Origin of the sequence: Kitasatospora sp. NPDC096140, from assembly GCF_040303045.1 — a bacterium.
In the GTDB taxonomy this organism is placed as follows: domain Bacteria; phylum Actinomycetota; class Actinomycetes; order Streptomycetales; family Streptomycetaceae; genus Kitasatospora.
Window position 1 is genome coordinate 9833 of record NZ_JBEOUW010000048.1, and the last position, 57671, is coordinate 67503.

43 protein-coding genes, 1 pseudogene and 1 CRISPR repeat array (1 of these 45 cut by a window edge) are annotated in these 57671 nt (G+C 73.2%); of the genes and pseudogenes, 36 read left to right on the top strand and 8 right to left on the bottom strand.

The features are described 5' to 3' along the window. Positions 1–131: 131 nt before the first annotated feature. The 20 genes from ABT048_RS34590 (at position 132) to ABT048_RS34685 (ending at position 26725) form a co-directional block, all read left to right on the top strand. Positions 132–1448: a nucleotide sugar dehydrogenase gene (locus ABT048_RS34590; protein ID WP_350525560.1), complete on the top strand. Its 1317-nt coding sequence runs from the start codon at positions 132–134 to the stop codon at positions 1446–1448. Then, entirely contained in the window at positions 1438–2715 is a 1278-nt protein-coding gene (locus ABT048_RS34595; RefSeq protein ID WP_350525561.1) for a glycosyltransferase family 4 protein, read from the top strand. Before ABT048_RS34590 ends, ABT048_RS34595 begins: the two co-directional genes overlap by 11 nt. Next, the gene (locus ABT048_RS34600) at positions 2712–4127 is read left to right on the top strand and encodes a Wzz/FepE/Etk N-terminal domain-containing protein (protein ID WP_350525562.1); all 1416 of its coding nucleotides are present in this window, start codon (positions 2712–2714) and stop codon (positions 4125–4127) included. Before ABT048_RS34595 ends, ABT048_RS34600 begins: the two co-directional genes overlap by 4 nt. Next, the gene (locus ABT048_RS34605) at positions 4124–5653 is read left to right on the top strand and encodes a Wzz/FepE/Etk N-terminal domain-containing protein (RefSeq protein ID WP_350525563.1); all 1530 of its coding nucleotides are present in this window, start codon (positions 4124–4126) and stop codon (positions 5651–5653) included. Before ABT048_RS34600 ends, ABT048_RS34605 begins: the two co-directional genes overlap by 4 nt. A gap of 3 nt (positions 5654–5656) precedes the next feature. After that, complete coding sequence (gene asnB, locus ABT048_RS34610; protein ID WP_350525564.1) at positions 5657–7588, top strand: asparagine synthase (glutamine-hydrolyzing); 1932 nt, start codon at positions 5657–5659, stop codon at positions 7586–7588. A gap of 37 nt (positions 7589–7625) precedes the next feature. Continuing rightward, entirely contained in the window at positions 7626–9818 is a 2193-nt protein-coding gene (locus tag ABT048_RS34615; RefSeq protein WP_350525565.1) for a bi-domain-containing oxidoreductase, read from the top strand. Next, on the top strand, positions 9815–11779 hold the full coding sequence (locus tag ABT048_RS34620) for a heparinase II/III family protein (RefSeq protein ID WP_350525566.1): 1965 nt from the start codon (positions 9815–9817) through the stop codon (positions 11777–11779). Before ABT048_RS34615 ends, ABT048_RS34620 begins: the two co-directional genes overlap by 4 nt. A 14-nt stretch (positions 11780–11793) precedes the next feature. Continuing rightward, a complete protein-coding gene (locus tag ABT048_RS34625) occupies positions 11794–13347 on the top strand; it encodes a right-handed parallel beta-helix repeat-containing protein (RefSeq protein ID WP_350525604.1) in 1554 nt (517 codons plus the stop codon). A gap of 1 nt (position 13348) precedes the next feature. Beyond that, positions 13349–14728 (top strand): O-antigen ligase domain-containing protein, encoded by a 1380-nt coding sequence (locus ABT048_RS34630; protein WP_350525567.1) that lies wholly within the window; start codon positions 13349–13351, stop codon positions 14726–14728. A gap of 2 nt (positions 14729–14730) precedes the next feature. Next, the gene (locus tag ABT048_RS34635) at positions 14731–16005 is read left to right on the top strand and encodes a glycosyltransferase (RefSeq protein ID WP_350525568.1); all 1275 of its coding nucleotides are present in this window, start codon (positions 14731–14733) and stop codon (positions 16003–16005) included. Beyond that, positions 16002–17237 (top strand): class I SAM-dependent methyltransferase, encoded by a 1236-nt coding sequence (locus ABT048_RS34640; RefSeq protein WP_350525569.1) that lies wholly within the window; start codon positions 16002–16004, stop codon positions 17235–17237. The genes ABT048_RS34635 and ABT048_RS34640 overlap by 4 nt, the downstream gene beginning before the upstream one ends. Beyond that, on the top strand, positions 17234–18052 hold the full coding sequence (locus ABT048_RS34645) for a sugar phosphate nucleotidyltransferase (protein ID WP_350525570.1): 819 nt from the start codon (positions 17234–17236) through the stop codon (positions 18050–18052). Before ABT048_RS34640 ends, ABT048_RS34645 begins: the two co-directional genes overlap by 4 nt. Continuing rightward, entirely contained in the window at positions 18049–18696 is a 648-nt protein-coding gene (locus ABT048_RS34650; protein WP_350525571.1) for a PIG-L deacetylase family protein, read from the top strand. Before ABT048_RS34645 ends, ABT048_RS34650 begins: the two co-directional genes overlap by 4 nt. A gap of 4 nt (positions 18697–18700) precedes the next feature. Next, positions 18701–19726: an NAD-dependent epimerase/dehydratase family protein gene (locus ABT048_RS34655; RefSeq protein WP_350525572.1), complete on the top strand. Its 1026-nt coding sequence runs from the start codon at positions 18701–18703 to the stop codon at positions 19724–19726. Beyond that, complete coding sequence (locus tag ABT048_RS34660) at positions 19723–20997, top strand: DUF4910 domain-containing protein (RefSeq protein WP_502894106.1); 1275 nt, start codon at positions 19723–19725, stop codon at positions 20995–20997. Before ABT048_RS34655 ends, ABT048_RS34660 begins: the two co-directional genes overlap by 4 nt. Before the next feature lie 44 nt (positions 20998–21041). Then, positions 21042–22343, top strand: a complete 1302-nt coding sequence (locus tag ABT048_RS34665; protein ID WP_350525574.1) for an MATE family efflux transporter — start codon at positions 21042–21044, stop codon at positions 22341–22343. After that, complete coding sequence (locus ABT048_RS34670) at positions 22340–23287, top strand: glycosyltransferase family 2 protein (protein ID WP_350525575.1); 948 nt, start codon at positions 22340–22342, stop codon at positions 23285–23287. The genes ABT048_RS34665 and ABT048_RS34670 overlap by 4 nt, the downstream gene beginning before the upstream one ends. Then, positions 23284–24717, top strand: a complete 1434-nt coding sequence (locus ABT048_RS34675; RefSeq protein ID WP_350525576.1) for a polysaccharide pyruvyl transferase family protein — start codon at positions 23284–23286, stop codon at positions 24715–24717. The genes ABT048_RS34670 and ABT048_RS34675 overlap by 4 nt, the downstream gene beginning before the upstream one ends. Beyond that, on the top strand, positions 24714–25277 hold the full coding sequence (locus ABT048_RS34680) for a dTDP-4-dehydrorhamnose 3,5-epimerase family protein (protein WP_350525577.1): 564 nt from the start codon (positions 24714–24716) through the stop codon (positions 25275–25277). The genes ABT048_RS34675 and ABT048_RS34680 overlap by 4 nt, the downstream gene beginning before the upstream one ends. Before the next feature lie 143 nt (positions 25278–25420). After that, positions 25421–26725, top strand: a complete 1305-nt coding sequence (locus ABT048_RS34685; RefSeq protein WP_350525605.1) for a glutamate-1-semialdehyde 2,1-aminomutase — start codon at positions 25421–25423, stop codon at positions 26723–26725. Between the two features lie 2 nt (positions 26726–26727). On the opposite strand, the gene ABT048_RS34690 is transcribed toward ABT048_RS34685, so the two are convergent. Continuing rightward, the gene (locus ABT048_RS34690) at positions 26728–27357 is read right to left on the bottom strand and encodes a phosphatase PAP2 family protein (RefSeq protein WP_502894107.1); all 630 of its coding nucleotides are present in this window, start codon (positions 27355–27357) and stop codon (positions 26728–26730) included. 394 nt (positions 27358–27751) lie between these two features. After that, positions 27752–28445: a CRISPR direct-repeat array (repeat unit 23 nt; unit sequence ATCCCCGCGAGCGCGGGGCCGAC). A 258-nt stretch (positions 28446–28703) separates the two neighbouring features. Between ABT048_RS34690 and ABT048_RS34695 the strand changes: the two genes are divergently transcribed. Beyond that, positions 28704–28967 carry a hypothetical protein gene (locus ABT048_RS34695; RefSeq protein WP_350525579.1) on the top strand — a complete coding sequence of 88 codons (264 nt, stop codon included), beginning with the start codon at positions 28704–28706 and terminating at the stop codon, positions 28965–28967. Between the two features lie 65 nt (positions 28968–29032). Here ABT048_RS34695 and ABT048_RS34700 read toward each other — a convergent pair. Both ABT048_RS34700 and ABT048_RS34705 read right to left on the bottom strand, forming a co-directional pair. After that, positions 29033–29119 (bottom strand): annotated as a pseudogene (locus ABT048_RS34700) (IS5/IS1182 family transposase); the annotation flags it as partial. A 434-nt stretch (positions 29120–29553) separates the two neighbouring features. Continuing rightward, positions 29554–30099, bottom strand: a complete 546-nt coding sequence (locus ABT048_RS34705; protein WP_350525580.1) for an NUDIX hydrolase — start codon at positions 30097–30099, stop codon at positions 29554–29556. 630 nt (positions 30100–30729) lie between these two features. Here ABT048_RS34705 and ABT048_RS34710 point away from each other — a divergent pair. From ABT048_RS34710 to ABT048_RS34730, 5 genes are all read left to right on the top strand, one after another. Continuing rightward, the gene (locus tag ABT048_RS34710; protein WP_350525581.1) at positions 30730–30993 is read left to right on the top strand and encodes a hypothetical protein; all 264 of its coding nucleotides are present in this window, start codon (positions 30730–30732) and stop codon (positions 30991–30993) included. A 209-nt stretch (positions 30994–31202) separates the two neighbouring features. Continuing rightward, complete coding sequence (locus ABT048_RS34715; protein WP_350525582.1) at positions 31203–31682, top strand: NUDIX hydrolase; 480 nt, start codon at positions 31203–31205, stop codon at positions 31680–31682. Between the two features lie 331 nt (positions 31683–32013). Continuing rightward, a complete protein-coding gene (locus tag ABT048_RS34720; protein ID WP_350525583.1) occupies positions 32014–32643 on the top strand; it encodes an HAD family hydrolase in 630 nt (209 codons plus the stop codon). Positions 32644–32736: 93 nt separating this feature from the next. Next, the gene (locus ABT048_RS34725) at positions 32737–33921 is read left to right on the top strand and encodes a helix-turn-helix domain-containing protein (RefSeq protein ID WP_350525584.1); all 1185 of its coding nucleotides are present in this window, start codon (positions 32737–32739) and stop codon (positions 33919–33921) included. 269 nt (positions 33922–34190) lie between these two features. Further along, the gene (locus ABT048_RS34730; RefSeq protein WP_350525585.1) at positions 34191–34694 is read left to right on the top strand and encodes a hypothetical protein; all 504 of its coding nucleotides are present in this window, start codon (positions 34191–34193) and stop codon (positions 34692–34694) included. A 178-nt stretch (positions 34695–34872) separates the two neighbouring features. Here ABT048_RS34730 and ABT048_RS34735 read toward each other — a convergent pair whose 3' ends face one another. Further along, positions 34873–35259, bottom strand: coding sequence for a hypothetical protein (locus tag ABT048_RS34735; RefSeq protein ID WP_350525586.1), 387 nt, complete (start codon positions 35257–35259; stop codon positions 34873–34875). Between ABT048_RS34735 and ABT048_RS34740 the strand changes: the two genes are divergently transcribed. From ABT048_RS34740 to ABT048_RS34780, 9 genes are all read left to right on the top strand, one after another. Next, positions 35258–35428, top strand: coding sequence for a hypothetical protein (locus tag ABT048_RS34740; protein WP_350525587.1), 171 nt, complete (start codon positions 35258–35260; stop codon positions 35426–35428). The genes ABT048_RS34735 and ABT048_RS34740 overlap by 2 nt on opposite strands. Beyond that, complete coding sequence (locus ABT048_RS34745; protein WP_350525588.1) at positions 35425–36612, top strand: methyltransferase domain-containing protein; 1188 nt, start codon at positions 35425–35427, stop codon at positions 36610–36612. Before ABT048_RS34740 ends, ABT048_RS34745 begins: the two co-directional genes overlap by 4 nt. A 208-nt stretch (positions 36613–36820) precedes the next feature. Next, on the top strand, positions 36821–37804 hold the full coding sequence (locus ABT048_RS34750; protein WP_350525589.1) for a GNAT family N-acetyltransferase: 984 nt from the start codon (positions 36821–36823) through the stop codon (positions 37802–37804). 144 nt (positions 37805–37948) lie between these two features. Next, positions 37949–38647 (top strand): SDR family oxidoreductase, encoded by a 699-nt coding sequence (locus ABT048_RS34755; protein WP_350525590.1) that lies wholly within the window; start codon positions 37949–37951, stop codon positions 38645–38647. A 115-nt stretch (positions 38648–38762) separates the two neighbouring features. Beyond that, positions 38763–39332 (top strand): DUF4240 domain-containing protein, encoded by a 570-nt coding sequence (locus tag ABT048_RS34760; RefSeq protein ID WP_350525606.1) that lies wholly within the window; start codon positions 38763–38765, stop codon positions 39330–39332. A gap of 133 nt (positions 39333–39465) precedes the next feature. Then, a complete protein-coding gene (locus ABT048_RS34765; protein ID WP_350525591.1) occupies positions 39466–40017 on the top strand; it encodes a YciI family protein in 552 nt (183 codons plus the stop codon). Between the two features lie 1255 nt (positions 40018–41272). Beyond that, complete coding sequence (locus tag ABT048_RS34770) at positions 41273–44179, top strand: type 2 lanthipeptide synthetase LanM family protein (protein WP_350525592.1); 2907 nt, start codon at positions 41273–41275, stop codon at positions 44177–44179. A gap of 262 nt (positions 44180–44441) precedes the next feature. After that, positions 44442–44648, top strand: a complete 207-nt coding sequence (locus ABT048_RS34775) for a hypothetical protein (protein ID WP_350525593.1) — start codon at positions 44442–44444, stop codon at positions 44646–44648. Between the two features lie 205 nt (positions 44649–44853). Further along, positions 44854–47760, top strand: a complete 2907-nt coding sequence (locus tag ABT048_RS34780) for a helix-turn-helix transcriptional regulator (RefSeq protein WP_350525594.1) — start codon at positions 44854–44856, stop codon at positions 47758–47760. Positions 47761–47858: 98 nt separating this feature from the next. Here ABT048_RS34780 and sbnB read toward each other — a convergent pair whose 3' ends face one another. The 4 genes from sbnB to ABT048_RS34800 form a co-directional block, all read right to left on the bottom strand. Continuing rightward, the gene (gene sbnB / locus ABT048_RS34785) at positions 47859–48872 is read right to left on the bottom strand and encodes a 2,3-diaminopropionate biosynthesis protein SbnB (protein WP_350525595.1); all 1014 of its coding nucleotides are present in this window, start codon (positions 48870–48872) and stop codon (positions 47859–47861) included. Then, positions 48866–49879, bottom strand: coding sequence for a 2,3-diaminopropionate biosynthesis protein SbnA (gene sbnA / locus ABT048_RS34790; RefSeq protein ID WP_350525596.1), 1014 nt, complete (start codon positions 49877–49879; stop codon positions 48866–48868). The genes sbnB and sbnA overlap by 7 nt, the downstream gene beginning before the upstream one ends. Beyond that, a complete protein-coding gene (locus ABT048_RS34795; RefSeq protein ID WP_350525597.1) occupies positions 49872–50024 on the bottom strand; it encodes a hypothetical protein in 153 nt (50 codons plus the stop codon). The genes sbnA and ABT048_RS34795 overlap by 8 nt, the downstream gene beginning before the upstream one ends. A gap of 285 nt (positions 50025–50309) precedes the next feature. Then, positions 50310–51656 carry an MFS transporter gene (locus ABT048_RS34800; protein ID WP_350525598.1) on the bottom strand — a complete coding sequence of 449 codons (1347 nt, stop codon included), beginning with the start codon at positions 51654–51656 and terminating at the stop codon, positions 50310–50312. A 185-nt stretch (positions 51657–51841) separates the two neighbouring features. Here ABT048_RS34800 and ABT048_RS34805 point away from each other — a divergent pair, with 185 nt between their 5' ends. After that, positions 51842–57671: the 5' portion of a non-ribosomal peptide synthetase gene (locus ABT048_RS34805; RefSeq protein WP_350525599.1), read on the top strand. The gene runs 1523 nt beyond the window's last position; 5830 of the gene's 7353 nt are visible here — the first part of the coding sequence; it begins with the start codon at positions 51842–51844; its stop codon lies off the right edge, out of view.

Genomic DNA, 57671 nt, shown 5'->3' on the forward strand with positions numbered 1-57671 from the left:
TTTGTTTTTGTTGCGCCGGGGGGGGGGGGGGGGGCGGGGGGGGGGGGGGCGGGTGGGGGGGGGGGGGGCCGCCCCCGCCCCGCCCCACGGACGGCAGGCCGCAGGGGCCTGCCCGAGGGGAGGAACGGGTCATGAGGGTGAGCGTCCTGGGGCTCGGCTACGTGGGCTGCGTGTCGGCCGCGTGCCTGGCCAGCCTGGGGCACGAGGTCATCGGGGTGGACGTGAACCAGGTGAAGGTCGACCTGGTCAACGAGGGCAAGGCCCCGGTGGTCGAGGAGCGGATCGGCGAGCTCATCGCCGAGGTCGTGCGGACCGGGGCGCTGCGCGCGACCGCCGACGTCCGCGAGGCGATCATGGGCAGCGACGTGTCGCTGGTCTGCGTGGGAACGCCGTCGGAGCCCAACGGCAGCCTGTGCACCACCTACCTGGAGCGGGTCACCGAGCAGATCGGTGCCGCGGTGGCCGAGCGGGGCGGGCGGCAGACCGTCGTGTTCCGCAGCACCATGCTCCCGGGCACCTGCCTGAACCTGCTGGTCCCGATCCTGGAGAAGTACGCCGGCGGCACCGCCGGGGTGGACTTCGGAGTCGCCGTCAACCCGGAGTTCCTGCGCGAGGGCACGAGCGTGCGGGACTTCTTCGACCCGCCGAAGACCGTCATCGGCGAGCTCGACCCGGCCAGCGGCGACGTGGTCGCGGCGCTGTACGAGGGTCTGCCCGGCGAGGTGTTCCGGGTGCCGGTCCCGACGGCCGAGGCGATCAAGTACGCGGACAACGCGTTCCACGGCCTCAAGATCGGCTTCGCGAACGAGCTGGGCGCGGTGTGCCGGGCGCTCGGGGTGGACTCGCACCAGGTGATCGACGTCTTCCTGGCGGACCGCAAGCTGAACGTCAGCCCCGCCTACCTGCGGCCCGGCTTCGCCTTCGGCGGCTCCTGCCTGCCCAAGGACCTGCGCAGCCTGGTCCACGCGGCGCAGCGGGCCGACGTCGCGGTGCCCATCCTCGCCCACGTGCTGCCCTCCAACGCCGAACACCTGCAGCGCGCGGTGGAGTTGGTCGAGCGCACCGGCAAGCGCCGGGTGGGCCTGTTCGGCCTCTCCTTCAAGCCCGGCACCGACGACCTGCGCGAGAGCCCGCTCGTCGAGCTGGCGGAGCGGCTCTTCGGCAAGGGCTACGACCTGCGGATCTACGACCCCAACGTGAACCTCTCCCGGCTGCTCGGTGCGAACCGCGAGTACATCGAGACCCGGCTGCCGCACCTCGCGCAGCTGCTCGCGGAGTCCGTCGACGAGGTGCTCGATCACGCCGAGGTGTGCGTGGTCGGGACCAGGGAGCCGGCCGTCCTGTCGGCGCTGCCCCATGCCGGCGGCCCGGAGATCATCGACCTCATCCGCCTTCCCGACGCCGACGTGCGCCGGACCGAACCGGGGTACACGGGCCTTGCTTGGTGACACGTCGTTCAGCGGGCCGGGCGGTGACGGCGCGGGCCGCCGCGCGCTGGTCCTGGTGGAGAACCTGTCGGTGCCCTTCGACCGGCGGGTGTGGCAGGAGTGCACGACACTGCGCGACGCGGGCTGGGAGGTGCACGTCGTCTGCCCGCGGGGCACCAAGCGGGACACCGAGCCGGAAGCGGTGATCGACGGCGTGCGCATCCACCGCTACCCGTTGCGCGCGGCCACCGGCGGGCCGGCCGGTTACCTGCAGGAGTACGGATCGGCGCTGTGGCACACCGCCCGGCTGGCCCGCAGGGTCGGCCCGGTCGACGTGGTCCACATCTGCAACCCGCCGGACCTGCTGTTCCTGCCGGCCCTGTTGCTGAAGCGGCGCGGGGCGCGGATCGTCTTCGACCAGCACGACCTGGTGCCCGAGCTCTACCTCTCCCGGTTCGACCGCGGCGCGGACCTGCTCCACCGCGCCGTGTGCGCGCTGGAACGGTGGACCTACCGGTCCGCGGACGTCGTGCTGGCCACGAACGAGAGCTACCGGGACGTCGCGCTGCGCCGCGGCGGCCGGCGGCCGGAGGACGTCTTCGTGGTGCGCAGCGCGCCCGACACCGACCGGTTCCAACCGGTGCCTCCCGAGCCGGAGTTGAAGCGCGGCAAGCCCCATCTGCTGTGCTACCTCGGTGTGATGGGCCCGCAGGACGGCGTCGACTACGCCTTGCGGGCCCTCGCGAAGCTGCGCGACGAGCAGGGGCGGACCGACTGGCACGCGGTGTTCGTGGGCGGCGGCGACACCTTCGACGCGATGGTGGAGCTGTCCCGGCGGCTCGGGCTCTCGGAGCAGGTGGAGTTCACCGGGCGGGTACCGGACGCCGACCTGGTGCGCTACCTGTCCAGCGCCGACGTCTGCCTCTCGCCCGACCCGCGCAACCCGCTCAACGACGTGTCGACCATGAACAAGGTCCTGGAGTACATGGTGATGGGGCGGCCGATCGTCTCGTTCGACCTCCGGGAGGCGCGGGTCTCCGCCGGTGACGCCGCCGTCTACGCGCCCGCGAACGACGAGGCCGAGTTCGCCGCCCTCATCGCGCGGCTGCTGGACGATCCGGAGGAGCGCGGCCGGATGGGCAAGATCGGTCAGGAGCGGATCAACGGGCCGCTCGCCTGGCGGAACTCCCAGCGATCGCTGCTCGCCGCGTACGCCGCCGCCTGCCGTGGTCGGGCGCCGGTGTCGGCGGGTGGCCCGAACCGGGCAGGGAGAAGGCCCCGCCGTTGAGCGATGAAACGATACGTCTGGTCACGATCGGTCGGATCCTGCGCCGGCGCTGGCGGCTCCTCGCCGTCCTCGCCGTGCTGGGTGCGCTCGTCGGCTACGGCACGTCCTTCCTGTTCCCGCCGCGCTTCACGGCGTCGGCGTCCGTCCTGCTGCCCGGGGCGTGGCAGGAGCGCGAGCTGCTGACCCAGGCGGAGATCGCGAGCAGTTCGGTGGTGGTCGACCGCGCGGCCGCCGCGCTCGGCTGGAGCGGCGTCACCGGCACCGCGCTGCAGGACCGGGTGAGCGCCACGGCCGCCGACGGGAACATCATCAAGATCTCGGGCACGGCCGAGACCCCGGAGCGCGCCCAGCAGCTCTCCGACCAGGTCGCCCAGCAGTTCGTCACCTTCGCCGCGCGGATCGCCGGCGACAGCACCGACCCCGCGGCGTCCCAGCCCGAGGCGCTGCGGCAGATGGTGGTGCAGGCCAGTCGGCGCATCACCGACCTGGCCGACGCGGCCGATCCGGGGCAGACCGTGGAGAGCGTGCAGACCCGCACAGAACTCGCCAAGCTGCGCACCGCGCTGCAGGACGCCGTCAAGAAGCTGGACCAGGTCGACCCGGCCGCGAACCGGGCCAACATGGTCGTCATGGGGCCGGCCGCCCGGCCGACCGGCGAGGCACCGCCGACGCGGATGCAGCTCGTCGTCGCCGGGGCGCTGCTGTTCCTCGTCCTCGCCGTCATCGGCCACCTCACCGCCGCACGGATGAGCCGCCGCCCGCGTACCGAGCCCGAGATCGCCGCGGCGCTGGGCTCGGTCGTCCTCGGCACCGTCGACGTCCCCGGTGAACGGCCCGTCCACCGGCCGCAGGGCCGGGGCCCGGGGGCCCGGCTCCGCCGACTGCTGGGCGTCGACACCCGGTGGGACGTCCCGGCCCCGCAGGCCTCCGGCGACGAGGCCGGACGGCAGGTCCGCTACCGGCGGGTGTGCGCCCGCCTCCGGGACCGGCTGCCCGCCGCCCAGCGGCTGCTGGTCCTCGTCCCGGACGGCGACGAGACGGCCCGCCTGGCCGCCGGGCAGCTCGTCACCGAGGCCGGCGGCGATCCGCTGCTGCGGGTGGTGGGGGTGTCGGTGTCCCGGCCGCTGGTGCCGGACCGTGACGACGAGTCCGGTGTCCTGGTCGTGCTCAGCGCGGGCAGCTGGACCGCGGGGGAGCTCACCGGCATCGCCGAGGCGTGCGCGGACGCCCGGCACAAGGTCGTCGGCGCGGTCGTCGCCGGCGCGGTCCGGGCACCGGCGCGGACGGCCGGACGTCCGCCGGAGGGCGCCGAGCCCGCGGCCGCGGCTGCGCCCGAGCCGGAGACCGTGCCCGAGCCCGGGACCGAGATCCCGGCCGCCGTCGGCGACGAGGCGAGGAGAGGTTCGGGGTGACGACGAGTACGACGTCGGAGTCGCCGGCCGCCACGCCGCTGCTGGACCTGCAGGCGCTGGTGGTCGCGGTGCGCAGGCGCCGCCGCCTCTGGTGTGCCATGGCGCTGATCGGGCTGCTGCTCGGCGCGGCGGCGGCGGTGCTGATGCCGGCGCCGCCGAGTGCGGTGGCCAAGGTGCTGGTCGCGCACGAGGCGGACCAGCCGAACGACCCCGGGACCCTCATCCGCACCGACGTCGCCCTGCTGCAGACCACGGGGATCGCCGGCAAGGCCCTGCAGGCCCTCGGCTCCCCGGACAAGCCGGAGGACTTCATGCAGGACTACGGGGGCATCGGCCTGACCAACAACCTGCTGCAGATCACCGTGAAGGGCCGCAGCGACGCGGAGGCGGTGGCTCGGGCCAAGGCGCTGGCCGACGCGTTCGTCGCCGACCACGTCCGGCGGATCCAGGAGGCCGCGGCCGCCGAGGCCAAGAGCCTGCTCGACCAGCGCGACCGGCTGCAGGAGCAACTCGCCCAGGTCAACAAGGCGATCGGCGACGCGACGCCGCAGAGCGGTCCGAAGGCCTCGGCGAACATGGAGTCGCTCTTCGCCAGCCGGGCCGAACTCACCTCGCGGATCACCGACTTCGGCCAGCGGGCCGCCGAGGCGAGCGTCGGCACGCCCCGGCTCGTCGCCGGCACCCAGATCGTGGACACCCCGCGCGCCGAGCGGCACTCCCTGGTCAAGACCGCCGCCACCGACGCCGTGGTCGGAGTCGTCCTCGGGCTCGTCCTCGGGCTCGCGGTGTCGGCCGTCGGCGTGGTGGTGGCGGACCGGCCCGTGCTGCGCCGGGAGATCGCGGCGAACCTCGGCGCCTCCGTCATCGCGGAACTGCGCCGGGTACCCCGCCGGCGGGGGCGGCGGTGGCAGGGACGCCGGACCAGGAGGGCCCGCAGCCGGCTCACCGCGACCCTGGTCCGCAGCGTGCGCGACTCCGCGGAGCCGGTGTCGCTGCTGGAACTGGGCTGTGCGCGCAGCACGGGCGCGATCGCGCTGGACCTCGCCGCGGCACTGGGCGAGGAGGGGCCGGTCGTCGTGGTCGACGGCCTGCCCGGCTCGAAGCTCGCCGACCGCCGCCCCGGGCCCGGGGCCCCGACCGTGGTCGCCGACGGGACGGCCGAGGCCGAGTCGGCGCAGCAACGACGGGTCGGCGTCGGCTCGGTGGCGCCCGGCACGGCGTGGACCGACCTGCGCCACCTCGGCACCCGGACCGTGCTCGTCGTGCGGGCCGGCCACGGCAGCGCCGCATGGCTGCACACCGTGGCGCGGCAACTCGCGGACCAGCGCATACCGGTGATCGGTGTGGTGCTGATCGACCCCGACCCGCGGGACCGGACCGACGGCACGCTCTGGGACGGGCCGCCCGCCGCGCCGCGCGGCCGCAACGACCGGCCGGCCCGGCCGATCGGCACGGGGCGGCGGCGGACCGAGCGGCTACCGATGTGGACCGCCATGGTCCCGGACAGCGACCAGGAGGCGAGGTAGGACATGTGCGGCATCGCAGGAACGTACCGATGGCCGGACGGGAAGGCCGTGACCGACCTGCTCACCGAGACCCTCGCCCACCGGGGGCCGGACGGGGCGGGCCGGTACAGCCACCCCGTCGGTGACGGCGAGGTGCACCTCGGGCACCGCCGACTGGCCATCATCGACCTGTCGGAGACCGGCGCCCAGCCGATGGTCTCGAACGGCCTCGTCCTGACGTACAACGGCGAGCTGTACAACGCGCCCGAGCTGCGGGCCGAACTGTCGGCCGCCGGGGTGCGCTTCCGCGGGACCTCCGACACCGAGGTGCTGCTGGAGGCCTGGCGGCGCTGGGGCACGGACTGCCTGCCCCGGCTGCGCGGCATGTTCGCGTTCGGGATCTTCGACGAGCGGACCGGCGAGCTGGTCCTCGCCCGCGACCAACTCGGCATCAAGCCGCTCTTCCTGCTCCGGCGCGGCGAGGGCCTGGTGTTCGCCTCCGAGCTCAAGGCGCTGGCCGCCACCGGCGGGTCGCTGCAGGTGGACCACGCGGCGCTGGTGGCCTCACTGCTGTACTACTGGGTGCCGGACTCGCGGTGCGCGTTCCGCGAGGCGGAGAAGCTGCCGCCGGGCAGCTGGCTGCGGTGCCGGCCCGACGGCCGGACGGAGCGCGGCCGGTTCTGGCACCTGCGGGACGTCGCCGCCGAGGGCCGGGAGCGGGCCCGCAGCGGCGAGCTGCCCGACATCGCCGCGATCGTCGAGGAGTCGACCCGGCGCCACCTGCTCTCCGACGTCCCCGTGGCGACCTTCCTCTCCGGCGGGCTGGACTCCAGCTACCTGACCGCGCTGGCGGCCCGCGACCACCCCGGGATCTCCGCCTACACGATCGGGTTCCGCGCCGAGGACGCCAGGTTCGAGGCAATGCCGGACGACCTCCGCTACGCCCGTCAGGTGGCCGAGCGGTTCGGCGTCGACCTGCACGAGATCGAGATCGCCCCGGACGTGCTCGACCTGCTGCCGCGGATGACGTACCACCTGGACGAGCCGATCGGCGACCCCGCCGCGATCAACACCTTCCTGATCTGCTCGGCCGCCCGGGAGGCCGGCGTCAAGGTGCTGCTCTCGGGGATGGGCGCCGACGAGCTGTTCGCCGGCTACCGCAAACACCTGGCCAACCTGATCGCGCTGCGCTACCAGCGCGTCCCGCGGCCCCTGCGGCGCGGCCTGTCCGCGGCGGTGGACCGGCTGCCGGTGGCCTCGGCCCGCCGCGGGTACCGGTCGGTGCGGTTCGCCAAGCGGTTCCTGTCCTTCGCCGACCTGCCGGAGGAGACGGCGTTCCGGCGCAGCTACACCATGTACGACCGGGCCGAACTGCTCGCCCTGGTCGATCCGGACCTCGCCGGCACCGTCGACGACGTCCTGACCGAGCACGCGGACGTCTACCGGGACAACGAGCTCGACGACTTCGTCAACCGGATGTGCCTGGGCGACGCCCGGATGTTCCTGCCGGGCCTGAACCTCGCGTACACCGACCGCTCCAGCATGGCCGCGTCGACCGAGGTGCGGGTGCCGTACGTGGACGTCGAGGTGGTCAGGGCGGCGTTCGCCGTGCCCGGCGACCGGAAGATCGTCGGACGGCAGGGCAAGGCCGTCCTCAAGGAGGCGGCCACCTCGGTCCTGCCCCGGGAGATCGTGTACCGGCCCAAGGGCCTGTTCAGCGCCCCGCTGCGGGCCTGGATGAGCCGGGACCTCGCCCCGCTGGTGCGCGAGGTGGTGAACGACGGCGTGCTCGTCCGCTCCGGGTTCCTGCGGCGCGACGCGCTGGCGCGGCTCGTCGCCGAGGACGCCTCCGGGCAGCGGGACTTCTCCAAACACCTGTGGCACGTGCTGACCCTGGAGTACTGGTACCGCAGTGCGACCTCCGGGACCGACCACAGCGCCGGTTCGCCGGCGTAGAGCACACGTGACGGCTGAGAAACCTAGGGGACTCCGAGTGAAACAGGTCGTGCAGAACTACAAGAGCGGCGAGCTGGCGGTGCTCGACGTGCCGGCGCCGGGGTGCAAGCCGGGCGGGGTGCTGGTCCGCACCGCCTACTCGCTGATCTCCACCGGAACCGAACTGATGAAGGTCTCCGAGGCCGGCATGTCGATGCTGGGCAAGGCCCGCTCCCGGCCGGACCAGGTCGCCAAGGTCATGCAGAGCGTGGCCACCAACGGACTGCCCGCCACCTACCGCAAGGTGATGGGCAAGCTGGACTCGTACACGCCGCTGGGCTACTCGCTGTGCGGGCTGGTCGAGCAGGTCGGCGCCGGGATCGACGACGTGAAGGTCGGCGACCTGGTGGCCTGCGCCGGCAACGAGCACGCGCTGCACGCCGAGCTGAACTGGGTCCCGAAGAACCTCTACACCCCGGTGCCGGACGGCCTGGCGCCGCGGCAGGCGGCCTTCGGCACCGTCGGGTCGATCGCGCTGCAGGGCGTCCGCCAGGGCGAGCCGCAGCTCGGCGAGGTGGCGCTGGTGATCGGCCTCGGGCTGATCGGGCAGCTGGTGGTGCAGCTGCTCACCGCGGCGGGCGTGCGCGTGGTCGGCGCCGACCCGGACCCCTCGCGCTGCGAGCTCGCCGAGCGCCTGGGCGCGGCGGCCTGCGGCGACCCGGGCTCGGCGGCCGTGGAGAACGCCGTCGCGGAGCTGACGGACGGCCACGGCGTGGACCAGGTGTACCTGGCGGCCGGCGGCGGCAGCAACCAGCCCGTGGAGCTGGCCGCGCACCTGGCCCGGGACCGCGGCCGGGTCGTCGACATCGGCAAGTGCCGCCTGGACCTGCCGTGGAACGCGTACTACGAGAAGGAGCTGGACGTCCGCTTCTCGCGCTCCTACGGCCCCGGGCGCTACGACCCGGAGTACGAGCTGGAGGGGCGCGACTACCCGATCGGGTACGTGCGCTGGACGGAGCGGCGCAACCTGGCCTGCTTCATCGACCTGATGGCCCGCGGCCGCGTCGACGTCGACCCGCTGATCTCCCACGTCGCCGACTTCGAGGACGCGGTGGAGACGTACCGGCGCCTCAAGGACGGCGAACTGAAGGCCGTCACCGCGCTGTTCCGCTACGCCCCGGCGGAATCGGAGCCGCCGGCGAAGGCCGAGGCCCCGAAGCTGGAGATCCCCGCCGTCAGGCTCCCCGCCGCGCGGACGGCCACGGCCCGCCCGGCCGGCGCCCCGGTGCGGCTGGCGTTCGTCGGCGCGGGCAACTACGCGTCCTCCATGCTGCTGCCGCACCTGGCCCAGCGCGAGGGCGTGGCACTGTCCGCCGTCGTCACCACCACGTCCCTGTCCGCGGCCAACGCCCAGCGCAAGTTCGGCTTCGCCCGGGCGACCACCGACCTGGACGCCGTCCTCGGGGACTCCTCGATCGACGCCGTCTTCGTGGTCACCCGGCACAGCTCGCACGCCTCCCTGACCCGCAAGGCGCTGCTGGCCGGCAAGGCCGTCTTCGTGGAGAAGCCGCTCGCCCTGACCGAGGACGAACTCGCCTCCGTGCTCGCCACGGTGGAGGAGTCCGGCAACGACCGCCTCCAGGTCGGGTTCAACCGCCGCTTCGCCCCGCTGCTGCGCGAGGCCAGGGCCCGCCTCGGCGCCCGTACGGGCCCGGCCAGCCTGCGCTACCTCGTCAACGCGGGCCGCCTCCAGCACGGCAGCTGGTACCTCCAGCAGGGCACCGAGGGCTCGCGCTTCGAGGGCGAGGGCGGCCACTTCATCGACACCGCGAGCTGGCTGCTCGGCGCGGACCCGGTCTCGGTGTACGCCGTCGCCCCGTCCGGCAACGAGGACCTCCAGATCGTGCTGGGCTACCCCGACGGCTCCACCGCCGCCATCAGCTACGTCACCTCCGGGGCGCCCGGCTTCCCCAAGGAGACGCTGGACCTGCTCGCCGACGGCAAGGTGCTCAAGCTCGACGACTTCGTCCGCGCCTCGGTGTACGGCCGCAAGCGGTGGGTCAGCTCGCGGCTGCCCAAGGCCCGGGACAAGGGCCAGTCCAACGAGCTGGCCTCGTTCGTCAAGGCCGTGCGCACCGGCGGGCCGATGCCGGTGCCGCTGGAGTCCCTGGTCGCCACCACGGCGGCCACCCTCGCGGTGCAGGCCAGCCTGGGCGCCGGCGCCCCGGTGGCCCTGGCGAGGTCGCTGTGACCATGAGCGCGGGCTGGTACCTGCGGCGCCTGTCCGCGATGGGGCCGCAGGAGGTCGCCGGCCGGGTGGGCGACACGCTGCGCCGGCGCCGGTGGGGCAAGGAGATCCCGCCGGCGGGCCCGGCCGTCAGCGGCGCCCGGTTCACCGCCGTGCTGCCCGCCGGGGCGGTCGAGGCGGTGCCCGCCGAGGCTGCCAAGCGGCTGGTCGCCGAGGCGGACCGGCTGATGGACGGCCGCGCCGAGTTCTTCGGCGTGGAGCGCGCGGACATGGCCGACCCGGACTGGTGGTTCGACCCGAAGACCGGCCGCCGGGCCACCGCTGGCTACGCCTTCGACGTGCCCTACCGGGACGAGGGCGCCGTCGGCGACATCAAGCAGATCTGGGAGCCCTCCCGGCACCAGTACCTGACGGTGCTCGCCGCCGCGTACGCCGTCACCGGCAACGAGCGCTACGCCGAGCGCGTCGCCGACCACCTGCGCTCCTGGTGGAAGGTCAACCCGCCGCTGGAGGGCGTGCACTGGGTCAGCGGCATCGAGCTGGGCATCCGGCTGCTGTCCTGGGTGTGGGTGCGCCGGCTGCTGGACGGCTGGTCGGGCGCGGCCGCGCTGTTCGAGGCCAACCCGACGGCGCTGCACCAGATCTGGCACCACCAGCGCTGGCTGGCGGCCTTCCCCAGCCGGGGCTCCTCCGCGAACAACCACGTCATCGCCGAGGCCGCCGGGCAGTTCGCCGCCTCCTGCGCCTTCGACTGGTTCCCCGAGTCGGAGCGATGGCGCGCGGAGGCGCTGCGCTCGCTGGACCGCCACCTGCGCGCCAACACCTTCATGTCCGGCCTCAACCGGGAGCTGGCCAGCGAGTACCACGGGCTCGTCCTGGAGCTCGGCCTGGCCGCGGTCGCCGAGGCGGACGCCGCCGGGGTGCCCGTCCCCGCGACGGTCCGTCTGGTGCTGCTGCGCATGACCGACGCCCTGGCCGCCGTGGTCGACAACCGGCTGCGGCCCCCGCGCCAGGGCGACGCGGACGACGGGCACGGCCTGGTCGTGGACGGCGCGGGCACCGACCGCTGGGCCTCGCTGCTCGCCAGCGGGGAGGCCGTGTTCGGCCGCCTGCCCTGGTGGCCGGAGGTGGCGGCCGGCGACGTCCGCACCCCGCTGCTGGCCGCGCTGCTGAAGCCGTACGGGGCGGGCGTGGCCCGCCCGGCGAGCCGGCCCGTCCACCTGGCCGACGCCGGGATGACCATCCTCCGCGACGAGGAGGACCGGATCTGGTGCCGCTGCGACGGCGGTCCGCACGGGTTCCTGTCCATCGCCGCGCACGCCCACGCCGACGCGCTGTCCCTGGAGGTCCGGCAGGACGGGGTCGACGTGCTCGCCGACCCGGGGACGTTCTGCTACCACGGGCAGCCGGAGTGGCGGCGGTACTTCCGCTCGACCCTCGGCCACAACACGCTGGAACTGGACGGCGCCGACCAGTCCGTCTCCGGCGGCCCGTTCCTGTGGACCCGGCAGGCCCGCAGCCGCGTCCTGGTCGCGGACGTGGCAGACAAGGACGCGGCCGGTGGGGGAGTGGCCCGCTGGTGCGCCGAACACGACGGCTACCGGCCCTCCGTGCACCGCCGCCGAGTGGAACTGACCGCCGGGAGCCGGGAGTTGCGGGTGGTCGACGAGGTGAGCGGACCGCGCCGGCCCGTACGGCTGGCCTTCCACCTCGGCCCCGCCGTCACCGCGGACCTGACGGGGAACCGGGCGCTGCTCACCTGGACCCGTGACGGCGAGGACCGCTCCGCGGAGCTCGACCTCGCCGGGCAGCTGTCCTGGCGCGCCCACCGCGGCGAGAGCGACCCGCCGCTCGGCTGGTACTCCGCCGGCTTCGGCCGCAAGGAGCCCGCCACCACGCTGATCGGCACCGGCTTCGCCGACGGCGCGCAGGGGTTCACCACCGTACTCAGGTTCCACGGCTAGGGGGGCGCGTGGGGATCACGAGGCGGCCGCACCGGGGGGCGTCGACGCCGCGGCGCACGGCGTCGGCTGCGGCGGCGCTGACGCTCGCCCTGCTGGCGGCGACCGGCTGCACGAGCACGTCGGACGCCCCGGCGAAGCCGACCGGGGCGCCGACCGCGTCCGCGGCCGTGGCCGTCGCCCGGGTGTGCGCCGAGCCCGCGGCCGGACCGGTGACGGCGCCGGCGGGCGCGGTGACGATCGACCCGGCGGTGGTCGGCGACCTGTCCGCGAAGACCAGGAACAGCCCGCCGAACACCACGTTCTGGCTCGGACCGGGCACGCACCGGCTCGCGGCGGACCGGTACGCCCAGGTCGTCCCCAAGGAGGGGGACAGCTACCTCGGCGCGCCGGGCGCGGTGCTCGACGGCGGGAAGACCAACGAGTACGCGTTCGGCGGCGCCGCCGGCGGCGTCACCATCCGCTACCTGACCGTGCAGGGCTTCGTCGCGCCGCAGAACGAGGGCGTGGTCAACCACGACTCGGCCGACGGGTGGGTGATCGAGCACGCGACGATCCAGAACAACTCCGGCGCCGGGCTGATGGCCGGCGCCCACCAGCGGGTCCGCGCCAGCTGCCTGCGCGGCAACGGGCAGTACGGCATGAACGCGTACAAGACCGGCGGCCCCGTCAGCGACCTCGTGCTGGAGGGCAACGAGATCACCGGGAACGACACCGACGAGTGGGAGCGGCGCCAGCCGGGCTGCGGCTGCACCGGAGGCGTCAAGTTCTGGGCCGTCAACGGCGCCGACGTGCGCGGCAACTGGGTGCACGACAACCGCGGCACCGGGCTGTGGGCGGACACCAACAACAACGACTTCCGCATCGAGGACAACGTGCTGGAGTCCAACGACGGCGCCGCGCTGATCTACGAGACCAGCTACAACGCGGTCATCCGGAACAACACGATCCGGCGCAACGACTGGGTCGAGGGCCGCAGGTACGCCGACCGCGGCGACAACTTCCCGGTCGCGACCGTCTACCTGTCCGAGTCCGGCGGCGAACCGCGGATCCCCGCCCGCACCGACAAGATCGAGATCGACCGGAACGTGCTGGAGGACAACTGGTCCGGGATCACCCTGTGGGAGAACGCCGACCGGTTCTGCAACAGCCCGGCCAACACCTCGTCCGGTGACTGCACCCTGCTGGTGAAGAACACCGCCAGCTGCGCGCAGCCGGGCATCGCCGGCGCACCGCTCTACGCCGACTGCCGGTGGAAGACCCAGCGCGTCGACATCCACGACAACCGCTTCGTCCTGGACCCGACCGTCCCCGGCTGCACGACCGGCTGCGGCCGGATGGCGGTGCTCGCCAACTACGGCACCTACCCGGACTGGTCGCCGTACAAGGGCGAACCGGTGGCCGAGGCGATCACCGGCAAGCAGCAGAACCGCTGGCACGACAACACCTACCTCGGACCGTGGAGCTTCGTCGCCCACGACCCGAGCCGGACGCTCGACTCCGCGCAGTGGCAGGGCGCGCCGTACCAGCAGGACCAGGGCAGCACCTTCCGGCCGCGGGCGGGTGGTTGAGATGGGCCGGAACCAGATGTGCGCCGGGCCGCCCGCCGGACCGGACACCGCGGGCGCCCGGCCCGACGCCCGGCCGCGCCCGGCCGGCACCCCGAAGGCCGTCGGGACGGTCTGGGGGCTGCTCATCCTCAACACCCTCGGCTCCGCCGGGGCGAAGACCATCGTCCCGCTGCCCCGCTCCCTCATCCAGATGGCCACCATGGGCGCGCTGGTCACCGCGTTCGCGCTGGCGCTCGCCCTCAACCTCCGGCTGCGCATCCGCGCCAGCGCCTTCCTGTTCCTGCTCACCCTGATGCTGGTGCTGAGCGTGATCTCCAGCGCGCACCTGGAGTCCGGGTTCGGGGCGCTGTTCCGCTGCTTCCGGCTGACCCTGTTCGTCGGCACGCTGTGGCTGCTCAGCCGCTGGTGGGACGGCGGCCCGCTGCTCGTCCGGCACCACATCCGGATGTACTTCGCGGTGCTCGCGTCGGTGGCCGCCGGCCTGGTCGTCTCGCCGGGCGCGGCCATGCCCGACCTCTACGGCGGGCGGCTGGTCGGCGCGCTGTGGCCGCTCACCCCGCCGCAGATCGGCCAGTACGCCGCGGTGATCATCGGGCTCACCGTGCTGCTCCTGCTGGACCGCCGGACCACCGGGGCGAGCGCGGCCACCGTCATCGTGCCGTCCTTCGTCCTGCTCGCGCTGACCCACACCCGGACGGCGACGGTCGCCATGCTCATCGGGCTGGTGCTGGCCGTCGGCTCGCTCGTCCTGACCAGCGCCGCCGCCCGCCGGTTCTTCACCTGGGCGGTGCTGTGCGCCACCGTGGCCGCGGTCGGGCTGAGCTCCCTGCTGCAGGCGTGGTTCCTGCGCGGACAGAGCCAGGAGAACTTCTCCAACCTCACCGGCCGGGCCAAGGTCTGGGACGCGCTGCTGGCGGCGCCCCGGACGACCACGGAGCAGCTGTTCGGCGTGGGGCTGGGCGACAAGTCGTTCGGCGGGCTGCCGATCGACAACAGCTGGCTGGCCGTCTACAACGAGCAGGGCCTGGCCGGCGTCACCGTCGTGGCGGCGATCCTCGTCGTGCTGGGCGGCGTCGCGCTGCTGCGGCCGCCGTCGCTGGCGAGGGCCTGCGCGATCTTCCTGATCAGCTACTGCGCGATCGCGTCGTACACCGAGGCCGGGCTGGGCGACGCCTCGCCGTACCTGCTGCACCTGACGGTGGCCGCCTCGCTGCTGGTGACACCCGCCGCGGCCGGCCACGGACCGGCGCTCGGCGGCGCGCTGTCCGGAGGCGGGTTGCCCCGAGTCGCGGCGTTCGGAGACCCGGTGTCCCGAGCCGGGGTGCCCGGAGCCCTCCGACGACGCACACCGCCATGGACCCACGGATCGGAGGGAGGGTGAGCATGCGCGTCCTCGTGGTGCACAACCGCTACGCCTCGGCGCAGCCGAGCGGGGAGAACATGGTCGTCGACCAGGAGGTGGGGCTGCTGCGCGAGGCCGGACACCGGGTCGAGGTGTTCGAGCGGCGCAGCGACGACATCGCCGCCCGGTCCCTGCCGGGCAAGATCGCGGTGCCGCTGCTGGTGCCGTGGAACCCGGCGGTCCGCAAGGAACTCGCGGCCCGGCTGCGCACCGAGCGGCCGGACGTGGTGCACGTCCACAACGTCTTCCCGCTGCTGTCGCCCGCGGTGCTGGCCGCCTGCGCCGACGCCGGCGTGCCGGCCGTCGCCACGCTGCACAACTACACCCAGGTCTGCCCGCCGGGCACGCTGCAGCGGGACGGCCGGCCGTGCACCGAGTGCGTCGGCGGCTCGCCGCTGCCCGCCGTCCGGCACGGCTGCTACCGCAACTCCCGGTTGGCGACGGTGCCGCTCGCCGTCAGCCTGTCGGTCAACCGGCGGCGGTGGTGGTCCGGCGTGGAGCGGTTCTTCTGCATCTCCGCGGCGCAGCGCGACGTCCTGGTGCGGGCCGGCCTGCCGGCCGAACGGCTGGCGGTCAAGCACAACTTCGTGCCCGATCCGGGCACGTGCCGCGGCGGCGCCGGCGAGCACCTGCTCTACCTCGGCCGACTCGCGGAGGCCAAGGGCGTGCGGCTGCTCATGACCGCGTGGGACGAACTCGCCGCGGCCGGCGGGGTGGGCGTGCCGCTCGTGGTCGCCGGCACGGGCCCGCTGGAGCGCGAGGTGACCGCCTGGGCGGCGGGCCGGGACGACGTGCGGTACGTCGGCCTGTACGACCGGGACCAGTGCCGGCAGGCCCTCGCGCGGTCGGTCGCCGTGGTGGCGCCCTCGACGTGGCTGGAGGCGTTCGGCCTGGTGGTCGTGGAGGCGATGGCGGCCGGCGTCCCGGCCGTCGCCGCCGGTCACGGCGCCTTCGCCGAACTCGTCGAGGACGGGGTGACCGGGCTGCTGCACCGGCCCGGGGAGGCGGCCTCGCTCGCGTCCTGCATCCGCCGGATCACGGCCGGGGCGGACCGCAACCAGGAGATGGGCCGGGCGGCCCGGCGCCGGTACGAGCAGGGCTTCAGCCCGGCCGTCGGGCTGGAGCGCCTGGTGGAGGGGTACCGCACCGCGATCGCGGTGCGGTCCGGCGGCGCGGACGGCGCGCCGCCGGTCGGGAACGGAAACACGGGCTCGCGCCGGGGCACCCGCGCGGGCAGGGATGGGGGCAGGACATGACACGATGCCGACTCTGCGGATCGACGGCGTTGGGGAGCGTCGTCGACCTGGGGGCGACCCCGCCGTGCGAGAGCTTCCTCGCCGCGGACGAACTGGACCGGCCGGAGCCGGCGTACCCGCTGCACCTGCGGGTCTGCACCGACTGCTGGCTGGCGCAGATCCCGCCGCTGATCACGCCCGAGGAGACGTTCACGCAGTACGCGTACTTCTCCTCCTACTCGACCTCCTGGGTGGAGCACGCCCGTAGCTTCGTCAGCGGTGCCGTACAGCGGCTGGACCTGGGCCCCGACGCCTTCGTGGTCGAGGTCGCGAGCAACGACGGGTACCTGCTCCGGCACGTCGTGGACCGGGGGATCCGCTGCCTCGGCATCGAACCGTCGGTGAACGTCGGCGCCGCGGCGCGCGAGGCCGGCGTGCCCACCCTCACGGCGTTCCTGGACCCGGTCACCGGCTCGGCCGTCCGCGCCGAACACGGCCCGGCGGACCTGGTCGTGGCCAACAACGTGTACGCGCACATCCCCGACGTGGTCGGGTTCACCCGGGGGCTGCGCGCCCTGGTCGCCGACGACGGCTGGGTCTCCATCGAGGTGCAGCACCTGCTGACCCTGATCGAGGAGAACCAGTACGACACGATCTACCACGAGCACTTCCAGTACTACACGGTCGCCTCCGCGGCCCGGGCCCTGGCCAGCGGCGGACTCACGCTCGTGGACGTCGAACTGCTGCCGACGCACGGCGGCTCCATCCGGCTGTGGGCCCGCCCGGACGGGGCGGCCGGCGAGCCGACCGGCCGGGTCGCCGAGGTGCTGGACCGGGAGAAGGCCGCCGGGCTGCAGGACCTCTCCGGGTACACCGAGTTCTCCGCCCGGGTGGCCAAGGTGCGCCGGGACCTCCTCAAGTTCCTCGTCGAGGCGGCCGAGCGCGGCGAGACGGTCGTCGGCTACGGCGCCCCCGGCAAGGGCAACACCCTGCTCAACCACTGCGGCATCCGGCCCGACCTGCTCCCGTACACGGTCGACCGCAACCCGTACAAGCACGGCAGGTTCACCCCGGGCACCCGCATCCCGATCCTGCCGCCCGAGCGGATCGCCGCCGACAAGCCCGACTACGTCCTCGTCCTCCCGTGGAACCTGCGGGCCGAGCTGACCGAGCAGCTCTCCTTCGTGCACGAGTGGGGCGGCCGACTGGTCTTCCCCATCCCGGAACTCAGCATCGTCGAGGTGAAGGCATGAAGGTCGTCCTGTTCTGCGGCGGTTACGGGCTGCGCATGCGCAGCGGAGCGTCCGACGACGTGCCCAAGCCGATGGCGATGGTCGGCCCGCGGCCGCTGATCTGGCACGTCATGCGCTACTACGCGTACTACGGGCACACGGAGTTCATCCTCTGCCTCGGGTACGGGGCCCACCACATCAAGGAGTTCTTCCTCAACTACGAGGAGACGACGTCCAACGACTTCGTGCTGCGGGGCGGGAAGACCGAGCTGCTGTCCACCGACATCGCCTCCTGGACGATCACCTTCGCGCAGACCGGCATCGAGTCGCCGATCGGGGAGCGGCTGCGCCGGGTGCGCCACCACCTCGACGGCGAGGAGATGTTCCTCGCCAACTACGCCGACGTGCTCACCGACGCCCCGCTGCCGGAGATGATCGACGCGTTCGCCCGGCGCGACGCCGGTGCGTCGATGATGGTGGTGCCGCCGCAGTCCTCGTTCCACTGCGTGGAGCTGGGCGAGGACGGCCTGGTGGGCGGCATCACGGCGGTGAGCGAACTGCCGCTGTGGGAGAACGGCGGCTACTTCGTGCTCCGCCAGGAGGTCTTCGACCACATCCCGGAGAACGGCGACCTGGTCGCCGACGGGTGCACCCAACTGGCGAAGCGCGGACGGCTGGTGGCGCACCAGCACCGCGGCTTCTGGAAGCCGACCGACACCGTGAAGGAACGGGCCGCGCTGGACGCCGCCTATGCCCGGGGCGACCGCCCGTGGGCCGTGTGGGAGCGGGACGGCGCGGCCGGCCGGCCGGCCGGCGCCGCGGCGGGGACCGCGTGATCCGCCTCGGGGCCGGGCGCCCGGACGCGGTCGTCGCCGTGGGTGCGCACTGCGACGACATCGCCATCGGCGCGGGCGGCTCCCTGCTGACGATGTGCCGGGCCCGGCCCGGCCTGCGGGTCGACGCCCTGGTGCTCTCCGGCGGCGGGGGCGAACGCGAGGAGGAGGAACGGGCCGCGCTCGCCGCCTTCTGCCCGGACGCCGACCTGCGGCTGACCGTGCTCAAGCTGCCCGACGGCCGGCTGCCCGCGCACTGGGACGAGGCCAAGGCCGCCGTCGAGGAACTGCGCGGGCGCAGCGAGCCGGACGTGGTCCTCGCCCCGCGCACCGAGGACGCCCACCAGGACCACCGGGGCCTGGCGCAACTGATGACCACCGCCTTCCGCGACCACCTCGTGCTCGGCTACGAGATCGTCAAGTGGGACGGCGACCTCGGCCGCCCGGTGGCCTACCAGCCGCTGACCCCGGAGACCGCCGAGGAGAAGGTCCGGCTGCTGCAGGAGCACTACCCCTCGCAGCGCCACCGCCCCTGGTACGACCGGGAGGCCTTCCTCGGGCTGGCACGGATCCGCGGCATCGAGTGCCACGCCCGCTACGCCGAGGCGTTCGCCGTCACCAAACTGACTCTGAACCTGGGGGGATGACCCAATGCGCGTACTGCTGACCGGACACCAGGGGTACCTGGGCACCGTGATGGCCCCGGTCCTCGCGGCCGCCGGGCACGAGGTCGTCGGGCTCGACGCCGGCCTGTTCGCCGACTGCGTGCTGGGCCCGGCGCCCGCCGACCCGGCCGGGCACCGGGTGGACCTGCGCGACGTCACGGCCGAGCACGTCGCCGGGGTGGACGCCGTGATCCACCTGGCCGCGCTGTCCAACGACCCGCTGGGCTCGCTGGCCCCCGACCTCACCTACGACATCAACCACCACGCCTCCGTCCGGCTGGCCGAACTGGCCCGGGACGCCGGGGTGCGGCGCTTCCTGTACGCGTCCACCTGCTCGGTCTACGGCGCCGCGGGCGGCGACGAGCTGGTCGCCGAGAACGCCCCGCTGCGCCCGGTGACGCCGTACGCGGAGTCCAAGGTGCGGGTGGAGGACGACCTGCACGACCTGGCCGACGGCGACTTCAGCCCGGTGTTCATGCGCAACGCCACCGCCTTCGGCTACTCGCCCCGGCTGCGCGCCGACATCGTGCTGAACAACCTGGTGGGCCACGCGCTGCTGACCGGCGAGGTGCTGGTGCTCTCCGACGGCACCCCCTGGCGCCCGCTGGTGCACGCCGCCGACATCGCCCGGGCCTTCGCGGCCGCGCTGGTCGCGCCGAGGGAGGCGGTGCACGACGAGGCGTTCAACATCGGCAGCGAGACCAACAACGTCACCGTCGCCGAGATCGCCGAGCAGGTCGCCGAGGCGGTGGAGGGCTCCAAGGTGCGGATCACCGGGGAGGCGGGCGCCGACCCGCGCTCCTACCGGGTGGACTTCTCCCGCTTCCGGGCCGCCGTCCCGGACTTCGCGTGCGAGTGGACCGTCCAGCGGGGCGCGCTCGAACTCGCCGAGGCCTACCGCGAGTTCGGCCTCACCAAGGAGGCCTTCGAGCAGCGCTTCACCCGACTGGCCGTGCTGCGCGAGGCGTCCGCGGCCGGCACCGTCGACGACACCCTGCGGTGGCGCCGATGAGCACGCCCGGCGAGGAGATGCACGCGCTGGTGGAGCGGCTGTACCCGATCTGCCGGAGCATCACCGGCGACGGTGTGCGCGCCACCCTGGACATCGTCGGCGAGTACCTCCCGCTGCAGGTGCACGAGGTGCCGACCGGGACCCAGGTGCTCGACTGGACGGTGCCGCAGGAGTGGAACATCCGGGACGCCTACGTCGCCGACCCGGCCGGCAACCGGGTCGTCGACTTCGCCGCGTCCAGCCTGCACGTGCTCGGCTACAGCGTGCCGGTGTCCGCCACCATGCCGCTGGCCGAGCTGCGCGGACACCTGCACACCCTGCCGGAACAGCCGACCTGGGTGCCGTACCGCACCAGCTACTACACGCCGGAGTGGGGGTTCTGCCTGGCCCAGGAGACCCTGGACGCGCTGCCGGACGGCGACTACGAGGTCCGCATCGACTCCACGCTCGCGGACGGCCACCTCACCTACGCCGAGCACGTCGTCCCCGGGCAGGTCCCCGACGAGGTGATCGTCTCCTGCCACGTCTGCCACCCGTCGCTGGCCAACGACAACCTGGCGGGCATCGCGGTGGCGACGTTCCTCGCCAGGGAGCTGGCGCAGCGGACGCCCTGGTACACCTACCGGTTCCTGTTCGCGCCCGGCACCATCGGGGCGATCACCTGGCTGGCCCGCACCGCGGAACGGGTCGAGCGGGTCAAGCACGGGCTGGTGCTGGCCTGCGCCGGGGACCGTGGCTCGCTGACGTACAAGCAGAGCAGGCGCGGCGACGCGGAGATCGACCGGGTGCTGCAGCACGTGCTGCTCACCTCCGAACGCCCGCACCGCATCACCGAGTTCACCCCGTACGGCTACGACGAGCGGCAGTTCTGCTCGCCCGGGTTCGACCTCGGCGTGGGCTCGCTCAGCCGGACCCCGTACGCCGGGTACCCCGAGTACCACACCTCGGCGGACAACCCGGACTTCGTCTCGCCGGAGGCGATGGCGGACACGCTCGCCGTCTGCCGCGAGGCGTTCGACGTCCTCGACCGCAACCGGCGGTACCTCAACCTCAGCCCCTACGGCGAACCGCAGCTGGGGCGGCGCGGGCTGTACGAGTCGCTCGGCGGCCGCAGCGACGCCAAGCAGGCCCAGATGGCCATGCTCTGGGTGCTCAGCCTCTCCGACGGCGAGCACAGCCTGCTGGACGTGGCCGAGCGCTCCGGGCTGCCGTTCGACACCGTCGCCGTCGCGGCCGACGCCCTGCACGGCGCCGGGCTGATCAAGACATGACGGGGGCGGCGGGGGCGGGGGCGACGAGCGGAGTAGGGGAGGAGGTGACGGCAACGACGACGGCGTCGGCGGCCCCGGGCGGCGACGGCCGGCGGACCGCCCGGCGGGCCCTCGTCGGCCGGCTGTCCTGGGGGCTCGCCGACCAGGCGGCCTCCAGCGTCAGCAACTTCGCCGTGGGCATCTACGTGGCACGCTCGCTGGGGGTGACCGCGTTCGGCGTGTTCAGCCTCGCCTGGGTGACGTACGGCGTGGTGCTCAACGTCTCCCGCGGGCTGGCCACCGACCCGCTCGTGGTGCGCTTCAGCGGCGTGCCGGAGGCGTCCTGGCGCGGGGCGGTGGCCCGGTCCACGGGCACCGCCCTCGGCGTCGGCACCGCCATCGGCGCGGTGTGCCTGGTCGCCGGGCTCGGCCTCGGCGGCCGGGTCGGCGCCGCGTTCGCCGCCCTCGCCGTCATGATGCCCGGGCTGCTGCTCCAGGACGCCTGGCGGTTCTCGTTCTTCGCCGCCGGCGCCGGGCGGAAGGCGTTCGTCAACGACGTCGTGTGGGGCGTCGCGCTCGTCCCGGCCATGGTGGTGGCCGCCCGGGTCGGCAGCGTGGCCGCCTTCGTACTCGCCTGGGGCGCGTCCGCCACCGTGGCGGCCGGCTACGGCTACCTCCAGTCCGGCATCCGGCCCCGGATCGCCGAGGCCCGCGGCTGGCTCCGCGAACAGCGCGACCTCGGCTACCGGTACCTGGTCGAGAACGTCAGCCTCAGCGGCGCCAGCCAGCTGCGGGCGTACGGGCTCGGCGCGATCGCCGGGGTCGGCGCGGTGGGCGCGGTGCGCGGCGCCGAACTCCTGCTCGGCCCGTTCCTGGCCGTGCTCATGGGGCTCTCGCTGGTCACCGTCCCGGAGGCGGCACGCGTCCTGCGGCAGGCCTCGCACCGGCTCGGCGGGTTCTGCCTCCTGCTGGGCGGCGGCCAGGCCGTCGGCGCGCTGCTCTGGGGCTCGGCCCTGCTGCTGATGCCCGGCCGGCTCGGCGAGCTGGCGCTCGGCGACGTCTGGCACTCCTCCTCGCAGCTCATCGTGCCGATCACCCTCGGCGTCGCGGGCGCCGGCCTCGGCACCGGCGCGGCGGCCGGGCTGCGCGCGCTCGGCGCGGCCCGGCGCAGCCTGCGCTGCCAACTCTTCGCCTCCGCCTGCTACGTCGGCGGCGGGCTCGGCGGAGCCGCCGCCGGCGGCACCGTCGGCTCGGCCTGGGGCGTCGCCGCCGCGACCCTCAGCGGCTCCGCCGTCTGGTGGCTGCAACTGCGGTCCGCCCTGCGCGAGCACCACCGCACACCCGTCCCCCAAGGGAGGACCTCATGACCGCCCGACCCAGGCTCAGCATCGGCCTGCCCGTGTACAACGGCGAGGAGTACCTCGCCGAGTCGCTCGACGCCCTGCTCGGCCAGACCTACGAGGACTACGAACTCCTCGTCTCCGACAACGCCTCGACCGACGGGACCGAGGAGATCTGCCGCGCGTACGCCGCGAAGGACCCGCGCATCCGCTACCTCCGGCTGCCCCGCAACATCGGCGCCACGCCCAACCACAACCGCGTGCTCGACGAGGCCCGCGGCGAGCTGTTCAAGTGGGCCTCGCACGACGACCTGTACGGCCGGGACCTCCTGCTGCGCTGCGTGGAGGCCCTGGACGAGCGGCCGGACATCATCCTCGCGCACACCGGCCAGGCGGTCATCGACGGCGACGGCCAGGTGACCGTCCCGTACGAGTACGGGCTCACCACCGACTCCCCGCGCGCGCCCGAGCGCTTCCGCAGCCTGCTGTTCGAGCCCGGCGGCGACGACTTCTACGGAGTGATGCGGACCGACGTCCTGCGCCGGGTGAAGCCGATGGACAGCTACCACCACGCGGACCGCACCTACGTCGCCGAGATCACCCTGCACGGGCCGTTCCACCAGGTGCCGGAGCTGCTGTACTTCCGCCGCGACCACCCCACCCGCGCCGAGCGGGCGAACCCGTCCAAGCGCTCCCGGTGCGTCAACCTGGACCCGCGCCGGGCCGGCCCGCTGCACCCGACGCCCCGGCTGCTCGCCGAGTACGTCTGGGGGTTCGCGTCGGCGATCCGGCGGGCGCCGCTGAGCCCGGCCGACCGGCGCGAGTGCTACCGCCACCTGGCCGCGTGGATGACCAGCCGGCTGCGGCCCGGCGCCGGCGAGCGGGTCGAGGACCGCGCCCCGGTCGACCCGGCCCTGCTCACCGTGGACGTCGACGCCCTCGTGGCCGGCCGTGAGGGGAGGCGGGCATGACGGCCGTACGGGGCGGGGGCGGGGACGGGGGTCGTGTCAGGGCGTCCGGAACGCCGGTGCGCGTCGGGCTGTTCGGGCTGCTCGGCTCCGGCAACCTCGGCAACGACGGCTCGCTGGAAGCCGTGCTCGGCTACCTCCGCGCCGAGCACCCGGAGGCGGTCGTGGACGCGCTGTGCGGCGGCCCCGAAGCCGTGACGACCCGGTTCGGGATCCCCGCCACGCGGCTGCACTGGAACCGTTCGGAGTACCGGACGGCGTCCCGGGCGGGCTCGATCGCGGCGAAGGGCCTCGGCAAACTCGTCGACGTCGTCCGCACCGCGGCCTGGGTGCGCCGGCACGACGTGGTGATCGTGCCCGGCATGGGCGTCCTGGAGGCCACCCTGCCGCTGCGGCCGTGGGGCTTCCCGTACGCGCTGTTCCTGCTCTGCGCGAGCGGCCGGCTGCTGGGCACCAGGATCGCGCTGGTCAGCGTCGGCGCCGCCGAGATCGGCAACCGGCCGACCCGGGCCCTGGTGCGCTGGTCGGCGCGGCTGGCCGCGTACCGGTCCTACCGGGACGGCCCCTCGCGCGACGCGATGCGGGCGATGGGCGTGGACACCTCGCGCGACGAGGTCTACCCGGACCTCGCGTTCTCCCTGCCGGCGCCGACGGCGAGCGTGCCGCCTCCCGAGCCCTCGGGGAGTGAGCCGTCGGGGAGTGAGCCGCCGGGGAGTGAGCCGTCCGGTCTGTCAGGCCCGGTCTGCCTCGGCGTCATGGACTTCCACGGGGGCAACGACGACCGCGCCCGGGCCGACGAGATCCACCGGCGCTACCTCGACGGGACGATCCGGTTCGTCCGCACGATGGTCGAGGAGGGCCGGCCGGTCCGCCTGCTCACCGGCGACCGGTGCGACGCGTCGGTGGTCGCCGCGATCCTCGACGCGGTGGACTCGCCGCTGGTCACCGCCGCCGAGCCGGCCTCCCTGGCCGACCTGATGAAGGAGATGGCGGTCGCCGACACCGTGGTCGCGGTCCGCTACCACAACCTGATCTGCGCACTGAAGACCGGAACGCCGGTGCTCGCCCTCTGCTACGCGACGAAGAGCGAGGCGCTGATGGCGGACATGGGCCTCGGCGCGTACTGCCACCCGGCGCGCGAGGTCGACGCCGACCGGCTGCTCGAACAGTTCCGGGCGCTGGAACAGCGATCGGCGGAGCTGCGCCGGACCCTCGTCGAGCGGAACGTGACCGCCGCGCGGCGCGTGCAGCACCAGTTCGACGCCCTGACCGCGGCCCTCTTCCCGGCGGCCGACCGCAGCCGTGCCGACGCCCTCGACCGCGCCGACGCCCTCGATCACACTCGTACCCACACCCACACCCACACCCACACCCACACCCACACCCACACCCACACCCACACCCACGGCCACGACCTGCGGGAGACACAGTGAAGGTGACCAGAGTCCCGGCGATCAGCGGCGCGTTCCTGTTCGAGCCGACGCCCTATGCTGACGAACGCGGCTTCTTCTGCCGCACCTTCGACGCCGACGTGATCCGCTCGGTGGGCCTCGACCCGGACGCCTTCGTCCAGCACAGCCTGTCCCGCTCGGTGCAGGGCGTGCTGCGCGGCCTGCACCTGCGCTCCGGCGCCGGCGAGGCCAAGCTGGTGCGGTGCTCGTACGGGAAGGTCTTCGACGTCGTCGTGGACCTGCGGCCCGACTCGCCGACCTACCGCAACCAGGCCCACTTCGAACTGTCCGGCGAGACCCAGGTGAGCGTGTACATCCCGGCGGGGTGCGCACACGGCTTCCAGGCGCTGACCGGGACCGCCGACGTCTCGTACCGGATCGACCGCCCGCACGACCCGGCCGAGGACGTGACGATCGCCTTCGACGACCCGGAGCTCGCCGTCCCCTGGCCGCTGCCGGCCGTGTCGATGTCCAAGCGGGACCGGGAGGCACCGAGCCTCGCCGAGGCCCTGAAGCACAAGGAGGAGGAGAGGCCGACGTGAGCACCGAACACACCGTAGGCACCGAAAGGACTGGGGGCGTCGTGGGCGCCGTGCGCGACGTGGGCGACGTGGGCGCTGCGGGTACTGCAGGCGCGGCGGGCGCTGCGGGCGTCGAAGGGGCGGGGGCGAACGAGGAGTTCGCCCTGCCCCGGTCGCGGGCGGCGAACGAGCGGCTGCACGCCCTGATCCCCGGGGGCGCGCACACCTACGCCAAAGGCGACGACCAGTACCCCGAGAACCTGGCCCCGGTCATCAGCCACGGCCGCGGTGCCCACGTGTGGGACGTCGACGGCAACCGCTACGTCGAGTACGGCTCCGGCCTGCGGTCCGTCAGCCTCGGCCACGCCCACCCCCGCGTGCTGGAGGCGGTGCGGCGCGAACTCGACCGCGGCTGCAACTTCGTCCGCCCATCCGCCCTGGAGATCGAGGCCGCGGAGCGCTTCCTGGCCACGGTGCCGACCGCCGAGATGGTGAAGTTCGCGAAGAACGGCTCCGACGTCACCACCGCCGCGGTGCGCCTCGCCCGCGCCGTCACCGGACGCTCGCGGGTGGCCATCTGCGCCGACCACCCGTTCTTCTCCGTCGACGACTGGTTCATCGGCACCACGCCGATGTCCGCCGGAGTCCCGGCGTCGACCACCGAACTCACCGTGGCGTTCCCGTACGGAGACCTGGCCGCCACGGAAGAACTGCTCACCCGCCACCAGGACGAGGTCGCCTGCCTGATCCTCGAACCCGCCGGCCACACCGAGCCGCCGCCCGGGTACCTCGCCGGCCTGCGCGAGCTGGCCGACCGGCACGGCTGCGTGCTGATCTTCGACGAGATGATCACCGGCCTCCGCTGGTCCGAGGCCGGCGCCCAGGGCCTCTACGGCGTCGTCCCCGACCTCTCCACCTTCGGCAAGGCCCTCGGCAACGGCTTCGCCGTCTCCGCACTGGCCGGGCGCCGCGAACTGATGGAACGCGGCGGGCTGCGGCACTCCGGCGACCGCGTCTTCCTGCTGTCCACCACGCACGGTGCCGAGACACACGCGCTGGCCGCGGCCATGGCCGTCCTCACCACGTACGTGGAGGAGGGCATCACCGCGCGGCTGCACGCCCTCGGCGAGCGCCTCGCCGCGGGCGTCCGCGAGGCAGCAGCCGGAGCGGGCGTCGGCGACCACGTCCTCGTCCGGGGGCGGGCCAGCAACCTGGTCTTCGCCACCCTCGACGAGAAGGGACAGCCGTCGCAGCCGTACCGCACCCTGTTCCTGCGCCGACTGCTCGCCGGCGGCGTCCTGGCCCCGTCGTTCGTGGTGAGCAGCGCGCTGGGGGAGGACGACATCGAGCGCACCGTCGAGGCGGTGGCCGGGGCGTGCGCCGTCTACCGGAAGGCACTGGACGCCGGTGACCCCACCCCCTGGCTGGGCGGCCGGCCGGTGAAACCGGTGTTCCGGCGCTTCGCGTGACGTCAGCGGCTCTCCAGCCGCGCGGACTCGGCAACCCTGTCAACCGACCACGCGGTCACCGGAACCACCACCAGCGCCGTACACCAGCCGCCTAGCACATCGGTCGGATAGTGCGCGCCCAGCGCGACCTGCGCCCACCCCATGGCGGCGCCCGCCGCCACCGCCGCCCCACCGAGCACGAGGGGGCCGCGGTGGCGCGGCGCGGCCAGCGCGACCGCGAGGGCCAGCGCGGTGAAGAAGGCCGTGTGACCGCTCGGGTAGGACAGGTTGCCGTCGCCGTGGATGGTGCGTCCCACCACGTGCTTGAGCACCGTCGCCGTCCCCACCGTCAAACCGACCCCGGCCACGACGAGCACCGCCCCCCGAGGACGCCGGCCCAGCAGACAGCCGATTACCACGGCCACGACCAGCAGCGTCGAACCCACGGGCTCCCCCAGGAAGTCCAGGACCAGCGCGACACCCCGCCACGGCTGCCCCACCCCGTACAGCGCGGACTGAACCCGAGCATCCACCACCCCGGGCCCACCCGCACCCGCATACCGAACCCCGCCCACGGTGACCACCACCGCAGCCACCGAAGCGACGACCCCGAGCCACACCCGACTCGCCGCAGACACCAACCGCCCGCTCACCCACCCACCCCGCCCCACGACACAGAGAGCCGTCGAAGCCCCGGCTGGGAACAAGTCTGACAGACCGTCACAAACCGCGGGCTGTATCGCGGTTCACGGCACCCAAGAAACGGGACCCACCAAGCGGGCGCCCCACCCCTACAGCCGGGCCGCATGCGCCCCCAGGACTCTCCCCGCAGCCGCGGGGCCGACCGCTACGAGACCGACCGAGCCCTCCGCGAGATGGGACCATCCCCGCAAGTGCAGGGCAGACGCGGTCGCCATACCGGTGCTCACCTTCGGAATCGGACCATCCCCACCAGTGCGGGGCCGACACCACGAACGAGTATCCGATGCCCGACCAGCCGGGACCATCCCGCATCGTCTCCTCGGCAGGTTTCTCGAACACGGAGCAATCCCCGCGAGCGCGGGGCTGACTGGCCCTCCTTGCCCTTCACACGGATCTCGTGGGAACTATCCCCGCGCGTGCGGGGCTGACCTTGCGTCCTTGGCGTCCGTCATCCAAAGGCGAGGACTATCCCCGCGCGTGCGGGGCCGACAGGAGTTTGCGGACTTGCTGCTCGATGTCTGCGGGACTACCCCCGCGAGCGCGGGGCCGACCTCGGCGGGGCGGATCAGCTCGTCCGGGTCGCCCGACCATCCCCGCGAGCGCGGGGCCGACGCGAACAGGCCGGCCGGGAAGGTGAAGGTCACGGGACCATCCCCGCGCGTGCGGGGCCGACGGGGTGGTGCGGAAGATCCGGACCTCGTGCACAGGACCATCCCCGCGAGTGCGGGGCCGACCCCGAACCGACGGACCAGCTCACCCCCGAGACGGGACCATCCCCGCGAGCGCGGGGCCGACCGATCGACCCGGGCCTGGTAGCGGTCCATGAGGGGAGAATCCCCGCGAGCGCGGGGCCGACATGAGGTAGCGCTGGGCCGTGCCGTGCTCGCCGGGACCATCCCCGCGAGCGCGGGGCCGACGTGCCGGAGAACGTTCCCGTCTTGCCGATGTAGGGACCATCCCCGCGAGCGCGGGGCCGACCACGTCGCGGCCCGCTGCAACGGCGGGATCAACGGACCATCCCCGCGAGCGCGGGGCCGACACTTCCTGAGCTGCTGTGATCTGCCTCAGTGAGTGCCATTCAGTTCAGTTCGAATCCGGATCCACCGTACGTGCGGCTGGCTCGTGTTCGCTGAGTAGTAGCGGTCTGCCGAGCAACCTACCGGAGAACCTCGTACGCGCGAGGCCGATGGGGCTGCCAAGTCAACCAGTGGACACCGGGTAGCCATGCCCATGGGCGCAGTGCCCCGGCGAAGCTCGCTTGCTGACTGGGCGTCACGATCGGAATACACGCGGTGCCATGGATGCTCAGGTCGAGTTCGAGTACGTGATCGACTATGTCATCGCCGTCGAGCTGGACGCCGAGCCCGAGCCGGCCCGGCGGACTCTTTCTGCCCGGGTCACGGACCCCGCCCCGGTGCCCGGGTGCGGGCCGGCCATTGCACACATCCACCGGGCCCTGCGCGGGGCCATCCGTGAGGCCGACCCCGACGCCTACGACCGCATCGAGCACCCGGACCAGCTGGTCATCGTCAGGGTCCGAGACGCCGACGCGGCCGCCTAAGGAGTGTCCCGTAATTGACCGTTGAGATGGCCGGGACGAGGTGGGCTGATCGCCGGTGGGTCGGGCTATGCGGCCTGTAGAAGGTTGTGGAGGCGGGCGATGCCGAGCATGGCGTGGTGGACGCCGTCGCCCTTGAGCCGGCCAGAGCGCAGCGTCCACTCCCTCCCCGTCCGCGACGATCCGTCAAGCCGGTGCGGCTCTTCCCGCGAGCGACCCGCCGCAGGCCTTGACGGACGGGATCTGACGTCGTGCCATGAGAGGACACACCGCGACGGGGGATGACACGATGGCGGCAGAGGAACACGACGAACCCAGTGGCGAGCCCGAGAGCCACACTGAGGTGCCGCAGCGCAGCGGTCGGAAGATCCCACCTGGCAATGACTTCGCCCATGTGGCTTGGATCGTCCTGGCTCTTATCGTCTTCGGGCTGATCTTGACCGCGGCATCCGGCGCCGGCGATTGCTCTGCTAACTGCGGCGGCAACACGGGACCCTTGTGGCACTGATCACCGAGCTGCCCGCGAACCTGGCCGCCGCCGCGCTGGTCGCCACCACAGGTTCGCTGCTGCGGCGCGTGACCACAAGGGTCAAGCTTGTTGGGCCAACCGGTGCGGGCCCAGGTAGTAGGACAGTGCAGCGTGCGACGGGCCGTCGGCGACCTCCCCGCCCACCAGTAGCTTGACCACCTCTGCCTCGCTGAGCCACTCCACCCGGGTGGCCTCGGAGGCGTCTTCCGGCGGACCGATGCGGGTGCAGCCGGTGACATGGAAGCAGCGGAAGTGTGCGTCGGAGATGCCGGCCATGGCGTCGTACTCGGTCAGCAGCTCGACGTGGCCGGGCCGCCAACCGGTCTCCTCCTCGACCTCGCGAGCGATCGCCGCTGCCGGGTCCTCACCGGGCTCGGCCCAGCCGGCCGGTACCTCCCAGCCCCAGCGGCCGGTGATGAACCGGTGCCTGTAGAGAAGAAGGAACCGGCCAGTGTCGTCGGTGACGACAGCGGTGGTCGATGCGCGGGGGTAGCGGACGACGTGGTGGGCAATCCGGCCGAGGCCGGGCACCTCGACGTCATCCAGCCACACCTCGACCCACGGGCTGCCGTACACCTGCCGACTCCCGAACGTCTCCCACTCCATGGCAACCCCTTACGTGCGCGGTCAGGCCCACATCCTCAGGAGTCTCCCCACAAGCGTGGGGCCGACTCCGAGGTGGTCATCATGTGCGCCCACAGGGTGGAGCAATCCCCGCGAGCGCGGGGCCGACACCTGGTCCATCAGGTAGACCTGGCCGTTGATCGGACCATCCCCGCGCGTGCGGGGCCGACTCAGTGAGGGCGCCGCCGGTCTGGTTGTAGAAGGGACCATCCCCGCGCGTGCGGGGCCGACTTGCGGGCGATCTGGTTGAGGGACTGGCCGGCGGGACCATCCCCGCGAGCGCGGGGCCGACGTACGCATCGAAGGCCCGGTGCGCACCAAGCAGGGACCATCCCCGCGAGCGCGGGGCCGACACTTCCTGAGCTGCTGTGATCTGCCTCAGTGAGTGCCATTCAGTTCAGTTCGAATCCGGATCCACCGTACGTGCGGCTGGCTCGTGTTCGCTGAGTAGTAGCGGTCTGCCGAGCAACCTACCGGAGAACCTCGTACGCGCGAGGCCGATGGGGCTGCCAAGTCAACCAGTGGACACCGGTTAGCCATGCCCATGGGCGCAGGTGCCCCGGCGAAGTTCGCTTGCTGACTGGGCGTCACGATCGGAATGCACGCGGTGCCATGGATGCCCAGGTCGAGTTCGAGTACGTGATCGACTATGTCATCGCCGTTGAGCCGGATGCCGAGCCCGAGCCTGCCCGGCGGACTCTCCGTGTCCGGGTCACAGGCCCCGCCCGGGTGCCCGGACGCGGGCCGGCCATTGCACACATCCACCGGGCCCTGCGCAGGGCCATCCGCGAGGCCGACCCCGACTCCTTCGATCGCATCGAGCACCCGGACCAGCTGGTCATCGTCAGGGTCCGAGACGCCGACGCGGTTACCTAGGGTCGCCACAGAAACAGTCCGTTTCGTGGATCCCTTGAAGCGAGACCCATGATCCGGGCGCGCGCCGACCTGAGAGCAGTTCCGGCTTTACGGGCGCCGTAGGCACTTCTGGCAGGATGACGCCCGACCCGTCCCGTCTAGATCACGAGGTGCCCGTGAGCAGCAAATGGACCGTTCACGGTAGCCGGCCTCTGTACACCAGCCCGTGGGTGAGCCTTGATCTGATCGACGTTGAACCGCCAGGGCGTGACCGCTACGAGCACCACCTGGTGAGGTTTGCTCCGGTGGCAGCCACCGTGGTCCTCAACGACCGGGACGAGGTACTCCTCATGTGGCGGCACCGCTTCGCCACTCGGACGTGGAACTGGGAGATCCCCAGCGGCATTGTGGAGGACGGGGAGACGCTCAAGGCTGCGGCTGCTCGCGAGGTGTTGGAGGAGACCGGGTGGCAGGTGGAATCGGTCGAGCCGCTCGCTTACAGCCAGCCGATCGGCGGTATGAGCAACGCCGAGCACCATGTGTTCCTCGCTCGGGGTGCCGCCTTCGTGGCGCCACCGGTGGACACGCATGAGGCGGACCGGATCGAGTGGATCCCGTTGGACCGCATCCAGGACATGATCGACCGTCGGGAGATCGTGGCCGGCGTCGCCGTCACCGGGCTCTTGCAGGTGCTGGCCCGACGGCCTTGATGCGCCGGCGCGGGGTTCTCGGCTACCGGCAGCTTGCGCAGGTCTGTTGACTTGCGGCCGGCCAGTCACGCCTGGCGCGCGAGCCGGTGCGGGCGGTGGCAGTAGCTGGGCGCCGCATGCGAGGGCCCGTCGTCGACCCTCGCCGCCCACAATCGGACTCCTCTGCCCTTGGACTGAGGCCCTGCTCACGAAGCAATCCCCGCACGTGTCGTGGTGTCGTACTGGTTGCCGCCTCGCGCCGTGGGGCGGGCCGAGGAGAAATCCCGCGAGTGCGGGGGCTCTTGCGGTCGGTGGGCCCACGAGACTGGCTGATGTTCCGTAGTCTCGGCTCATGCGATCTGTGGTGTTCGACATCGGCGAGACCTTGATCAGCGATACCCGCTACTGGGGTGACTGGGCTCGTTGGCTTGGAGTGCCGCAGCACACACTGTCGGCGCTGGTGGGCATTGTGGTGGCCCAGGGTCGGGACAATGCGGATGCCATCCGGATCCTCCGCCCAGGTGTGGACGTGGCAGCGGAGTGGCGGGCCCGACAGGCTGCGGGTCGGGGCGACTACCTCGATGAGACGGACCTCTACCCGGACGTGCGTCCCGCCCTGTCCCGGCTGCGTGAGGCCGGTCTGTGGGTGGGCATCGCGGGGAACCAGAACGCCGCTGTGTCCGGGCTCCTCCGTGATCTCGGACTGCCGGCCGACGGCATCGCCACCTCGGCAGAGTGGGGCGTGTCGAAGCCGGGCCCCGGGTTCTTCGAGCGGGTGGTCGAGTGGGCGCCGGGGGAGCCTCACGAGATCGTCTACGTGGGCGACCATCCGATGAACGACGTCACGCCGGCCCGGTCAGCGGGCCTGCGGGCCGCGCATCTCCGCCGCGGTCCCATCGGCCTCACAACCACGGCGGAAGACGCCGACTGGACCGTCGATTCGCTGACCGAGCTGGCCGAACTTCTGGTCGGGCGACAGTGAGGTTGCCTCAACCGAGTGACCGTCGGGGCGATCTCGCCCGACGCCTGTGCGGCGCCGGTACCGTTCCGTTGCGACCACGGAACGGAGCCAAGTATGCCCGCGCCCAATGCTCCCACGCTCGGCCTGCGCCTGGAAACGGCGCGTGCTGCGGCCCGGCTGTCCCGGCGTCAGCTGTCCGAACTCTCCGGAGTTTCACCGAGCATGATTCAGAAGATCGGTGACGGCGAGCGGCATCCGAGCGACCAGGTGCTCGGAGCATTGGCGAATGCTCTCGGGACAACCCCTGAGGAACTGGTCGGCGGACCTGTACGGGCAGACAGCCGGGTTCACCAGGTCATTCCGAATCTCCAGCGGGCTATCGCCGCATACGACTTGCCGGACGACGGCCCGATCAGGCCCCTTACGCAGGTAGCCGCCGACGTCAAGGCCAGCGTTGAGGACCGGGTGCAGTCCCAGTACGTCCGCCTCAGCGAGCAGGCGCCGGCCCTGCTGGCCGAGCTGTTCCGGGCTGTCGACAGTACTCGTGGCAGCGAGCGGGAACAGGCCGCGCGTCTTCTGGCCCTGGCGGCCCGTTCGGCAGATGCGGTGGCCTACAAGTACGGGTACCGAGACCTCAGCGCCCGCCTCGTGGAGCTGATGCGGTGGGCAGCAGAGACCGCAGCCGACCCAGCGCTCGATGCAGCGGCAGCATACGTGCGCATGGAGACCTTCTTCGCAGCTCAGCAACTCGGCCCCGGACTGCGGTCGCTGCAGGCCGCAGTAGACCGGCTGCCGTCGCTGCAGACTGAGCGGCTGGTCGCCGCTGCTGCCGCTCTGCACATGCGGGCCGCGGTTGCGGCCGGTCGTATGGGTCAGGCCGACGATGCCCGCGCGCACCTGCGTGAGGCAGAAAGGCTTGCGAGTCGCGTGCGAGAGCGGCTCTACGATGGCACGGCTGTGGGGCCCAACTCCGTAGAAATCCACCGGTTGTCGGTGGCGGTTGAGCTGGGTGAGCCGAAAGACTTGCAGGAGGCAGTCGAGGCCGCGGCCAGGTGGGTGCCTTCGTGTGAGCTGCCAGCCGAGCGCCGGTCGCACTACTACGTCGACCTAGGCCGTGCTCACGTCCACCTTGGGCGCCCACGACACGCCGTCGAGTCGCTGCTGGTGGCTCGCCAGATCGCCCCTCAGCACGTCCGTGAACACGGTCAGGTACGGATGGCCCTGGCCACGATGGTGCGGCTGACACGAGGTCGGGACGAGCGGGTGATGTCGCTCGCGCGGTGGGCGAAGGCCGTTTGAAGCACGACGGATCTCTACCACTGCGTGTGGTAATTCCGGTGCTGGCAGCCGGGGATCGTAGAGGGCGTGACAGGGACACCGAACCCGATCGTTCTCGATCCGGACGCGATCAGCCCCGCGCGGCTCTACGGAGACGCGTCCGTGGAGTGCGGTTCATCTGAACCACCGTCGGCTTCTTCAGGCCGTGTCTGCACACCGACCGATGAGTCGTCCGCCTTACTCGGCTGGACTGTGGCGGGCGACCCATCCTGCATGGGCGGAGGCACCCGATGAGGCTCGATGGGCCCCTCACGGTGGCGGTGGACGGCTATCTGGAGCCTGCCACCCTGCCGACGCTGAAGGCCTTGGACGTCCTTTGGCAGACGGTGCGCGTGCTGCCGATGGACGCCTGCCAGCGGCGGGGGATGGAGCTGATGTTCGGCAGCGGATCCGCCGTCGACCTCGAACGGTGGATGGGCGACGACGCCGTCACCGACCTGACGGTCGGCCTGACCGACGGCAGCCGTGCCATCGTGCGCGTGCAACACAGCGACGGTCTGACCGTCGCTCAGCGGATCGTCGCCCGGTACACCGTCGAGCAGTTGCTGAACGACCGGCGGCACCGTGACCCGTGGGTCATCCGCGATTCCCAGACCGGCGACCTGGTCAGCGCCGGTGTCGGTGGATTGCGTCCGCTGGAGTTCGCGATCCGGGAGAGCGCCGAGGCGTGGGTCCTGGGCCGGGCGAATCTCGCGCAGTACCGCGTGCTCCCGGGCGGGGCGGTGGGCAGGTGACTGCGGCCGATGGGCGGCAGCGGCTCGCTCTTCGCGATGCGCGACGCGCGAACTCCCGTCCGGGAGAGCCGGAGCGCCCTGTGATGGCTTACACCGTCGACTCCGTCCCGTTGACAGCACGCCGACGGGGATTGGTCCTGCGTACGTACCAGGTGGACGCTGACGGTCGGTGGCACGGCTACTCGCCGGTGGTCGTGGTCGTTCCCGAACCGGTTCCGCCGATGGCGGAGTTGTGGCTCGACTCCTGGCCGGACTGCCGCTGTCCCCGGCACTGCGCCGACTGACCTGCCCGCCGACCCACTCGCATTCCCCGGATCCGCGCCGGCCACGTCGGCCGGCGCCCCCTGATCTCCTCCCGCGCGCTCGCCGGGAGGCTGCAGCACGCTCTCACCGAGAGGACCCCCGCCATGAGCACCACCATGACGACCCCCGCGCCGCCGCCGTCCCCGCCGGCGCCGCCCGGGCCCGGGCCGATGATCCCGGTGGCCACCGCGACGGCCAGCACGGCCAGCACGGCCACCACCACGGCGACCACCACCACCACGACCAGGTAGGAGACTCCCATGGCATGGGGAATCGGTAAGGGCGGCAGCTCCGGCGGTGGCAGCGGCTCGAACGACGGCGGGCAGGGCAAGCGCGCCGGAGACAAGGACTTCGGCACCTCGAAGCCCTCCCCGGACAGCGCGAAGTCGCCGTCCGGCGGAAAGCACCGCGGCAAGGACGACGACAAGTGACGCGTCCCGCGCACCAGGAGCAGGCCACCACGTGCGGCCTGCTCCGCGCCGTCTCCCGCACCCTCGGGTACGAGGTCGCCCCCGAGTGGCGCCAGGCCGCGGCGGCGGCCCCGCGTCACGCCTTCCTCCCCGATCGGGTCTGGCTCGCCGACGGCGATGCGTACGAGCTCTGCGACCGCCGGAGCGAACCCGAGCGCTGGCTCGCCGCGGCCTACGCGGACGCCCCCGTGGTGACGCAGATCAACGACGGCCAGGAACCCGAGGACGCGGCCGACAGGTGGCCGTCCTGCTCGGCGTCGGCGCCCTCCATCGTGGTCACGATGCTCGATGCGCTCGAACTGGCGCCCGGCACCCGGGTCCTGGAGATCGGCACCGGGACGGGCTGGACCGCCGCGCTGCTCGCGCACCGGCTCGGCGACGCCAACGTCACCACCATCGAGGTTGACCCCTACCTGGCCGCGCGCGCCCGGGCCACGCTGGGGGCCGCCGGTTACGCCCCGACCGTGGTGTGCGGTGACGGCCGCTCGGGCGGGCCGCCCGGCGAGTCGTACGACCGTGTGGTGGCGACCTGCTCCCTGCGGCGCGTCCCGCCGGCGTGGATCGCCCAGACCAGGACCGGCGGCATGATCCTCGCCCCGTGGGACAATCCGTGGGTGTGCGGCGGCCTGCTCACCCTGACGGTCCTCGCCGAGGGGAGCGCTGTCGGCCGGTTCACGCCCGACAGCGCGTTCATGCTGATGCGCACCCAACGGCAGGACGTGCGGCTGTTCCGGGACGTCGTGCACGAGGACCACCAGCCGGTCCCCTCCGTGACGACGCTCGACCCGTGGGCGGTCGCCGACAGCTGCTTCGAAACGCGGTTCGCGCTCGGGCACCGCCTCGGCGATCTCTGGCACGTCTGGGACCACGACCCCGGTGTGGACGGGGTCGTGACGCGGCTGTGGGTGGCCGGCACCGACGGCCGGTCCTGGGCCGCCGTGGACTGGGACGGCACCGAGGACACCGACCGGTACGCGGTGTGGCAACATGGCCCGCGCCGACTGTGGGAGGAGGTCGAAGCCGCCCACCGGTGGTGGCTCGACGCCGACCGGCCAGCACCGACCCGGCTGGGCCTGACCGTGACGTCCGACGGTCGGCACCGCGCGTGGCTCGACACTCCCGAGAACAGCTGGCCCCTCCCGTAGGCGGCCGGCCGCGAATGCCCCGCCCGACTCGATCTCCAGGAGTCTCGCCGCATCCTGCGACAGGGTGGCGTGCCGCGGCGGCCCGAGACGATCGCTGACGGCCACCCAGCCGCTCGGCGATCGTTCACGGCAACCGAATCGACGGCCGCAGACGACCGCAGCATGAATTGGGTGGCAGACCTGCCTCGAAGTTCGAGACCATCCGACCATGTCGAATGGCGCCCCGGGACAGGACCTTCCGGTCGGCTTCGGGTTCCGGCCGTATCGCGGCGACGAAGACCACGGCCCCATGGCCGTGGTGCGGCTGGGTTGTGCTGAACGGGACCAGGTCGACGCCCGTTCGGTTGTGGAAGGGCTCCCGACAGCGACCGAGATCGCCGAAGCCTCTGCCAAGCTGGAGGAGCCGTCCAAGAACCAGATCCTGGTGGTGCACGACGGGAACGTCGTCGGCTACTCGACGATCCGATGGTGGCAGGAGCGGGACGACACATGGCTGTACCTGCACCGCGGCTACCTCCTGCCCGAGCATCGCCGCCAGGGCATCGGCTCAGCCATGCTGAGCTGGGCCGAAGAACGGATCCGCCGGCTCGTCGAACAGCATGGAACGGCGCGGACGGCAATGATCGGCGCGAACGCCACGGCCACCGAGCAGGACGCCACGGCGCTTCTGCTCGCAGCCGGCTACCGACGTGTCTTCAGCCTGGTCGAGCTGGAGCTGGGCGATCTGCAGCAGTTGCCCGACCGGGGCAGCGAACTGCCGGCCGGGATACGGACCGGACCGATCGGGTCAAGCCACTACCGTGCAGCCTGGAGGACCGTCGTCGATGCGTATGCGGACACCAACTTCACTCAGAAATGGCCTTTCCAGGACTTCGTCGACACCGCCGACCCGGCATGCTGGAGTGCTGCATGGAACGGGCAGGACATGGTCGGCGTCGCCCTCTGCTCCATCCGCCGTCACGACCACACCCTGGGCGAGGTCGAAGAGCTGTGTGTCCGGACGGACCATCAGCGCCTCGGAATCGGCCGGGCCCTGTTGCTGGACGGGCTGCGGAGCCTTCGCGGGCAGGGTGCAACGGCCGCCCGGCTGTTCACGGGCACGTCAAATCCGCACCGGTCCTACGATCTTTACGAGAGTGTGGGGTTCCGGCGGCAGAACGAATACGTCCGCTACCGCAAGCCGCTTGCCTGACCGGCCGGTCATCGGGCGGTCCGATCAGTCCACAGGATTCGACACCATCTCCCGTCAGGGAAAAGCCCGGAGCGAGCGTCGAAGATCGCTGGGTATAGTGCAGGCGCTCTGCCCCGATGATCCCGTCGCCGAGGAGGCCGTCCCGTGGAACCCGTCACGCTGATCACCGGTGGCTCGACCGGAATCGGCGCCGCCACCGCCCGCGCCCTGCTCAAGCAGGGCCACCGCGTGGCCGTCACCGGACGCGACGCGGGCAAGCTGGCCGCCTTCGCCACCACCGCGGGAGCGGGCGAGCGGCTGCTGACGATCACCGGCGACGCGAGCGAAGCGGATGACGTCGCCGCCACCGTCCGGCACGTGCTGGACACCTGGGGCCGGCTGGACAACGTCATAGCGAACGCCGGTTTCTCCCTGCCCGGCAACCTGGAGACCCACGCCCCCGAGGACATGCGCGCCATGATCCTCACCAACGTCCTGGGCCCCGCCCTGCTGATCCAGGAGACCCTGCCCCACCTGAGGGCCTCCAAGGGCCGAATCGTGATCATCGGCTCGGTCGCCGGCGTCCGCCACACCCCCGGCAACCTCTACTCCGTCACCAAGTGGGCCGCCCACGCCCTCGCCGAGAACACCCGCCTCCTGGTCGGCCAGGACGGCGTCGGCGTCACCGTTGTCGCCCCCGGCATCGTGGACACCCCCTTCTGGCACGGCCGCGGCGGCACCCCCGAGGCCGCCGCCACGATGACCGGCGAGCAGATCGCGGACACCATCGTGTTCGCCATCAACCAGCCCGCCGGCGTGGACATCAACCACATCACGGTGCGGCCGACGGGGCAGGTCGGCTGAGGCGGAGCTCCCAACGGCCGTACGGGGGAGGCGCCTTCGGCTCCGCCGGAGCCGGTCCGGCGCCGGTTGTGCCGCAGGCGTGGGGTTTCGAAGCGCCTGGCATACTCGGGCCGTGATGGATGTCGAGGAGTTCTGGGCCCTGATCGACGAGGCGTGCGCCGAGGTCGACGCCCTGGAACCGGACTTCGACGATCGGCGCGACGCGATCGGGCGCGCGTGCGAGGAGCGGCTCGTGAGCCGCACGCCCGCCGAGATCGTCCAGTTCTCCCTGCGCCAGTGGCAGCTGCGCGACCATGCCTACCGGTACGACCTGTGGGCAGCGGCGTTCCTCATCGAAGGCTGGTGGTCCGACGACGGGTTCATGGACTTCCGCGAGGGCGTCATCTCGCTCGGCCGGCACTGGTACGAGCGCGCGCTCGCCGACCCGGACTCCCTCGCCGACCACCCGGCGGTGCGGGCCGGCGGGGACGTGCTCATCGGGAACGAGGACTTCAACCAGGTGGCCCACCGGGCCCACCAACGTCTCACCGGTGAACCGGACGGGCTCGACGAGGCGCTGGAGGCCTCCCCGGAAGCCGGCCCGCTCCGCGTCATGACCGAGCCGGCCGGAGTTCGGTGGGACGTCGCCGATAGCGACGAGATGCGCCGCCGCCTGCCACGCCTCGCCGGAATCTTCCTGGACTGACACTCCGGCGGTGGATCCTGACCACGCCGGCGGACCCGGCGCGGGAGCGGATGCTCGGAGACAAGGCCTACGCGAACCGGGCGATCCGAGAAACCCGCTCGACCGGACCGCCCGCTTCAGAGACCCTACGGGCATGGAGTTCTTCGTCTACCACCGCGATCGGCCCGGCTCCGAGAAGCTGCGCACCGAGCTTTCGGAAGAACACTGGTCCTACATGGACCGATACGCGACGGAGATGATCGCCCGCGGCCCGACCCTCAGCGACGGTGGCACGCCCACCGGCAGCGTGCACATCGTCGACCTGCCGGATCCCGCCGCCGCCCGCGCGTTCGCCTTCGACGAGCCCGGCTACCAGGCCGGCGCCTACCGGGACGTGCTGCTACGGCGGTGGCACAACATGCTGGGGCGCACCATGTGGGACTTCCCCGGCGGCCGAACCGGCGGCAACCGGTACCTGGTGCTCGGCCTCGGCACCCCGCAGGCCGCCGACCTGGCCGCCGTGCCGCCCGACAGCGACGAGCTGATCGCTTACGGCCCATTGCTGTCGGACGACGGCGCCACCTGGCTGGGCACGGCGGCACTGGTCCGGGCGCCGGACGCGGACACGGCACGCGCCGTGCTGACTTCGGAGGGGTACGCCGACGTCGAGGTGCACAACTGGCAGTTCGGCGGGCGCCGGTCATGACCCGGCGACGTCCGGCCGACGTCACAGCTGGCAGTCGCAGCCCTTCGGGCCGCTCGGCAGCCGGGCGATCACCGGCACCTGGCTCTCGTCGGCCGACGCGAGCAGCTTCAGCGCCCGTCGGTCTGGACATCAGCACCGCGCGATCATCCCCGCAAACGCGGGGCTACCGGACCACCTGCCGGGCCATGTCGCCGCCGAAGGGACCATCCCCGCGAGCGCGGGGCTGACAGGAAGTCCCGCGCAGCACTCTGGCATGCGTAGGGGCCATCCCCGCGAGGGCGGGGCCGACATCCCGAGGATGTCCCTGATCGGGCCTGGAATGGGGCCATCCCCGCGAGTGCCGGGCTACCTGGGCAACCCAGTCGCCGTTCGGGTTCTAGGCGGAGCAATCCCGGCGAGCGCCGGGCGAGGCGACGATCCACACGACTTGCCAAGGGGCGAGGCGGAGGAGCAATCCCCGCAGGCGCGAGGCTGACGACGTGTAGCCGAGGGAGTTGGCGCTCAGGCCGGAGCAATCCCCGCAGTGCGGGGCTGACTATCCGGCTGCGGACGGCACGGTGGCAATCAAGGAGCAATCCCCGCAAGTGCGGGGCCGACGAAAACGTCCAGATCGAGTGCCAGCCCTCGCGAGGGCCATCCCCGCGCGCGGGGGCCGACTCATTGGTCGTGTCCAACAGGTCGTCAGCCTTGGAGTGATCCCCGCAGGTGCGGGGTCGAAGCCTTGTACTCCATGTCCGTGCCGTCCGTCGTGGAGCAATCCCCGCATGTGCGGGGCCGACCTGGCCATGCTCGCCAGCGCCCCGGCCGCGTGGGAGCAATCCCCGCGTGTGCGGGGCCGACTCCCGGGAGACGACGCTTGCCCTTCGGAGGGTGGAGCAATCCCCGCGTGTGCGGGGCCGACACTTGCTGAGCTGCGGGGATGGGGATCAGAGGGCGCTGGCTGATTCAGTTCGGGTGGGTGGCGGCCCGGCGAGGAGCTGGGGTGTTGCTTTCATCTCTCCCTGATCCGAGCTGAGTTGTCAGTGCGAAGTCTTGCGACACCGAAGCGTACTCGCACGTGGGGGCCGAGGTGTCGCTTGAGGGCGAGTGGAGAGTTGGTCGACTTCTTCGAGGGGCCTGGGCGTCGTGGCGTAGAGTCGGCGGATCCGGCCAGGCCCTGGCCGGCGGGCGGGTTCAAGGCCGCTTCTCGGTAGGGTAATTCAGGCAGTTCTCCGCCTCTTGCGCTGCTGTTGCGCGGGCTGACAGGCTCTGCGCTGTGATCGGTGACAACGCGCTCGCAGTTGCGGAGGCGGTCGCCTCGCCGCGGTGGTCGCCGACCTTCGCGCCGGTGGAGGCCGTGGGCCTGCGACACCTCGAATCGGCCGAGTTCGTCGAGGCCGCTCTCGCCACAGCCCCCGGCAGGCCCGTCCGGCCGGCCGGGCCGCTGCCCGGGACGGCCGGCTTCGCCGTCGTGATGGCGTCGTTCGCGGGGCTGGCTGCGCGGCAGCTTTTCGGCAGACTCGATCCGGTGGTCGGGCAGGTGGTCGAACTTCCCCGCATCGTGCAGGAGTTCACCGCGACCACGGCTGCCGCGCTCGGCAGTCTGGCGGCGCGGGCGCTGGTGCTGGAGTTGCGGGTGGCCCGGGGTGAGGGGCGACTGACGGGTGTGAGTCCGCAGGACAGGTTCCGGGACTTCGTCGCCGCTGCCGGTACCCGGTCCGGGTTGGTGCGGTTGTTCGCCGAGTACCCGGTGTTGGCGATGCTGGTCGGCCGTACCTGTGTGGATGCCGTTGCGGCGACGGCCGAGGTGCTCACTCGCTACGCCGCCGACCGCTCCGAGCTGGTCGCCCGGCTGTTGGGCGGGCGCGACCCGGGGCCGTTGGTCGCCGTGGACCGGGCCGTCGGGGATGCGCACCGGGGTGGCCGGCGGGTGGCGGTACTCGGCTTCGCCGACGGCAGCCGGGTGGTCTACAAGCCCCGTTCGCTCGCGGTCGACCGCCACTTCGGCGAACTGGTGGACTGGTTCAACGCCCGCCCGGGGTCACCCGGGTTGCGTACGCCCGCTCTCCTGGCCCGGCCGGACTACGGCTGGACGGAGTTCGTCGAGGCCCGGCCCTGCGCCTCCGCGTCGGAGCTGGAGCGGTTCTACCGGCGGCAGGGTGCGCTGCTCGCCATCGCGCACGTCCTCGACCTCACCGACCTGCACCACGAGAACCTGATCGCCTGCGCCGACCACCCGGTGCCGGTGGACGTCGAGACGCTGTTCCACCCGCCCGGGTACGAGGGCGAGGACCGCACCGACGACGACCCGGCGGGCCGCGCGCTGGATGCGTCCGTCCAGCGGACCGGTCTGCTGCCGCACCTGGTGCTCGGGGACGAGGCCGCGCTCGACCTGTCCGGTCTGGGGGGCGGCGCCGGGCACGGCTCGCCGATGGAGGCGGTCGGCTGGGAGGCCGCCGGCACCGACGAGATGCGGCTGGTCCGCCGGCCCGGCGTCGTCGACGGCGGGGTCAACCGCCCGCAGCTGGGCGGTGTCGAGGCCGAGCCCGCGGCTCACGCGGGGGCGCTGGTGTCCGGCTTCCGCGATGGCTACCGCGCGATCCTGACGGGCCGGCGGGAGTTGGCCGGACTGCTGCGGCGCTTCGCCGCCGACGAGGTCCGGGTGGTGACCCGGGCCACGCAGGTCTACGCGACGGTCCTCGCCGAGGCGACCCACCCCGACGTGCTGCGGGAGCCGGGCGACCGGGAGGGGCTGCTGCGGCTGCTCGGTACGGACGCCGTGGACGACCAGGGCTGGCCGGGACTGCTCGACCACGAGGTCGCCGAGCTGTGGGACGGCGACGTGCCGGTGTTCACCGCCCGTCCGGGTGGCGTCGACCTGTGGAGCGGCACCGGTGCTCGCATCCCCGGCGCCCTCGACCGGCCCGGACTGGCCCGGGTGATGGAGCGCCTGGCGGCGATGGACGACGCCGACCACGCCGGGCAGGAGCGGATCATCCGGGCGTCGTTGGCCTGCCGTGCCGCGGAACCGGCCCATCCTGCCGCGGTGCCCGGCCCGCGCACCCCCGAACAGGACGGTGAACTGCCCGCCCCCGAGCGGCTGCTCGCCGCCGCCCGGGACATCGGCGACCAGCTGGTCGAGCAGGCGCACCGGGGGCCGGGGCAGGCGAACTGGCTGGCCATGGAGCTGCTCGGCGAGCGGTACCGCAGGCTCGCGCCCTGCGGTGCCGACCTGGGGAACGGATACACCGGGGTCGCCCTGTTCCTCGCCCAACTCGCCGCGGTCACCGGCACGGACCGCTACGCGGACACGGCGCTCGCCGCGCTGCACCCGCTGCCGGAACTGCTGGAGCGCCTCGCCGCACTCCCGGACGAGGACCTGGGCGCGGTCGGCTCAGGCGCCTTCACCGGGCTCGGCGGCATCCTGTACGCCCTCACGCAGACGGCGGTCGCCCTGGACGACGCCGGGCTGCGCGCCCTGGTCGAGCCGGCGGCCGATCTGACCGTCCGGGCCGCCGGGGCCGAGCAGCCGCTCGGTGTGCTCGACGGCACCGCGGGCGGTCTGGTCGCGCTGCTGGCCGCGCACCGGGTGTGCCCGTCGGCCGGGCTCCGGCGCGGCGCGGGTGCCTGCGCCGACCGGCTCGCCGCCGCGCCGGTCCCGGTGGAACCGGGCTTCGCGACCGGCGCGGCCGGGGTCGGCTGGGCGCTGCTCGGCTTCGCCTCCGGCGGGGGCGGGGAGCGCTACCGCCGGTCGGGGCTGGCCGCGTTGCGTTCGGCCGTGGCCGCGGTGCCGTCCGTCGGGGCCGACCTCTCCTGGTGCACCGGCCGGGCCGGGGTGGCGCTGGCGGTCGCGGACCGGGCCGAGGCGATGGCGGACCCGGGGTCGGCCGAGGCCGTCGCCGAGGTCGTCGGGCACCTCGCCGGCGCCGGACCGCTGCCCGATCACGGTCTGTGCCACGGCGAGTGGGGCGTCCTGGAGTTGCTGCACCGGATGCCCGACCGTCCGGCACTTCGGGCCCGCGCCGCAGGTGCGGTCCGGCGCGGCCCGCGCTGCCCGGCCCCCGGCGGGATCACGCCGCCCGGACTGCTCACCGGTCTGGCCGGCCTCGGCCACGGCCTGCTGCGGCTCGGCTTCGCCGACCGCGTCCCGTCGGCGCTGCTGCTGCGGGCACCGAACCCCTGAGCCCCGCCGTCAGCCCGTCCGACCGAGCCACCGTGCTGACCGAACCACCGTGCACCGCCGATCGACCGTGCTGACCGAACCACCGTGCCCACCGAACCACCTTGCCCGACCGAACCACCCTGCCAAACCGAACCACCGTGCGCCGACGAACCACCGTGCCCGGTCGGGCCACTGTGCCCGAACCGCGGTCACAGCACGCGGTCGCCTCCGAGACCGTCGGACGTCGACCTTCGAGATCATCTGCCGGAAGGGAACACCGTTCATGAACACCACCGCCCTCGCGCAGCGCCCGATGCAGCCCGCCGACGCGCACCGCGCCGCCACCGTCGATCACCCGGCGGGTGAGATCCGGCTGCGGACCGGCGGCGGGCTCGGCCGCCGGTCCCGACTGCTCAGCGGGCCCACGGCGTTTCGCTCCACCAGCGCGTGGACCACCATCAGCAAGGTGGTGGGTGACGAGCGTCACTGACCGCGCCGCCGGGCGGGCCGGATCCGATCGCACCGCCGCGCGTGCCGGATCCGAACGCACCGTCGGGCAGGCCGGATCCGGCCGCACCGCCGGGCGGACCGGCCGGAACAGGCAGGCGGGCCCGGGCCGCGCACCCCACGGCAGCACGACCACCTTCCTGCGGAGATCACTATTCATCACAACTTCGGCACAGTAGCCTGCGAATGTGCGCAACACTTCCCCGACGATCATTGGCCGTGAGACCGAACTCGGGCTGCTTGACAGCAGCCTGAGCGGTCTTCAGTCCCATGCGGGCCGCGCGGTCTTCCTGGTGGGGGAGGCGGGGATAGGCAAGTCCCGGCTGGCGGGGGACTGTGCCGGCCGGGCCGAGGCGCTGGGCCTGCCGGTGCTGCGCGGACGCGGCAGCCCGACCAGTGCCGGGATCCCGTACCGCCCGCTCATCGAGGCGTTGAACTCCCGCTTCCGGGTCGTCGGTGTCCCCGACGACCCGGAGCTGGAGCCGTACCGTCCGGCGCTGGGCCTGGTGATCCCGCAGTGGCGGCACACGGCCGTGCCCGGCTACCCGGAGAGTGCGGTCGAGCTGGCCGAGGCCGTGCTGCGGCTGCTGGCCGTGCTCGGCCGGGACGGTGGTTGCCTGCTCGTCCTGGAGGACCTGCACGAGGCCGACTCGGACACCATCGCCGTGGTGGACTACCTGGTCGACAACCTGGCCGGACTGCCCGTCCTCCTGGTGGCCACCCTGCGGCCCGAGCCGGGGGCCGCCCTGGAGCTGGCCCGGGGCGGTGAGCGGCGCCGGGTCGCCTCGCTGGCCGCCCTGGAGCCGCTCGGGCCGACGCAGATCGGCGCGCTCGCCGCCGGCTGTCTGGAACTGGGCTCCGAGCAGGTGCCCGCCGCGGTGGTCGACCGGCTGAGCACCATCAGCAACGGGAACCCCTACCTCGTCGAGGAGTTGCTGACCGAGATGGTCGGCTCCGGGGCGCTGCGCCAGGACGGCGACGGCTGGGTGGTCGTCGGCGACCTGGCGGCCGCCGTGCCGGCCAGCGTGGTCAGCGGCCTGCGGCACCGACTGGAGCAGCTCGATCCCCAGGTCCGCGACCTGCTGCTGCTCGCCGCCACCCTGGGCACCGGCTTCTCGCTCGGCACGCTCCAGCTGATCACCGGCCACAGCATGCGGCTGCTGCTCGACCACCTGGCGGCGGCGGCCGCCTCGGGCTTCGTCGTCCCCGACTCCACCGCCGTCGACCAGTACGCCTTCCGGCACGCGCTCACCGCGGAGGCCCTGCTCGCAGGCCTGCCGCCGGCCGAGCGGGCCGTGATCGCCCGCCGGGCGGCCGAGGCGATCCTGGCGGCCGACCCGGCGCTCGCCGACGGGCGCTGCCAGCTGGTGGCGCGCCTGCGGGAGCTGGGCGGTGACCGGGCGGGGGCGGCGCTGCTCTACGCCGAGGCGGGCCGCCGGGCGCTCGCCGCGGGGGCCTCCGCCACCGCGGTGAAGCTGCTGGAGCGGGCCCACGAGTCGGCCGCGGCGTCCGACCGCACCGACGTCATCGAGTCGCTGGTCTACGCGCTGGCCGAGGCCGGTCAGCTGGACCGGGTGTTCGCGCTGGCCGAGTCGCTGCCGGCGGCCGGGGCCGACGCGCTGGACATCGAGCGTCGCATCGCCCTGCACACCAGGCTCGCCTGGGCGGCGGTGATCGCCGAGCGCGCCGCCGACACCCGGACGCAGATCGCCGCGGCCCGTGCGCAGCTCGGCGGCTCCGGCGATCCCCGCCAGACCGCCGCCCTGGCCGTGGTCGAGGGCCACCTGGCGCTGCTGCCCGGCCACGGCGGGGCGACGGCGGAGACCGAGCGGCTGGCCCGCGAGGCGGCCGAGGTCGCCGAGCGCGAGAAGCTCCCCGTGGTGGCCTGCCAGGCGTGGCAGCTGCTCGCTCTGCTGGCCCGCGAACGCGGCTTCGACGACGCGGACGCCTGCCTGGAGCGGATGCTCGCCGTCGCGGAGACGCACACCCTGCCGGTCTGGCGGGTGGAGGCGCTGCTGCGGCTCGGCGGGAACGCCTTCATGCGCACCGGTGACGCGCGTAGGATCCGGGAGGCCAGGGACGCCGCCCGCGACCTGGGCGCCCTCGTCCTCGCCCAGCACGCGGAAGGCCTGCTGGCCATGGACGCCCTGCAGCGCGCCGACTTCACGGCCGCCCGGGAGATCATCGACCGCTGCCTGGAGCCGAGCGCCCGGATGCGCAACCTCGGCAGCCACCGCTACCTGCTGCTGGTGGCCGCCACCCTCGCCGCCCACCAGGGCCGGCGGCGGCAGATGGAGCGGGAGCTGCTCCGCTTCGAGCAGGCCGACGACTCGGACTCCTTCCTCACGCCGGTCCTGCACGGCCTGTGCCGGGCGTTCTGCGCGCTCCTGGAGGAGAACCGCGCCCGTGCGGGTGCCGACCTCGCCGCCGCGGCCGCCTGGGAGGACCGGCACCCCAACGTGTTCTACCTCAGCGGACGGTACGGCCTCGGTGCGCTGCTCGGCGTCCTCGCGGGCACTGCCGACCGCACGGCGTACGCGACGGTCCTGGCGGCGCCGGCCGCCGCCCTGGCGTGGAACCGGCAGTTCATGCTGCTGGCCGACGCCGTCCTGCTCGGACGCGAGGGCCGCGGCGGGGAGGCCGCCGGCCGGGTGGAGCAGGCGCTGCAGGTGTCCCGGGGGTTTCCGACCGCCCGGCACCTCGGACTGCGCCTGGTCGCCGAGGCCGCCCTCGCCGACGGCTGGGGCGAGCCGGTCGCCTGGCTGCGGACCGCGGAGGAGTACTTCCACGAGGCCGGCGTGCGCTCCGTCGCCGGCGCCTGCCGGTCGCTGATCCGGCAGGCGGGCGTGTCGGTCGCCCAGCGGCGCAGCGGGCGGGAGCTGATCCCCGAGGCGCTGCGGGCGAGCGGGGTGACGCCGCGTGAGTACGACGTGTTCGCCCTGCTCGTGGAGCGCCTCGGGAACCAGGACGTCGCCCAGCGGCTGTCCATCTCGCCCCGGACGGTGGAGAAGCACATCGCCAGCCTGCTGCAGAAGACGGGCAGCGCGGACCGCGCGGAGCTGTGCCGCCTCGCCCGGGCGCTGTGCGGGGACTGATCGGGGGAAGTGACCGGGGGCTCCGGGCGATGCCGGACGGGGCGGGGACACCTTGCTCCCCGCCCCGCCCGGCATCGCGTCCCGACGCGTCCGGCCTCCTATGCTTCGGGGCTGAGGAAGTCCGGGACGTCGGTGCCGAGGCCCTGCTCCTGCGCCCTGTGGTGGACCAGGTCGGCGACGGCGAGGTCGAGGACGCCGAGGCCGAAGGGCGAGAAGACCGTCAGCGCCTCGGGGTCGCGGTGGTGGCGGCCGCCGGTGAGGATGGCGCCGATCGAGTCGGCGATGAAGTCGCGGTGGCCGGTCTGCTGTTCGGCGAGGTGCAGGGAGGTGGACTCGCGGCAGACGTGGTCGCCGTCGTCGACGATGTTGACGCTGGACAAGATGGTCTCCGGGGCGAGGTCACGCAGGGACAGGTGGAGCAGCAGCGTCCCCGGTCGGCAGGGGGAGGGGTCCAGGTGCGGGGTGGAGGCGGTGGTGGCCAGGGAGACCAGCCGGTGGGCCGCCAGGGCGTCCTCGATCCGGTCGGCCGTGGTGGTCTTGAGCCCGGGGAACCGGGCCGCGCACCGTTCGGCGAACGCCTGGGCGCGGGCCGGGTCGAGGTCGAACAGGGTGATTTCGGCCAGGTCGGGCAGCAGGGCGCGCAGGAAGGTGAGCACCTCGAAGTTGATCACGCCGCAGCCGATCAGGGTGGCGCCGGTCTGCGGCTCCTGCGGGGCGAGCGTCGCGGCCGCGAGGGCGGCGCTGGCCGCGGTGCGCCGGGCGGAGATCACCGAGCCCTCCAGCAGTACCTCGGGGTGGCCGGTGCGCATCGAGTTGAGGATGATCGCGGCCGAGGCGCGCTCCAGTCCGGAGGCCAGGTTGCCCGGGAAGGACGAGATCCACTTGATGCCGGCGACCGGCTCCCGGTCGTCGGCGTCCCCGGTGTTCCCGAGGTAGCCGGGCAGGGCGATGATCCGGTTGCGGGCCTCCTCGGGGAAGCGCAGGAAGAGCGAGTGGGGGAGCGCGGTCCGGCCGGCGGAGTGCAGCCGGTACGCCCGGCTCACCGCCTCGACCACCTGGTGCTCCGCACCGTCCAGGACCTGCCGGACCTCGCGGGCTGTCAGGATCAGCATGGTGTCACCTCGGCCATCGGACCGTTCTCCCTCCACAGGTGGGTGACGTCGCCGAAGTGCGACGTCACCCAGTCGTCGTCGTAGATCGTGTCGAGGTAGCGCTCACCCCGGTCGGGGAGGATCACCGCGCAGGTCGCGCCGGGCGGGATCCGGTCGCCCATCTGCCGGACCGCGGCGAGCACCGCGCCCGACGAGCCGCCGGCGAGGATGGCCTCGCGGTGCGCCAGGCGCCGGCAGTTGACCACGCAGTCCAGATCGCTGACGTGCACCACCTCGTCCGCCAGGCCGTCCTGGTGGAGTGCCGGCCGGACGGCGGCGCCGTGGCCGGGGATGAGCCGGGGCGCGGGCCGGCGTCCGAAGATGACGCTGCCTTCGGCGTCGACGGCCACGATGGTCACCGGGAGCTGCTGCTCCCGCGCGTACTCGGCGCAGCCGCGCAGGGTTCCGCAGGAACTGGTCGCGCAGAACAGGTAGTCCGGGCCGCCGGGCAGGGCCTCCCGGATCTCCCGCATGGTCGCGTGGTGCGAGCGCGGGTTGAGCGGGTTCGAGTACTGGTCCGGCCAGTAGGCGTGTTCGGTCCTGGCGAGGATCTCGCGCACCCGCCGGATCCGCACCGGCAGGTATTCGCCGGTGGCCGGGTCGGTCCGGGTGACCACCTCGACCTCGGCGCCCAGCGCCCGCATGATCGCGATGTTCTGCCGGTTGGCGCGGGGGTCCACCACGCAGATGAGGCGGATCCCGAAGTACCCGCAGACCTGGGCGAGTCCGATGCCCAGGTTGCCGGAGCTGGACTCGACGACGACCGACAGCCCGGGGATCAGCCGGCCCGAGCGGATGCCCTCGCTCAACAGCTCCAGTGCGGAGCGGTCCTTGATGGAGCCGCCCGGGTTGTGCGCCTCCAGCTTGGCGAAGAGGCGGAAGTGGCTGGTCGGGTCGATTCTGGTCAGCTCGACCAGCGGCGTTCGGCCCACGGTCCGGAGTACACCGGCCGGCACGGTGTCAGACATGCGCACGGGCCCCGTCGATGGTGTCGCCGTCGGTGCGGCGGCGCGGGCTCGTCGGCCGCGTCCCGGTCCACGCGGGCCCGGTGTGCGGCTCCACATCGTCGACGACGATCCGGGACGTGCAGGTTTCGGTGGCTTCCTCGGCCACAACTACCCTCCTAGCCTTGAGGTTTGACACTGCGACGGGGCGAGCCTGCCGGGCTGTGGGGAACGGCGGCAAGAGACAAACGGGCAGCGGGACGAGCATGCGCGCGGTGCCGCTGTGTCCCCGGGCCGCGAAGCCCGCAGCGCACGGCGGACCGGCCGGTCACCCCGGCGGCGGCGCACCCGCGCCGAACGGCCGCGGGACGGCGTACGCAGGACGACGTACGCAGGACGGCGTACGCGACGCGGCATCCACGCGCTGCGGCATCCACGCGCCGCGGGTCACGCGTCACGCGCTCGGAGCGGACTCGGTGGCGGTGGCGTCGGTGATGCCGGCGGCGTCCTCGGCCCCGGCCGCGGTGGCGCCGTCGGCGGCGGCCGGCTGCCCGGGGGCGACGCCGGCCAGGGACGGTGCGGAGCGCACGGAGGGGCTGAGGGTGGCGGTCGCGCCGAGGAGGACCATCCAGGCGGCCAGGACCACCACGGTGGAGTGCGCCCCGAACCGGGCGAGCAACTCGCCGCCGATCAGCGAACCCAGCGGGACGGCACCGAAGGCGATCAGGCCGACCGCGCCGATCACCCGGCCCTGGATGGCGTCCGGGGTGACGGCGAGCTGGTAGGCGGAGGTCACCACGTTCCACACCGGCCCGACGAAGCACATCAGGGCGTACACCGCGCCGATCAGGTACGGGCCGTGGACCACCAGGAGCACCGGGACCAGCAGCGCCCAGGCCCAGTTGGCGCCGATCACCACGGTCCGCATCGACAGCCGCCGTTCCAGCTCGGGCGCCAGCAGCGAGCCCAGCACCCCGCCGACCGCTCCCAGGCCGAACATCACGCCGATCTGTGCCGGTGAGCCGCCCTGGTCGCGCGCCATCAGGATGACCGTCAGGAACACCGCCTGGAACAGCAGGTTGCTGCCCGCGATCAGGAAGGTCGTGGTGCGGATGAACGGCTGGCGCCACAACCAGCGGACGCCTTCGGTGAGTTCGCGGTGCAGCGGGCCGCTGCGGGGGCGCCGTTCGGCCTGGAACTCGGTGCGGATCAGCAGCAGGGAGACCAGCGACCACAGGTAGCTGACGGCGTCGAAGAGGAACGGCAGTGCGCGGCCGAAGCCGAACAGGGCGCCGCCCAGCGGTTTGCCGAGCATCGTGGCGCCGCGGGCCCGCGCCTCGTTGCGGGAGAGCGCGGCGGCGAGCTGGGACGGGTGCACCACGTTGGGGACGGCCGCCGAGGCGGCGATCTGGAAGCACACCGTCAGCGTGCCCTCGGTGAAGCCCACCGCGAGGATGTGCGGCAGCGACAGCCGGTCCAGCAGCAGGGCCGCCGCGACGCTGCCGATGGCCAGGATGCGCAGCACGTCGCACCAGATCATCGTCCGTCGGCGGTTCCAGCGGTCGACCAGGGCTCCCGCCGGGAGCTGGAACAGGAGTTGCGGCACCAGTGCGACGAAGCCGGCGGCTCCCGCGTCGGCCGGGGACCCGGTCAGCGCGAGGACCAGCAGCGGGTACGCCACACTGGAGGCGTTGGATCCGAGCCCGGAGACCGCCGCTCCCTGCCAGAGCAGCAGGAAGTCCCGGTTGCGCAGCAGCGGCGGGACGTTCCGGGGGACTTCCTCGCGCACGGTGTCGGTCATGGTCCGATGCTGGGAGGCCGGCCGCCCCGGGCCCAGAGAAGGACCGGCAGTCACGCGCGCAGTTCGCCGCCGGAACCTCGGCCGTGCTGACCCTGCCGCCCCTTTCCCGCAGTCGGCAGGCTGACGCCGGGCCGGTGGAGCGTCACCGGACCGCTGACCCGGTCGCACGCACAGGAAGGCGAAGGATGAGCACGAGCCCGAGCTCCCGCACGGAGCTGCTGCAGCGGCGCCTCAGCGGCTTGACGAAGAAGCGGCAGGAGGGGATCGCCCCCGTGCCGCGGGACGGCGCGCTCCCGCTGTCGTTCGCGCAGCGCCGGATGTGGGTGCTCGACCGGCTCCGGCCGGGCGGCGTCGAGTACCTGATGCCGCTGCTGCTGCGCCTGCCGGGACCGGTGGATCCGGTGGCGCTGCGGCGCGCGCTGGACGCGCTGGTCGCCCGGCACGAGGTGCTGCGCACCCGCTACCCGGCCGTGGACGACGAGCCGGTGCTGGTGATCGACGCACCGGGGCCGATCGCCCTGACCACCGTCGACCTGGCGTCCGACGGGCCGGAGCAGGCCGAGCGCCGGCTCGCCGAGCTGGTGGCCGAGGACGGCCGGCAGCCGTTCGACCTGGCCGCCGGGCACCCCGTCCGGGCGCTGCTCGCCAAGCTCCCCGGCGACGCGTACGCGCTGCTGCTGACGATCCATCACATCGCCTCGGACGGCTGGTCGGAGGACGTCCTGCTCGGCGAACTCGGGCGGTTCTACGAGGCGTTCGCGGCCGGCCTGGCGGACCCGCTCGGCCCGCCCGCCGTGCAGTACGCGGACTTCGCCGCCTGGCAGCGCGAGCAGCTGTCCGGCGACCGGCTGGCCTCCCAACTCGCCTACTGGCGCGACACCCTGGCCGACCTCACCCCGCTCGCGCTGCCCACCGACCGGCCCCGAGGTCCGGTCCGGGATGCCGCCGGCGCCGTCGCGATGTTCACCGTCCCGGCCGAACTCGTCGCGCCGCTGGAGGAGTTGGGCCGCAGCCGGGGCGCCACCCCGTTCATGGTCTTCCTGGCGGCCTTCCAGCTCCTGCTGGGCCGCAGTTGCGGGCAGACCGACGTGGTGGTCGGCACCCCCGTCGCGGGCCGCGAGCAGGCCGACGTCCAGGCCATGGTGGGCCTGTTCGCCAACACCGTCGCCCTGCGCGCCGACCTCGCCGGCGACCCGTCGTTCCTGGAACTGCTCGGCCGCGTGCGGGAGTCCGCGCTCGGCGCGTTCACCCACCAGGAGACCCCGTTCGAGCGGCTGGTCGACGAGCTGGCGCCCGAACGCGACCCCTCCCGCAACCCGATCTTCCAGGTGGTCTTCCAGCTCGCCGCGCACACCCCGGCCGAGCCGGGTGCGCTGCGCGCCGAGCTGCAGGCGGTGGACTGGCACCCTGCCAAGTTCGACCTCTCGCTCGCGCTCACCACCACCGCCGACGGCTCCATCAGCGGCGAACTGGAGTACGCCACCGCACTGTTCGACCCGGAGACGATCGAGCGGACCGTCGCGCACTACCTGCGGCTGCTGGCCGGGATCGCCGCCGACCCCGGCCGACCGGTCAACCGGCTCGACCTGCTGCCCGACGCCGAGCGCGAACTCCTCGCGTCCTGGAGCGGAGCCGGCCGCAGCTACCCCGCCGACGAGACCCTGCCCGAGGTCTTCCGGCAGTGGGTGGAGCGCACCCCCGACGCCCCCGCCGCGACCTGCGACGGCGTCTCGCTGACGTACGCGGAACTGAACGCCCGGGCCAACCGGCTGGCCCACCGGCTGCGTGCGCTCGGCGCCGGCCCGGAGAGCCTGGTCGGCGTGCGCTGCGAGCGCGGGCTCGACCTGGTGGTGGCGCTGCTCGGTGTGCTCAAGTCCGGTGCGGGCTACCTCCCGCTGGACCCGGGCCAGCCGGCCGACCGGCTCGCCTACATCCTCGCCGATGCCGGGGCGACCGTCCTGGTCGCCGACCGGAGCACCGGCGAGGAGAGCGTCACCACCGTGCTGCTCGACGAGGCCGACCGAGCCGACCGAGCCGGCCAGCAGGACGGCCAGGCCGACGCGGCCGACCGGGACTGGCCCGACACCGACCCCGCCCCGCTGGCGACGTCCGGCAACACCGCCTACGTCATCCACACCTCCGGCTCCACCGGCGCCCCCAAGGGCGTCCCCGTCACGCACGCCAACGTGCTGCGCCTGCTGCGCTCCTGCCAGGAGGACTTCGGCTTCGGCCCGGACGACGTGTGGACGCTGTTCCACTCCTACGCCTTCGACTTCTCGGTCTGGGAGCTGTGGGGCGCGCTGCTGAACGGCGGCCGGGTCGTGGTGGTGCCGTTCGCCGTCTCGCGCTCCCCGCAGGACTTCCTCGACCTGCTGGTCGCCGAGCGCGTCACCGTGCTCAACCAGACCCCCTCGGCCTTCCGCGGCCTGCAGGAGGCCGTCGCGCTGGCCGACCTGCGCCCCGAGGCCCTGTCGCTGCGGACCGTGGTCTTCGGCGGCGAAGCGCTGGACGTGGCCGAACTGGGGCCCTGGTTCGAGCGGTTCGGCGACCGGCGGCCCGTCCTGGTCAACATGTACGGCATCACCGAGACCACCGTCCACGTCACCCACCGCCCGGTGCGGGCCGAGGAGACCGCCGGTGCCCGGCGCAGCCCGATCGGCCGCCCGCTCGGCGACCTGCGGCTCCACCTCCTCGACGCGGACCTCAACCCGGTGCCGATCGGCGTCCCGGGCCAGCTCCACGTCTCCGGGCCCGGCCTGGCCCGCGGCTACCTGAACCGCCCGGGGCTGACCGCCGAACGCTTCCTGCCCGACCCGTACGCCGGCACACCGGGCGCGAGGATGTACCGCACCGGGGACCTCGCCCGCTACGGCGCCGACGGCGAACTGGAGTTCCTCGGCCGGGCCGACAGCCAGGTGAAGATCCGCGGCCACCGGATCGAGCCCGGCGAGATCGAGGCGGCCATCGGCGCCCTCCCCGACGTGGACAAGAGCCTGGTGATCGCGCACCGAGGCGCCGAGGAGCGGGAGGCCCGGCTGGTCGCGTACGTCGCGCCCCGGGCGGGCCGCACCCTCGACGTGGCGGAGCTGCGCGCGGCCCTCGGCCGGACGCTGCCCGGCTACATGGTGCCGGCGGTCTTCGTCCCGCTGGCGGCCTTCCCGATGACGGCCAACGGCAAGATCGACCGCCGCGCCCTGCCCGCCCCCGAGGCCCACCGCGTGCTCGGCGGCGCCGAGCACGTCGCCCCGCGCACCGGCACCGAGCGGGTCGTCGCCGAGACCTGGGCCGAGGTCCTGCGCCTGCCCCGGGTCGGCGCCCTCGACAACTTCTTCCACCTGGGCGGCGACTCGATCCGGGCGATCAAGGTCGTCGGCGCGCTGCGGCGGCGCGGGATCGACCTGACGGTGCAGAACCTGCTGGTGCACCAGAGCGTCGAGGGCCTGGCCCGGTTCGCCGACCAGGCCGCGCCCGGCGGACCGGCCGGCGTGGAGGAGCAGCGGGTGGCGCCGTTCGAGCTGCTCGCGGCAGCCGACCGCGCCGCCCTGCCGCCCGGCCTGGTGGACGCCTACCCGCTCGCCATGGTGCAGGCCGCGATGGTCTACCAGATGCTCGCGGACCGGGACGAGAGCCCGTACCACAACATCACGCTGTTCCCGTTCGTCGACGACGCGCCGTTCTCGCTGCGCGCGATGCGGGAGGCCGCGGCCCGGCTCGCCCGGCGGCACGAGATCGTGCGCACCAGCTTCGACCTCACCGGGTACTCCGAGCCGCTCCAGCTCGTCCACGCCGACGGGACGGTGGAGGTCGGCCACGACGACCTGCGCGGGCTCGACGAGGAGCGGATCCAGGCCGAGCTCACGGAGTTCACCACCCGGACCCGCCGCACGCCCTTCGACATCGGCCGGGCGCCGATGCTGCGCTTCCACGTCCACCAGACCGCCGACGACCGCTGGACGTTCTCCTTCATCGAGTGCCACGCGATCCTCGACGGCTGGAGCCACCACTCACTGATCGACGAGGTGATGCGCGACTACCGGGCGATCCGCGACGGTCGGGCCCCGGCCGACACCGGGCAGCGGCACACCGTCCGCTACGCCGACCACATCGCGCTGGAGCGGCGCTCCCTCGCCGGCGCCGAGGACCGCGCGTTCTGGCAGCAGCGGGTCGGCGACTTCGAGCGCGTCGTCCTGCCGCCGTCCTGGGCCGCCGACCCGGCGGCCGGCGAGCGGCCGTACCAGGTCACCGTTCCGTTCCACGACCTGGAGCCGGGCCTGCGCGCGCTGGCCGCGGCCGGCGGGGTGCCGCTCAAGAGCGTGCTGTTCGCCGCGCACCTGAAGGCGATGGCCGTGATCAGCGGCAGCCGCCGCTTCCACAGCGGACTGGTCTTCAACGGGCGCCTGGAGACGGAGGGCGGCGAGCTGGTGCGCGGCATGCACCTCAACACCGTGCCGCTCGGCGTCGAACTGACCGGCGGCACGTGGCGCGAGCTGGTGGGGCAGGTCTTCGCCGCCGAGGTGGACGCCTGGCCGCACCGCCGCTTCCCGCTGCCGGAGATGCAGCGCGCCTGGGGCGACGGCAGCCCGCTGGTCGAGGTGTCCTTCACCTACCTGGACTTCCACGTCCTGGACGACCGGCAGATCGATTCCGGCAAGGTCGTCGACGTCAGCCCGAACGAGTTCGCGCTGGACGCCTCGACCTTCCCCGGCGTGTTCGTCCTCTACGGCCGCCCGGAGCGGATCAGCCGGGCCAACGGGGAGCGGCTGGCCGGGCTGTACCGGCGGATCCTGGAGGCGATGGCCGCCGACCCGCTGGGCGACTCCGGCGCCGACGCCCTCGCCGCCGAGGAGCGCGAACTGCTCGACCGGTTCGCGACCGGCCCCCGGACGGCCGCCCCGGACGCCTGCGTGCACGAGCTGTTCGAGCAGCAGGCCGCCCGCACCCCGGACGCGGCCGCGCTGCACTGCGCCGACGGCAGCACCGTCGACTACGCCTCACTCAACGCCCGCGCCAACCGGATCGCCCGGCGGCTGCGCGGGCTCGGCGTCGGCCCCGAGTCGAAGGTCGGGGTGCTGCTGCGCCGGGGCCCGGACCTGGTCGCGGCACTGCTCGCGGTCCTCAAGTCCGGTGCCGCCTACCTGCCGCTCGACCCCGCCCACCCGGCCCGGCGGCTGGCCGGCGTGCTCACCGAGACCGGCGCCGCGGCCGTCCTCACCCAGGCGGAGCTGGCCCCGCTGGTCGCGGGCCTGCCCGCCGAGGCCGTGCTGCTCGACCGCGACACGGAGACCGACGCGCAGGACGGGGACGACCTCGGCCCGATCGCCACGCCCGCCAACCTGGCGTACATCGTCTACACCTCCGGTTCCACCGGCACCCCCAAGGGGGTGATGATCGAGCACCGGTCCCTGGTCAACTACGCGACCTGGGCGGGCGCCGAGTTCCCGGACGTGCACGGCACCGGCTCGCCGCTGTACTCCGCGATGGCCTTCGACCTGCCGGTCACCTCGCTCTTCCCCGCGCTGCTCTCCGGGCGGCCGGTCACCCTCACCGAGGACGACGGCACCCCCGGCCTGGACGGCCTGGTCGCCGTCCTGGAGCGCGGCGGATTCGGCCTGGTCAAGCTGACCCCCACCCACCTGGCGCTGCTCAACCAGACCCTGCCGCCCGCCGCGCTCGCCTCCGCCACCGACCGGTTGGTGGTCGGCGGCGAGGAGCTCACCCGCGAGGCGCTCAGCGCCTGGACCGAACACGCCCCGGACACGGCGGTGGTCAACCACTACGGCCCGACCGAGGCGACCGTCGGCTGCTGCATCCTGAAGTCCCGCGCCGACAGCCTGCCCGAAGGTCCGGTGCCGATCGGCCGGCCGGTGGCCAACACGGTGATGCGGATCCTCGACCGCGACCAGCGGCTCGTCCCGGTCGGCGTCATGGGCGAGCTGTACATCGGCGGCGCCCAGCTGGCCCGCGGCTACGCCGAGCGGCCCGCGCTGACCGCCGAGCGCTTCGTCCCGGACCCGT

Coding starts and splice junctions, on each gene's coding strand:
- ABT048_RS34590 (WP_350525560.1), top strand. CDS start 132: ATGAGGGTGAGCGTCCTGGGGCTCGGCTACGTGGGCTGCGTGTCGGCC.
- asnB (WP_350525564.1), top strand. CDS start 5,657: ATGTGCGGCATCGCAGGAACGTACCGATGGCCGGACGGGAAGGCCGTG.
- ABT048_RS34630 (WP_350525567.1), top strand. CDS start 13,349: ATGGGCCGGAACCAGATGTGCGCCGGGCCGCCCGCCGGACCGGACACC.
- ABT048_RS34635 (WP_350525568.1), top strand. CDS start 14,731: ATGCGCGTCCTCGTGGTGCACAACCGCTACGCCTCGGCGCAGCCGAGC.
- ABT048_RS34640 (WP_350525569.1), top strand. CDS start 16,002: ATGACACGATGCCGACTCTGCGGATCGACGGCGTTGGGGAGCGTCGTC.
- ABT048_RS34645 (WP_350525570.1), top strand. CDS start 17,234: ATGAAGGTCGTCCTGTTCTGCGGCGGTTACGGGCTGCGCATGCGCAGC.
- ABT048_RS34655 (WP_350525572.1), top strand. CDS start 18,701: ATGCGCGTACTGCTGACCGGACACCAGGGGTACCTGGGCACCGTGATG.
- ABT048_RS34660 (WP_502894106.1), top strand. CDS start 19,723: ATGAGCACGCCCGGCGAGGAGATGCACGCGCTGGTGGAGCGGCTGTAC.
- ABT048_RS34670 (WP_350525575.1), top strand. CDS start 22,340: ATGACCGCCCGACCCAGGCTCAGCATCGGCCTGCCCGTGTACAACGGC.
- ABT048_RS34675 (WP_350525576.1), top strand. CDS start 23,284: ATGACGGCCGTACGGGGCGGGGGCGGGGACGGGGGTCGTGTCAGGGCG.
- ABT048_RS34695 (WP_350525579.1), top strand. CDS start 28,704: ATGGATGCTCAGGTCGAGTTCGAGTACGTGATCGACTATGTCATCGCC.
- ABT048_RS34705 (WP_350525580.1), bottom strand. CDS start 30,099: ATGGAGTGGGAGACGTTCGGGAGTCGGCAGGTGTACGGCAGCCCGTGG.
- ABT048_RS34710 (WP_350525581.1), top strand. CDS start 30,730: ATGGATGCCCAGGTCGAGTTCGAGTACGTGATCGACTATGTCATCGCC.
- ABT048_RS34720 (WP_350525583.1), top strand. CDS start 32,014: ATGCGATCTGTGGTGTTCGACATCGGCGAGACCTTGATCAGCGATACC.
- ABT048_RS34725 (WP_350525584.1), top strand. CDS start 32,737: ATGCCCGCGCCCAATGCTCCCACGCTCGGCCTGCGCCTGGAAACGGCG.
- ABT048_RS34730 (WP_350525585.1), top strand. CDS start 34,191: ATGAGGCTCGATGGGCCCCTCACGGTGGCGGTGGACGGCTATCTGGAG.
- ABT048_RS34740 (WP_350525587.1), top strand. CDS start 35,258: ATGGCATGGGGAATCGGTAAGGGCGGCAGCTCCGGCGGTGGCAGCGGC.
- ABT048_RS34735 (WP_350525586.1), bottom strand. CDS start 35,259: ATGGGAGTCTCCTACCTGGTCGTGGTGGTGGTGGTCGCCGTGGTGGTG.
- ABT048_RS34750 (WP_350525589.1), top strand. CDS start 36,821: ATGTCGAATGGCGCCCCGGGACAGGACCTTCCGGTCGGCTTCGGGTTC.
- ABT048_RS34760 (WP_350525606.1), top strand. CDS start 38,763: ATGGATGTCGAGGAGTTCTGGGCCCTGATCGACGAGGCGTGCGCCGAG.
- ABT048_RS34765 (WP_350525591.1), top strand. CDS start 39,466: ATGGAGTTCTTCGTCTACCACCGCGATCGGCCCGGCTCCGAGAAGCTG.
- ABT048_RS34775 (WP_350525593.1), top strand. CDS start 44,442: ATGAACACCACCGCCCTCGCGCAGCGCCCGATGCAGCCCGCCGACGCG.
- sbnB (WP_350525595.1), bottom strand. CDS start 48,872: ATGCTGATCCTGACAGCCCGCGAGGTCCGGCAGGTCCTGGACGGTGCG.
- sbnA (WP_350525596.1), bottom strand. CDS start 49,879: ATGTCTGACACCGTGCCGGCCGGTGTACTCCGGACCGTGGGCCGAACG.
- ABT048_RS34800 (WP_350525598.1), bottom strand. CDS start 51,656: ATGACCGACACCGTGCGCGAGGAAGTCCCCCGGAACGTCCCGCCGCTG.